Here is a 57,671-nt window from a genome sequence, read left to right on the forward strand (position 1 = left end):
TCGTGAAGAGCGTGATGAAAATGCGCCGTGTCGTCCATATGGCGTCAACAAAGGCTTTAAAAAGTTTTAATAATTAAGATAAATAAAAAAAGTCAGGCACATTGCCTGACTTTTTTATGTCTTATGCATCAGGCACTTTGTGGAATCCCTTGCGGGATAGCCCCGAGTAAACGCTTGGTATATTCATGCTGTGGTGATTGATACAGTTCATCTGAATTGGCGATTTCTACCAGCTCCCCATGATTCATCACCATGATCTGATCAGAAATATATTTCACTACCGATAAATCATGCGAAATAAAGATATAGCTCAGACCAAATTCATCCTGTAAATCTTGCAGTAAATTCAGCACTTGCGCCTGTACTGATACATCCAGCGCCGAGACCGATTCATCACAGATTAAAATCTCAGGTTTTAAAGTCAGACAACGTGCAATTGCAATCCGCTGGCGTTGACCCCCGGAAAACTCATGCGGATAACGATAAAAAGCCTGTGCAGGCAAGCTGACCCGCTCCAACAGGTCTAAAGCCATTTGTTTGCGTTCGGCATCATCCTGACCAATCTTGTGAATCTGCATCGGTTCCATCAGGATTTGTCCAACAGTAAAACGTGGATTCAGCGAAGCATAGGGATTCTGGAAAATGATCTGGATTTTACGTTGATACTGGGTAAACTCCTGTTCCGACATGTCCAGAATGTCCCGACCCTGAAACAGTGCCTTACCACCCGTAGCCTGTTGCAGACGCATCAGCAATAAACCGATGGTAGTTTTACCTGAACCGGATTCCCCGACCAGCCCCAAGGTCTTGCCTTTGGCTAGCTGGAAAGAAACCCCTTTTACTGCCTGAAATTCATCTTTGCCAAACAGTCCTTTACGACTATAAAAAGATTTTTTCAGATCCCGTACATCCAGAATAATTTCCTCTCCGCCCTTTAGTCCACGTGAACGTTGCGGAAGCTGAGTATTCAGACGGATATCTTCCAGCCAGGTTGAGCCATCCTGTTTCATAAAATCGCTGATCATCGGCAAACGTAACGGACGTTGCGATAATTGTGGACGGCAGTGTAACAAGGCTTTGGTATACATGTCCTGAGGCCGGTCCAGCACCTCCCGAACCGGACCCTGTTCACGGATTTCCCCATGCCGCATCACAATCACCTGATCAGCAATTTCACCAACCAATGCCAGATCATGGGTAATAAACAGCATCGACATCTGGCGACGTTGCCGCAGCGATTCCAGCAAGTCCAGAATCTGCTTTTGAATAGTCACATCCAGAGCTGTGGTCGGTTCATCTGCAATCAACAGTTTAGGTTCACAGGCAATGGCCATGGCAATCATGACCCGTTGTTGCTGTCCACCGGAAAGCTGCCCCGGATAGGCATCAATTTTAGTTTCTGGCGCAGGGATCCCTACTTCTTTGAGCAGCTCCAGAGTACGTTGCCGCGCCTGTTTTTTATTCATGCCCAAATGTAGTTGCAGGATTTCTGCAATCTGCATGCCTACCGTAAATACCGGATTTAGCGAAGACATTGGCTCCTGAAAAATCATGGCAATGTCTTTGCCGCACATCTGGCGCATTTCTCGTGTTTTAAGCTTGAGCAGGTTTTTCCCTTCAAAGATGATCTGGCTATCTTCTGAAATACGTGCGCTTTCTGCCGGAAGCAGGCCCATAGTAGCGAGAGAAGTAACCGATTTGCCACTCCCCGATTCACCTACCAGTGCAACCGTGGTATTGGCCGGAATCTCGAAAGAAACCCCTTTTACGGTCTCAATATATTCTTTATTTTCACCTTTAAAACTGACTCGCAGATTTTCTACGCGAAGTAGCGCAGGTACTGTGCTTGGATTGATTTCAGACATCGTTGCGCTCCTATTTCAGTTTTGGATCTAATGCATCACGGAGTGCATCGGTAAACATCGAGAAAGCAGTCACCAATACCGCCATGGCGATTGAGGCTGCCGCCAGTTGCCACCATTTACCCAAAATCAGCTCGCTTTGCGCTTCGTTTAGCATACTGCCCCATGACACTACCCCGATAGGCACACCGAAACCAAGAAAGCTCAAAATGACTTCGGACTTGATAAATGCCACCACCAGAATAGACATCTGTACCAGAGCAATATGGCTGACATTGGGAAAAATATGGACAAACATACGACGCATATTACTCACGCCAATCGCCTTGGCAGCCAGCACATATTCACGTGCCGTATGTTTCATGTATTCGGCACGAACCAAACGGAAAACCCCGGTCCAGCCAGTCAGACCTAAAATCAGGATAATTGATAAAATACCTTTCTGCTGTAACACTGCGGCAATCGCCAAAACCAGCAACAGATAGGGAATCGAAGTAAAGATATTATAAAACCAGTTTAGGACATCATCGACCCAACCACCAAAGTAACCTGCTATTGCACCCAGTGCAGTCCCAATCAGTACAGCGACAAAGGCTGCAATCAGTCCAACCAGAATCGAGGTTTCAGCCCCCTTAATGGTTTTCTGTAAAACATCCTGCCCCCATTTATCGGCGCCGAAGACCAGACTTTGCTTGAGTTCCCCACTTTCATCCATCAGCTGGCCGCCGAGCTCCTGATTAATGGCCTTCATGTCTTCTGCCAGCGGATCGACCACTCCATAATAATCGATGCCTGCACCAGCACCCTGCTCAGCAGCAATTTCAGCATTCAATTCAGCAATGACATCTTTTAAGGGATCAACTGGATTGACCGGTAGAGGCACAGATTCTGCGCTCTGCTCTGTATCAGATGCAACCGGAACTGGCGCTGCATTGATAAAACTCGGCGGTGCATAGCTGACCGCCACTTCTTTATTCCAGTCTTTGGCAATCAGGCCGCTCATTGACAGCACCAGCAACAGCAGATAAAACAGCACCACATACAGGGAAAACATGGCAATCCGGTCACGTTTCAAACGGCGCATAGCCAGTTGCCATAAGCCTGTTGAAGCCGACTCAGGTGCTGCTTCAGCCGCTTGTTCTTTTTTAAATATCGCACTCAGCATAATTCACCTACTTCAACTGTACACGCGGATCGACCCATTTATAGATCAGATCGGCAATCAGGTTGAATATCATGGTCGCAGCAGCGACATAGACCGTAATGGCTTTAATCACAGGAAAATCGGAACGTTCTACCGCAATAATAACTTCACGGCCAATTCCCGGAATACCAAAAAAACGCTCAATCAGGAAAGCACCGATCAGCAGTGCGGGAAGTCCTGCCATCACATCGGTAATAATCGGAATGGAGGCATTGCGCAGGACATGCACGCCCATGATACGGTTTTCACCTAGGCCTTTGGCACGCGCAGTACGTACATAGTCCTGATTGACTTCATCCAGTACAAAACTACGGTATAGACGTAGTGTTGGTGCAATACTCACCACCAACATAATCAGCACAGGTAGCAAGGCATATTTGAAAAGGTTGTCAGCGAAATTATCGCTCCAGCCCTGTACCGGGAACCAGCTCAGTTCATAGGCTAGGAAATACTGGAACACGATGATGTACACCAGAATACTGATCGACATACCGATCGTACATAGCATCATGATCATGCGATCAGTCAAAGAACCACGAACCGAAGCCACACCCAAAGCCAGAATGATAGAAATAATAGTTTGCAGAATGGTCAGTGGAATCAGAATGGTTAGTGAGGGTCCCAAACGGGTGGTGATAATCTGTGCCACCGATTCCCCGGTACTCCAGCTCACCCCATAATCAAAGGTTAAAATCTGCTTGATAAAGATCCAGAGTTGTACGTAATACGGTTGATCCACACCCAGTTGCTGACGGATGTTCTCAATCTGTTCCGCATTGGCCATTTTACCGGCCAGAATATAGGCAGGGTCTCCACCTACCCAGTTAAACAGCAGGAATATCAGCAAAATCACCCCGAGCATGGTCGGGATCATTTGCCAAAGCCGTCGAATAATATATGCCAGCATCGCTTGCCTTCCTTAATTTTTTCCAGAGATTTCATTAAAGAAAGCTTTGCTGTCCGGATCACGACCCAAGAAGTCTTTCACCATTTGCTCGCCATGCTTTTGACCACCTTGAGCCAAGACCGTATTGCGATAATGTGCACCGACTTTCTTGTCCATCAGCTGATCACCAAAGGAGGAAAGCATATCCAGGGCAATGACCTCAGACCACATATAGCTGTAGTAACCTGCCTGATAGCCGCCCATCAGATGCCCGAATTGTCCCGGGAACTGCTGACCGTTGACATAACCCAAGGCGGTTTTACCTTCCATATCCTGCCAGAGTTTTAAAGGCTCAATGTTTTTTGCATCTTTACCATGCAAGGCCATATCATATTGGGCATATAAAGCCTGACGGGCATAATGCAGGCCTCGACCGTAATTCTTCACATTCTTTAAGCGCTCGGTCATGGCAGCATCCACCCGAGGACATGCCGGCTCACAGTAATCCGCTACTTTTGACAAGGTTTCCAGACGGCGTGCCCACTCTTCATACATCTGTGACGGCGCTTCTACAAAGTCACGCTCTACCGAGGTACCAGACTGTTCTGTATAGCGGGTTTTCGATAGAATCCCGTGCAAGGCATGCCCCATTTCATGCACAAAGGTTTCCAGTTCGTTGCTATTCAAGCCCTTACGGTTAAAATTGGTTACCAGTACCGATACCGGACGACGCTGATTCAGGGTACTGCCGCCATAAGCTCCCCAGACAGCTGCATGCCCATATTTGCCTTCACGCGGGTATTTATCGACATATAATCCGCCCAGGAATTCGCCCGTAGCCTTGTCATGTACCGCATAATATTCCACTTCATCATGCCAAGCCTTGACTTTCACCGGCTTGAACTCAATGCCATAGAGTTCCGAAGAAATAGCGAATAACCATTTTTGCGATGCTTCTGTCGGGAAATAATCCCGCAATTTTTCCTGGTCTACCTTGTATTTGGCCTGACGCAGTTTTTCACTCCAGTAACCCTGATTCCAACGTGTAATTTCTGCTTTCTCTACTGGAACTTTTAAAGTTTCAGCCTTGAACTGGCGTAATTGTTCTACATCCTGCTTTTCTAGAGGTGCAACTTTGGCATAAACCTCATCCAGAAAACCGTTCACTGCTTCCGGAGTTTTGGCCATGCGGAATTCAAGCGCAGAATGGGCATAGCTTTCCTTGTCAAAAAGTTGTGCCATTTCATAACGCAGATCAATGGCTTTTTTCATGAATTGCAGGTTTTGTTCAGTCCCGCGACGCGTGTAAGCGGTCTGGTAGCGTTTGCGTGCTTCATCACTTTCTGCCAGCTCCATAAAAGGCTGGTATTCCGGATAATCAAAGCCAAGCAGATAATTGCCCTTTTCATTTTTCTTTAAATTTGCGATGTAACTTTCTGGCAGACCTTTCATTTCAGCTGGAGTAAATTCAACTTTTTCAGGGTTATCCCGCACATTTTTGGAAAAATCCTGCCCCAGTTTGGTACTTTCTTCAATAATTTCTTTCAGTCGTTTCTGTTTTTCTGCACTGAGTTGTACCCCGGTGTTCTCAAACTGCTCCAGAATATCTTCTAAAAATTTCTGATCAATCGGATCACTGGCTTTCAGTTTCTTGAACTGAGCATACAGTTTAGGATTCTGATACAGGGTGGTCTGGTATTTGCTGATTTTAAGTTCACAGTCATCGGCTGCCTGACGCAATGCAGGATCCGGATCGACATTACTGTACAACCCTACTGCAGCACCGAAATCACGGGCTTTGGCATGCAATTCATCCCATTCAGCCAGATAAGGTCCTGCCTTGGCATTATCTTTAATTTTCTTATTTTCAAATATCTGGATATCTTTTTGCATGGAAGCCAGGCTGGCATCACATAAAGACGGAATTTCTGCAGCCTTGAATAATGGCAGCAGCTGTACTTGGGTATCTGCCGCTACACCTTGATACCCCCCCATTATCATTAAACATAAGGTACTTAATTTTAAAGGCTTTAACTTCATATTCATCTCCATATTTTTTCTTACTTTTTCGTATTAATATCGATATACATCCATTCTGAAGACAGAATCGGATGGGACTTATGTCCGATAATTTGGGGTTGGGTCAAGGCGTTACGGTAGGTGCTATAGAGCATCAGGGTCGGCATATTGACTTCCAGAATCCTGGTCATTTTGCGATAGAGCAGATCACGCTCTGGACCTGGCGGCATGCTCTGGGTTTGCTCGTATAGACGATCAAATTCAGGATGCTTGAAACAGGCATTGTTGGTGACATTGACATTCTTGCCGTAGAACAACTGCATAAAATTGTCAGCGTCTGGATAATCGGCAATCCATGCAGAACTCTTGAACATGGTTTTACATTGCTTTTCCAGCTTGATGCCTTCAGCGAATGGCATGGCCTTACTGGTCAGCTGAATATGGATACTGTCCAGGGTCTTTTTCCAGAATTCACCCTGCTGCTGGCCCCGACTGGTATTCCCAGTAATCAGTTCAATCACCAGAGGTTTACCTTCAGGCGTCTTTCGCCAGCCATCTGCACCGATCTTGTAGTTATAGCGGTCGAGTAACATGTTGGCTGCTTTGACTGAATAGGGAATACTGCTTTTATAGGACGGTGAATAACCTGCTACTCCTGGGGGAATAGGCATGTGCAGTTTTGCTCCATCTCCCTTAAGTAATACATTGATCATGTTTTCTACAGAAAATGCCATTGCCATGGCTCGACGTAAGGCAATTTTTTCTGGCGCGAAACCACCCACGACCGGATTTTGCATATTCCAGTAATGGTAACTAATGGAGGGCTCTAAAATACGTGACAGCTTCACCCCCTGCTGGGCCAGCTCAGGCTTTAATTTATCGCCATCGAGCGCCTGTACGACGATATCGCCCTCAATTTCGAGCAGGTCCAGTTCATTTTTCTTAAATGCCAGCATCCGGGATTGCGCTTCTTCAATAACACGCACATCAATAGTGCCGATTTGAGGCATTTTTTTGCCCTGCATGGCTTTTACAATGGCCTGATCTTCTGCACCACTGGCTTTAAAGTCCCAGACAAAACCACGATAAGCTGGATTTGGTTTTAAGATAATCCGTGAGCCTGGTGTCCAGCGGCTGAGCACGTAAGGACCAGTTCCTACTGGCCTATTCATGACCCAACCCGCCTTGTCTTTATATTTTTCAATCACTTCACGAGCTACTGCAGCGGCAGGCCCATGTGCCAGCAACATCGGAAAGTTCTGATCCGGATTATTCAGCTTTAATACCAAGGTATAGCGGTCTGGGGTCTGAATACCTTCAAACGGATTTTCATAGGCTTTGCCATTCTTTTTGGTTAGGGCCATCCATGCGTCCAGCCCTTTAATTCGGCCATCCAGCAACCAGCTGTTCGGTGAATGCAGCTTTGGGTCCAGTAGACGTTTCAAGCTATAAGCATAGTCATACGAGGTCAGTTCACGTTTTTTACCGCCAAAGACCGGATCATCGGCAAAGTAAATACCCTTTTTGATTTTGATGGTATAAGTCAGGCCATCCGCACTCACTTGAGGCAGACTGACTGCAGTCAATGGCACTAATTTTGCCGGTGAGGCCAGATAATCATAGGTATATAAGGTTTCGAAAATCGCCGAGTTAATCTTGGCCGAATAACGGTCATGGATATAGCCCGGATCAAAACCGGTTTCAGCTGCCAGAAATACTGTTTTTAAAACCTTATTCGGATTGGCAGGATTGCTGGCCCATGTCGATGCACTCCCTGCCATCATCAAACCGGCCACTAACACCCCACTGGCCAGTTTTTTTAAAGTATTTTTATTCACATTCATACTGGTTCTTAATCTTCTCAAGTTATTTTTTAACAGGTTCAATATCCATATATTGCCAAACTGCTCTGGTCACCGGATGGGCTTTAAAGCCCTGTACATGCGGATGAATCAACCAGTTACGTATCCGGGTATTGTGCAGAATCCATGGATTATCGGCCTCCATCTGACGGTTCATCTGCTCATAATATGGCATCCGCTGCTGCGGCGGCAGTTTCATCGCGGTCTGGTACAACGCGTCATAGGCTTTTGAGGTATAGCAACTCAGGTTGCCTTGCTGCGCATTTGGCCCATACAGTAACTGGGCAAAGTTTTCCCCTTCCGGATAATCCGCAATCCAGGCTCCACCCCACATCATATGTTTGCATTGGGTGGCTTCTTTTAAATTGTCAGCAAAATTACTGACCTTGAACTCAATTCGTACCCCGATCGCATCCAGATTCTTTTTCCATAACTCTGCAGAAATCACCGAAGAGCTTGAGCTGGTCGAATTCATTTTTAGTATCAAAGGCTTTCCATCAGGCAAGGTTCGGTAACCATCAGCACCTTTCTTATAGCCAAAGCGGTCAAGCAGTTTATTGGCCAATAATGGGTTATAAGCAATACTGCTTTTATACTTCGGGTCATGTCCACCCACTCCCTCTGGCAAAATCATTTCAGCTTTATCGGCATGACCTTTGTACAACTGCTGGATAGCTTCTTTCTGGTTATAGGACAAGGCGAGAGCACGACGTAAGGCAATTTTTTCCAGTGAATTCCCACCAATTAACGGATCACGCATATTCATGATGGTATAGGTAATTTCCGGTTCTTTATTCGGATAATGCAGGATGCCTTTTTTCTTATATTCGCTTTTCAGCTGCTTATTTTCCAGTGCCTGTTCAGCGCCGCTCGCAGTGAGTTTGTCATAGTCCAGTTGTCCAGACTTTAAAGCCAGCCAGCGAGACTGTTCCTCTTCAATAATACTGATTTTGACCTTACCAATTTGCGGCATCTGCTTGCCTTGCATGGCTTTGACAATACGTTGATCCCATTCGGAACCATCGCCCTTAAAGTTCCAGACAAAACCACGATAATTCGGGTTGGCTGTCAGTTCAATACGGCTACGCGGCACATATTTGTGTAACTGATACGCCCCTGTTCCAACCGGATGCTGACCTGCCCGATGACCATAATGTTCGATCACTTCCCGTGCGGTACCACTAAAAGCCACATAGGCCAGAATATATGGAAAATTTAGGTCGGAACGCGTCAGGGTAATTTGTAAAGTATATTTATCTAGTGCTTTTAAACCGGGAATAGCTGCATCGTAGTTGAACTTGCCGGTTTTTTTAGCCTGCTGGATGACCTGATCTGCCCCAAGGATTTTTCCCTCGATAAAAGAAAAAGATGGAGAATGATTTTTGGGATCCATAATCCTTTGCATAGAGTAGATATAATCACGTGCCACCAGTTCACGCTTCTTGCCCTGAAATGCCGGATCTGGGCTGAAGTAGATTCCCGGCTTGACTTTAAAGGTATAGACTTTTCCATCCTGCTCAACCTTGGGTAAGGATTCGGCGGTATTTGGTACCAGGATTGCCGGCCGCGCCAGATAGTCATAACGTAACAAAGGTTCAAAAATAGCCTCGGCAACGCTACCACTATAAAAATTATAAGTTTTGACCATATCAAAACCATCATCAGGTGCTTCGAAAGCCAGGTTTAAAACCTTATCTGGTTGTGCAGGTGATTTTGCTAAGGTTATTTCCCCGGATACCACTGCCAGCGCTAAAACTGTCATCCTTATAATTGCTGATTTCAAATTCATACCTATTTTTGTTTATTTAAGCTATTTAAACGATTAAGTTTTTTTGAAAGCATCTATCTTTTTTTGATTGGCTGCATGTTTTTTATTTTTCAACACTCAGCCTATCTTATGACTCCAGCGTTTGAAAGCTAATTTCATGCCACTCTAAGTTTCAAGCAGTAATTAAGTTCTTTTTACAGCAAAAAACATATTTTTATTAATTATTTAAAATAATAATGATTTAGAAAATTATTCAGATAAATTCCGAAATATTTATTACATTAATCCTACAATGACTTTCATTATATTGCACAAAAATAATTCACCCGTGAGTCATTTTATAGCACATCTCAACTTTTCAATTTATAACTAAAAAAATAATCCTTTATATTTTAATAACTAAGAGCATGATCAATAATTGATCAATTATTCTCTACAGCCCATTTCATATCTATGTTACAGAATTTTTAAATGTGAACTATTTCACATATTTTCTAAATAACACTTACTAGAAAACAATTAATACTGATTTTCAATATCATTTTTTCTTATATTTTCCAATACAGCCTGTCTGCTTTCCATGACGCACAAGTTCTTTCTTTATAAATCCTTATAAAGTAAACATTTCTCAATATATTCAATATTTTTATAAGAATTACAGCTAAGTTGGCACTTGCTTTGCTTAAAAAGAATACAGCATTATCTTCACACAACAAGAAAGGTGAACTTTACGATGAAAATAAACAAACTAGTCGGATCTATGGGGGCTCCAACAGTTGGCAAAACAATACTCAAGTTAAGTACGCTTACCTTAAGTATGATGTGTTTGTCTTTGGCACATGCAGCCGATGAACCAGAAAACTCCGCTACGCAGCCGACCAAGGTGCAAAAAGTGACAGTAACGGGTTCATCTATTAAAGGGGTAGCTGCACAGAGTGCATCACCAATTACTGTACTTAAAGTTGAAGATCTGGTGAATCAGGGGGTCACCACTGTTGAGGAAGCACTGAATAGGGTCAGCGCCAATCAGGCCGGTTTTGCTGTATCCCAGAATATTGGTAAAAGTAATACTTCAGGCTCTTCTGCCAACCTTCGTGGTATTGGTACCGATAAGACCCTGATTTTATTAAATGGTCGTCGTCTGGCCAACAGTCCTTTCAGTACATCTGAAGTTAACTTAAATATTATTCCACTCGCTATGGTTGAACGTATTGAGGTGCTACGCGATGGTGCTTCTGCCGTGTATGGTGCAGATGCTATTGCCGGGGTAATCAACTTCATTCTCAAGAAAGAATACCAAGGTTTTGGCATATCTGGTGGACTTCAATTACCTGAACACAAGAATGGGGATGAATATGATGTTTCCATCTTCGGTGGCTATGGTGATCTGGACGAGCAAGGATTCAACGTCTATGGGGTAATCGATTATCGTACGTCCGACATGATCATGGCGAAAGACCGCAAAGTCAGCCGCCGCGGCGGTCTGATTCCTGAACTAGGGATGGCGATCGGTTCGACTGCTGGCTTTCCAGCAAATATTTCAAATCCAGGCGTGGGTATAGTTAACCCTTATATCAACCAGAACTGTAATAATGCTCCAAATACGTTTATCTCTGGCACACGCTGCCTGCTGAATACACAGGCATTAATTGGTATTACTCCGGATGAAGAAGCCTTCTCCGCTTTAGCGAAAGGTACCTTAAAACTTACCGATTCATTAAACGCGGTCGCGGAATATGTTTACACTAAAAGCGAAGTGACCACTTCTATTGCACCTGATGTATGGGGTGGTAGCCTGACTATTCCAGACAGCAGCAAATACTATCCTGGTCAAGGAATCACTCCAGATATTCCTGGCTTGACAGGCACATCCTCAATACTTTATTTACGTTCCCAGGCTGGCAACCGTGTATCTAAATCAGAGAATGAATCCAACCGGATCTTTGCTGGAATCGAAGGTGAAGCCTACGGCTGGGACCTCAACGGTGGTGTAACTTATGCCAAAGGCGAAGCGACTGATAATTTCGTCAGCGGTTACTTAAACCAAAGTAGAGTCCAGGCAGCCCTGAATGACGGCACACTCAACCCGTTTGGCCCTCAAGCACCGGAAGATGCCGGAAAATGGTCTACTTTTGATGTCGCAGGTCCGACAAATCAGGCAACGCTAGATTCAACTACCGTGGATTTCACCCTAAGCCGTCCTATCTATGAATTGCCTGCAGGTGAGGTCGGTTTTGCCGTAGGTGGTAGTTACACTACCCAAGACTGGGAAGCCAAAATAAATTCCGATCTTGTCCGTCAGGTGCCAGGCAGTGGTATAGACCCGGACAAACCAATCAGTAAAGGTGATCGCGATATCACTGCAATATTTACTGAATTTCACATACCAATCGTAGCCGGGTTAGAAGCTCAACTTGCTGCACGTTATGATGACTATAGCGACTTTGGCGATTCTTTCAATCCGAAAGCCTCGCTACGTTGGGAGCCGGTAAAAGAGCTCATGTTCCGTACTTCATATAGCACAGGTTTCCGTGCACCGAGCTTATGGGAAATAAACTCTCCGCAAAGCGAAACCTATACCAGTTCACCTTTCAATAACCCGCGTTTCTGTAATGCTGATGGCACACCGAACAACCTTCAGTTTGCCGATCAGTGCGGTATGCAGTTTAAACGTAAACAAGGCGGTAACCCGGACTTACAACCTGAAGAGTCAACTTCTTATACTGCCGGTTTTGTCTACGAGCCAATCAAGAACCTGGTTTTCACAGCCGATTATTACAACATCAAGATTGAAGATCTGGTCGGTACAGTCTCTCCAGATATGATTTTTGATGATCTTGATCGCTATGGCAACCTGATTGTTTATGCACCAGATGGCCGTATCCAGTATTTAAATACGACCTTACAAAATATGGGTGGCCTAAAAACTCAAGGGATCGACCTCAGTCTGAACTATTTAAGTCCAATGACAGCGACTGGCCGTTTTGGTTTCGGAATTGATGGGACTTATGTCATCAAAATGGATTACCAAATAGAACCAGGTGGTGAATGGGAAGATTACGTAGGTATTTATGATGATCCGGCAGTCGTTCGCTGGAAACATATTGCCAATGTGAACTGGACTTATGAAAACTGGAGAATGTTGCTGGAGCAACAATATATCCGTGGATATAAAGATTTTTCAGAAACACGTGATGTAGGTGCATGGATGGTTTACAACTTTGCAGGAACATATAAAGGATTCAAGAACCTTGAATTGACTGCAGGGATCAAGAACATGTTTGATAAAGAACCACCTGCGTCTGATGCAACCAACAATGCACAATATGGCTATGACCCTCGTCATGGTGACCCTACAGGCCGTAGCTACTTCTTACGCGGTACTTATAAATTCTTTTAATTAATCACTTTGCAAACACTGCTGCCAGGCGGTGTTTGCAGTTTTCCCCGTTTAATTTTGGCCAAACAAAAAATAATGCAGCCTGTAACTAAAAATAATTTTCTCATCAGTGCACTATTTCCTGTTTGTCTTAAATTCTAGGAGTCATGATGGGCACAAAGTTTGAAGACTTAGAAAAAAACTCCGCCAAAAAACTGACTGGTATTGGGGTGGTAATTTTATTGCATATTCTGGTGGGCCTGGTGCTGATAGCTGGTATGGCAAAAGAAATAATAAAGCCGTCAGAACAGCCGGTAGAACTGATGATCATTCAGGATATTAAGCCGCCTGAACCTGAACCACCAAAAGAAACACCACCTGAACCACCCAAAATAGTGGAGAAAGTGGCACAAGTGCCTGAAGTGAAACCGGTTGAAAAAGTCGTTCCTGTACAGAAAACACTTCCAACGCCGACTCAACCGACAACTGTTGCAGTACCTACCCCTGTTGCAGCCAGTCCTTCGCCAAGTCCAGTAGCAGCCCCGGCTCCAGTTGTTGCAGCCGCTCCAGCACCAGCTCCCCCTCAGCCTTCTGGAGTCACTCGTGGTGTTTCTGAAGGTGAAGCTGGATGTAAAAATCCTCCCTACCCTCGTCAAGCAGAGATGAGTGGAATTACGGGCGAGGTAGTCATTTCCGTATTTGTTGATGCAACAGGAAACGTTCAAGAAGCAAAAGTAAAACGTTCTAGTGGTGACCGTACCTTAGACCGTGCTGCCTCTAAAGCATTTAGCTTATGTACCTTCAAGCCGGCAATGAAAAATGGCGAGCCACAAGCATCTTGGTATGACATTCCATATGAATTTGTCCTTGACTAACAGATACAACAGATAAAGAAAATAATCAGGAGATCCATGATGAAAAAATCACTAAAACCTTTAAAAAACATGACTGCTGCCGGCGTAATTGCCATCAGTACTTTATTGCCTTTACAAGCAGTTTTTGCAGAACAGTCTGCTACACCCAATACCAGTGCTGTCACTGAAACAGCGGTAACAACACCAGCAACAGCGGCTACACCGACCCCGCCGCCATTATCAGCTGAAGCTAAGGATGAAAAGGCTGGATATAATCCTTATGGTCTGGAAGCCATGTGGAAAGAAGGTGATATTGTTTCGAAAATTACCCTGTTCATTCTATTGATTATGTCGATTGGTACCTGGTACATCATGATCAGCAAATGCCTGCAACAAGGCAAGATTCGCAAGCAAGCCAAGGAAGCTGAACACCAGTTCTGGGAATCGTCTTCTCTGGATAACGCAGCCCAAAACCTCAATGAAGCCAGCGTTTACCGCTTTATTGCGGAAAAAGGTATCAAGTCGACCCAAAATCATGGTGGTAATTTACTTGAACGTATTGATTTCAATACCTGGGTTACCATTTCGATTTCCCGTGCAATCGACAAAATCCAGAACCATCTGAGTGGTGGCCTGGCCTTCCTTGCCACAGTCGGTTCTACTGCACCCTTTGTTGGCCTGTTTGGTACGGTTTGGGGTATCTACCACGCGCTTACCGCGATTGGTGTTTCTGGTCAGGCTTCGATTGATAAAGTAGCAGGTCCAGTGGGTGAAGCACTGATCATGACTGCAATCGGTCTGGCCGTCGCTGTACCGGCAGTACTGGGCTACAACTGGTTGACTCGCCGTAATAAAGCGGTCATGGAAGAAGTGCGTACTTTTGGTTCTGATTTACACGCAGTATTACTCAGCGGTGAAATTACAACCAATAATCCTGTTAATCGTGACGTGAAATAAGAGTGAGGCATCAGCCATGGGAATGATGGTCAATTCAAACGACAGCGATGATGAGGTAATTGGAACCATTAATACCACCCCTTTGGTTGATATTATGCTGGTTCTGCTCATTATCTTCCTGATTACTGTACCGGTTGCCATTCATACCGTACCTGTCGATCTACCCGAAGAAAGAAATGTACCGTATGAAACCAAACCGGAAAACATCCAGCTGGCAGTCAACAAAACAGGTGATATTTTCTGGAACGAAATCTATATCGCAGATAAATCAGTTTTACTGACCCGTTTACAGGCAGAAGCCCAGAAACGTCCGCAGCCTGAAGTGCATATCCGTGGTGATCAGATAACGCCTTATGAGGCAATTGATCAGGTGATCAGCACGACCCAGCAAGCGGGTATTGGCAAAATTGCTTTTGTCACCACTCCGCCCGCTACACCTTAAGCACAAAGAGGGATTAAGTTTATGGGTATGAATGTTGGTTCAAATCAAGATGATGATGTGATGCTAGATGTCAACATGACACCACTGATTGATGTCATGCTGGTCTTGTTGATTATGTTTATCATCACAATTCCTTTACCAAACAACTCGATTAATATTGACCTGCCAAATGGCACACCGCCTGTAACCGAAGAAAAACCGCCTGAGCTGGTGGAATTACGTCTGGATGCACAAGGTAAGATTTTCTGGAATGATCAACCAGTAGAGAATACCCAGGCTCTGGAAAACTTATTCAAGACAGTAGCGCAAAAAGCGGATCAGGATCAGATTAAAATCAAGGCAGATCGTGCGACAGAATATAAGCATATCGCCATGGTCATGGCGGCAGCTCAACGGCTGGAAGTCAAAAAAATCGGGATCGTGAGTAATAATAATTCTTAAGTCATCAGTCATAAAAAACCCAGCATCTGCTGGGTTTTTTATGACTCTGTATTTTACATTTGTGACTGAATATAATTTTGCAGACCAATCAGCTCGATCAAGCGTAACTGTTTTTCTAACCAGTAGGTATGATCTTCTTCAGTATCCGACATTTGCTGGCGCAGCATGTCACGGGTTACATAATCACCCTGCTCTTCGCAAAGTTTTACCCCTTGAGCCAGTTTTTCACGCACATGATATTCAAGCTTGAGGTCAGCTTTCAGACAAGTCACAACATCTGCACCCACTTCAATATCATCTCGCTGCATATTCGGCGTACCTTCCAGGAACAGGACACGACGGATCAGGGCATCTGCATGCTGTGCTTCTTCCTGCATTTCATGATCGATGCGTTCAAAGATTTTAGTCAGACCCCAATCTTCATACATACGAGAGTGAATCAGGTATTGGTCACGAGCAGCCAGTTCGCCACCGATCAGCATATTTAAATAATCTACGACTTCTGGATTACCGCGCATTTGAATTACTCCCTGCTTTTATTTTGCTATTATGGAGAAAAGATTTTTGATTTGCAAAATTAAAATGATTGTAAATATATGATTTTTATATAATTAAAATGAGAAGCACTTGCATTTACGCTCTCTGTTAGGCCAAATCCCATTTATAAAACAAGGTGTTGCATTTTTTGTACCCGCTTTATTCAGATGAACAGGCTGGAATATTCAAACGTTTATTTTTGTAAATATTAATAAGCACTTATCTTGTTACTTATTTTTTGTCTTGGACTCACCTGTTTGGTCTGGTTCGTGCATAATTGTGACGACGATGCGAAGTTAAAACAACAATGGTTAAAATATGACATTACAACACAGTACAGCACCTGTTCTGGTGACCGGTGCATCTGGCTATATTGCCAGCTGGGTGATCCAGAAACTTCTGACACAAGGTTATACCGTACATGCCACGGTACGTGATCTAAACAAAAGCCAGAGTTATACGCATTTGGAACAAATTGCTGACAGCAGTCCGGGCACACTTAAACTGTTTGAAGCCAATCTGCTCAAGCCGGGTTCTTTTGATGCAGCCATGCAAGGCTGTGAGATTGTCTTTCATATGGCTTCGCCTTTTGTGGTGACCAATTATAAAGATGCGCTCAAGGATATTATTGAACCTGCGATTTTAGGCACACAAAATGTGCTCAACAGCGTCAATAAAACCGAATCGGTCCAACGTGTGATCGTGACGTCAAGTATTGCTTCAACTTATGGTGATGCAATTGATATTTTGCAAACCGAGCACACCAGCTTTGATGAATCACACTGGAATACCACCAGTTCAGAAACCCATCAGCCTTATCCATACTCCAAGGTTATGGCAGAACGTAAAGCCTGGGAAATGGCTGAAGCACAGGATCGCTGGGATCTGGTCTGTATCAATCCTGCACTGGTTTTTGGGCAATCCTTAACGCCAAATACCCAGTCTGGCAGCGTAGAAGTCCTGCAACAGTTTGCCAACGGCATGACCCTGCTTGGCGTTCCACCGATGTGGAATGGCGTGGTCGATGTTCAGGATGTCGCTGAAGCACATATCCGTGCTGCGTTTAACCCACAAGCGCACGGTCGCTATATTGTCTGTAGTGAGACTTTAAGCCTGCTGGAAATGGGTAAAATCCTGCGTAAAGCGTTTGGTCCTAAATTCCCGTTCCCGCGTAATCAACTGCCGAAAACAGCCTTCAAGCTGTTTGGTCCTGTGGCAGGCTTTAGTCGCAAGTTTGTCGAATTAAATATGGGCTATCCAATTTTCTTTAATGCACAAAAAAGCAAGGATGAGCTCGGCATCGAATACCGCCCTGTGAATGAAAGTCTGGTCGAACATTTCCAGCAGCTGCTGGATGATGGTCTGGTCAAAAAATATATTCCTTAATTTTTTCTTCCATTCATAAAAAAGCCACCTTCTGGTGGCTTTTTTATGAACTAAAAGTCTAAGAGATCTTGGAAAAATCAGCCCTCAAGCTGGCCATAGTTCTGCATCAAGGCAATAAATTGTTGTTCATTGATTACCGGTACGCCAAGCTTTTCTGCTTTGTCCAGTTTTGAGCCGGCTTTTTCACCTGCAACTACACATTTGGTCTTGCTAGACACACTCCCGCTAACACGGGCACCTAATGCCTGTAATAATTGAGTCGCTTCATCACGTCCCATCGAACTTAAAGTGCCAGTCACGACCCAGCTTTCACCATTCAGTGGCTGGCGCGTGGGTGCAATTGGTGCATCCCAGTGAATGCCTGCTGCCAGCAAACGGTCCAGAACTTCCAGATTATGTGGGGCCTGGAAGAAATCCACAATCCACTCAGCAGTAATATCACCGACATCCGGGGTTTTCTTTAATGCTTCAATATCAGCATCGCGTAATGCTTCCAAAGTCTGGAAAGTATTGGCCAGCATACGTGCCGTAGTTTCTCCCACGCCACGAATACCGAGTGCATAGATGAAAGCTGCCAGTGTGGTTTTCTTGCTGTTCTCGATAGAATCAATTAAATTCTGGACCGATTTCTCCCCCATTTTTTCGATCTGGAGTAACTGCTCACGGTGTTCATGCAGATGGTAAATATCTGATACATCTTTTAGAAGATTTAGATGTAGCAGTGACTCTACCCAGCGATCACCCAGCCCTTCGATATCCATGGCCTTACGCGACACAAAGTGACGAATGGTTTCGATCCGCTGTGCAGCACAATAGAGTTCGCCAGAACAGCGAGCCAATGCTTCACCTTCCGGCATCACCACTGGTGAATCACATACTGGACAATTGGCCGGTAAATGCACTTCTACGGCATCGACTGGGCGGAATTCCGGCCAGACCTTTTCGACTTTAGGAATCACATCACCACTGCGGTATACGCTGACTGTATCCCCGATTCTTACGTCTAAACGGTGAATTTCACCGATATTATGCAAGGTCACATTGGAAACCGTAACGCCACCGACTGCAACCGGATTCAGGCGTGCTACAGGGGTCAGAGTCCCGGTACGGCCTACCTGCCAGTCAATATTTTCCACTGTGGTCAGTGCAGCCACTGCAGGGAATTTATAGGCAGTGGCCCAGCGTGGTTCCCGGCTCAGAAAACCTAGTTTTTGTTGCTGTTTCAGATCATTGACCTTGATCACCATGCCATCAATTTCAACGCTCAGCTTTGGACGTTTCTCCATGACCTGCTCGTAAACCTGCTGCACTTCTTCAATACTGCTACAGACAAAATGGCACTCACCTACAGTAAAGCCAAATTGTTGTAGCCATTCCAGACTGCCCGACATGGTGCTTTGACCATGAGGTGGTACGCACTGGGCAATGCCATACGCATAAAATGCCAATGGTCGTGAAGCAGCAATATTCGGATCTAGCTGACGTAAACTGCCTGCAGCAGCATTACGCGGATTGGCAAAGGTTTTTTCGCCCTTGGCGGCATTGGCAGCATTCAGACGTTCAAATCCAGACTTGGGCATCAGTACTTCGCCGCGTACCTCCAGAAGCTCTGGAATAATTCCATTGACTGGAGGCAGGAATTTTGGCAGGTTACGGATCGTTTTGACATTCTGGGTAATATCTTCACCCGTTTCGCCATCACCACGCGTGACACCGCGCACCAGTACGCCATGTTCATACCAGAGTGAAATCGCCAGGCCATCAAATTTCAGCTCAACATCATATTCAATTTTTTGATTTGGCAAACGTTCTTCAATACGGCGGGCAAAAGCCAGCAGATCTTCCTGATTGAACACATTCCCTAAAGACAGCATCGGCACGGCATGCGTGACAGTTACAAATTTTGCAAGTGCCTGCCCCCCCACCTTGATAGTGGGTGTATCGGGTTGCTGCAAGTGTGGATATTGTTCTTCTAGGGCTTTGAGCTGATGAAAGAGCTGATCATATTCACTGTCTTCAATGCTCGGCTGATCCATCACATAATAAGCATGATTATGCTTGGCAAGCAGTTGAATCAATTGACGCATTTGCGCAATCACAGTGGCATCTTGGGTCATAATTTCACCATAAAAAAGGGCGGAAAATCCGCCCTGTAGAATATTCAGCTTTTGGCTATTATAAAAATTGCAGTCTACAGATTCAACTTGGAGATTGAACAAAGCAATCTTCGAGTCAGGTGGCCTGTCCCGGGCGATAATCAATCGCTTGATGGCGCCAGAATTCACGTAATTGCGGCGTGAATTCCTGTTGGTTCTGATCGTAGACCAGACCATCCACTTCACGAGCAATTAACCGCGAAATACTGTCCATGGTATCAAAAGCATTTTGTACATCACTATGCGGTAAAGCCAGGAAGAATGCCAGACCTTTGACTTCCTGAGTCGACAGGGTTTCCAGATCAAAGCCTTCCATACCTGTATCAGTCATTTGCAGTACCGAAAACAGCAGTTTTGAACCATCTTCACTATAACGGTGAAAACAGGCCAGCTCGCCATAACGCAGACCATATTTCAGTAGAACTTTCAAAGTTTTATCACCTGAAAGCACACGACCTTGCGGATAGATATGCAAAGAAATAATGGTTTCAGCACTGGATAATGCACTTTCTTCATCCACTATTTTTTGCTCATGCAGATGTGCATCCAGAATACTGCTTTCATCATTAAATTCAGAAATTTCAGCTTTTTCAATATTGCTGTTCAGACTGAATTCGGCAGCTTTATCTTTATTTTCGGCGTGATTGTTTTCCTGTTCTGTTTCAGCCAGCTTTTGCTCTACTGCTGTGTCGGCTACTTCTGTCGCGACCGACGTTGCCACCACTTTAGCCTCTGTCACATCGCTCGACTGGGCAGCTACAGGAGTTTCGACTGCTTTTGGCTCAACCGGAGTTGATTCAGCCTTGCGAAAAGCAGATGGCTTTTCAGGAGCCGGTTCATTTGCACTCAGGCTTGGCTCTATGCGTTGTGTTGAATCTGCGTCCTGCTTTGCCAGTTGCGATCGTACATGCCGAGGAATGACAGGGGTCTGGCTATCCGGGTCGATATGCAGGCTGGCATCCAGGGAAGGAGCTGCCTCGACAGGTTTTTTGAGCAACATTCTGATGCCCAACAGCATGATGATAATTGCAATAACAATCCCGATAATGGTGGTGATTTCCATATTATACCTCCGCAGCTAAGCCGTATTCTTTTGCCTGTTCCAAATTTACTGTCACTAATTTTGAGGTTCCCGGTTCAGGCATGGTTACACCTAAAAGATCAGTCGCCATCATCATTGCAAGTTTGTTATGGGTAATATAAATAAATTGCACTTGTTCAGAAAGCTCTTTGACTAAATTACAAAAACGTCCCACATTGGCATCATCCAGGGGTGCATCGACTTCATCCAGTACACAAAATGGTGCCGGATTTAAGCGGAAAATTGCGAAGACCAATGCCAAGGCAGTTAAAGCCTTTTCCCCGCCAGAAAGTAACGCGAGTGAACTGTTACGCTTGCCTGGTGGTCGGGCCATTAGTTTTACACCCGATTGCCATCCATCTTCAAGACTTAAACTCGCTTCACCGCCCTCAAATACTTTCGGAAACAGGTTTTGCAGCTCGGCATTGACCTGATCAAACGTGTGCATAAACAGTTTACGGGTTTCCTGGTCAATACTCTTCATCGCAGCCTGTAGCTGTTCAACCGTATTTTCCAGATCCTGCATCTGGTGACTCAGTTCCTCGTAACGTTTTGATACTTCTTCATATTCTTCAGAAGCCGCCAGATTCACGGCACCCAGCTTATCGAACTGGGTTTGGGCTTTTTCCAGCTTCGCCTGATGGGCTTTGATATCAATATTTAAGCCGCTAATGACATCATGGTTCAGTTCTTTCAGCTGTTCTGAATAATGCTGTAAATCAGATCTGGCTGCCTGCCAGGCTAAACGTTTGGCTTCTAACTCGCTACGCAGCTGTTCATCCTGCTGTTGGAAACGATGGCGCTGTTCGGTCAGCTGCTGCTGCTTGCTCTGCACCTGATTTAATTCAACCTGCCAGTCGGCCCAGGTCTTTTGCAGCTTTTCAGTGATCTGCGCCTGTTCATTAAACTGACTCTGTAAAGCAGGCAATTCTAGCTGTACCGGATCGACAAATTTCTTGGCCTGTTCGATTTGTGCAGTAATTTGCTGAGACTGTTCTTTTAGGAATACCTGATCTTTTTCCAGTAATTCGATCTGCTGCTGGGTTTGCACACATTGACGGCGCAGCAATTCCAGTTCCTGCTGCGCTTGCTGGCTAATCTGCTGCGAGTCATCTAACTGAGCGCTCAATTCTTCTAGCTGAAATTGCAGGATTTTATAATTCGGTAAAGCCTGTTCCAGCTTTAGATTCAGGGCATGCAAATCAATTTCCAGATCGTCTTTTTGCATGGCATCTTCTTCAAGCTGCTCATCCAGTTGTTGTAGCTGATGCCTTAATTGCTGCTTTTGCAATGCGAAAGCCTGCACACTACTTTGTACTTTGGCAATATGAATATCGAGTTGTTGCAGCTGTTTTTGAGCTTGTTTCTGCTGCTCGCTGATACTCTGAATCTGGCTTTGCAAAGCTTTAACCTGATCAGTGAATTCAGATAACTGCTGCTCCAGCTGCATAAACTTAGGTTCAAGTTCTGCAAGTTGCTGCTCGATTTCATCCAGACGAATTCGATGGCTTAAAGCACCTTGTCCGGCCTGACTGGCTTCATCATAATCCAGAGCAATGACCCAGTCTGCACCAATATGATAGCCATCTAAACTCAGTAATGTCTGGCCTTGTAATAACTCAGTTTGAAGCGGTAATGCTTGTGCTAATGTATCTACGACCGCGACTTGTTGCCACAGTGAATAATGTGGAGATTCAATCCAGTCGGCCAGACACATCGTATTGGAAATCTGAATTTTATCCTGAACAGCCTGTTGTTTTAACTGACGTGCACAATCTTCAAGGAAGTGCTCGCCCTCGGCCAGAATCTGGGCAGACAGCCATTTTGCCAGAAACTTTTCGATCAGGCTGGCATGTGCCTTGCCTGCATCATTGAGCTTAAGTACATGCATCAGCTGGACCGCATCACTCTTGCTATTCGGGTTGGCTTTGGTCAGTAATTGGCTCAGGTTTTTCTGTTCTGAATGTAGCACCTGAATTTCAGATTTGAGCTGCATCAAGCGCTGTTGTTGGGTCGCCTGCTCTTCCTGAATCTGCTCGAATTGAGTTCTTAAATCTGTTAATTGAATTTCATAGCCAACGATTTGCTGTTCAGCCTGTGCTTTATCTGTCTGATACTGCTCCAGCTCATCTTGCTGCGCCTGTTGCTGAATCTGTGTGCTTTGCTGTTGTAGCGTCTGTTTCTGCTGTTCAATCCGTTCAATATTCTTTGCCAGTTGCTCGCTTTGAGCCAGCATTTGCAATTTACGCTGTTGCTGCTGTTCGACCTGAGTTTTAATCTGTGCGAATTGCGCTGTAATTGTACTCTGCTGGGATTTGAGCTCACTCAGATTCTGACTATGCGTCTGACTCTGGCCATCTTGTTGCTGCAATTGTGCCTGCTGATCTTCAAATTGCTGCTGTAAAGTATCGAGTTGCAGTTCAATCAACTGCAAACGCTCTTTGGTCTGGGCTTTTTGCTGTTCCAGTTTAACCAGACTTGTAGAATTCTGCTCCAGCAAAGACTGCTTTTGCTGCAGTGTCATTTCCAGTTCAGCCAGTTTTTTCTCGGCCTGTTGCCATTCGCTTTGCAAAGGGGTGGATTGCTGAATCAGACGCTGGAACAGTTCACTGGTACTGCCTAAATCATGTTCTACGGTAGTCAGTTCAGAACGCACCAGCTTAAACTTTTCCCCGAGCGTATTCATCTCAAGGGTATATTCTTCCTGTAAGCGCTGGCTCTGCTCACATTGAAAAGACAGAATTTCAATCTTGATCGTACGGATCTGCCCTTCCAGTTCTTTATATTGAATCGCACTTTCCGACTGACGTTTCAGGGTTTTTAGCTGGGATTTCAGTTCAGAAGCAATATCTTCCAGACGCGACAGGTTTTGTGTGGTGTGATCCAGATGCAGCATGGTTTCACGGCGACGCGCCTGATAGCGCGATACCCCAGCCGCTTCTTCGATATAAACCCGCATTTCCTCTGGCTTGGCATCGACCAGACGGTTAATCATACCCTGCTCAATAATCGCATAGGAACGCGGACCCAAACCGGTGCCAAGGAAAATATCGGTAATATCACGACGACGGCATTTGCTGCCATTCAGGAAATATTCGGACTTGCCATCGCGGTTGACCTGCCGGCGTACCGCCAGTTCATTATAGGCATTATAGGCACCGCCGAGCTTGCCATAAGTATTGTCAAAGCGCAGTTCTACACTGGCCATACCGACCGGTTTACGCTTGGCAGTTCCGGTAAAGATGACATCCTGCATGCTGCCACCACGCAACTGACGCGCACTGGACTCGCCCATGACCCAGCGTATGGCATCAATGACATTGGATTTACCACAACCATTTGGTCCCACGACCGCAGTACGATTATCTTTAAAATGTAAGGTGGTACTGTCGGCAAAAGATTTAAAGCCTGAAAGTTTTAAACTGCTTAAACGCATAATGTCCTGATTTAACGTCGTGAGCGTCTGGCCCACGCGAGTTCAATTTGTTTCATCCGTGTCAGAGATTCCAACACAAGGTTGCGCAAGTGTCGACAAAAATCTTCCATAAATAAAGTGGCCTGATGGGTTTTTCGTATCAAAATTGCTTCAGTGACCAGTTTAAATAAGTCAAAAGATTCTTGTAACTCGCGTCTGGAAATATTCAGGGTCAGAAAATAGCTCCGACGTAAAGATGGCAGCAGTTCCTGATAGTAGCGTATCAGATAAGGATTCCCCACCATCTCATGCTGCTGGGCCATGCCCTGAAAGATCAAATCATAAAACTTTTCAGTGTGTCCTTGGCGGGTTTCTGCTTCTAATTGCTCTAATAATAGCTGAATGCGCTCAGCTTCATGCACCCGCCAGGTCTCCGCCATGCGATGCACCATCTGCCCGAGCAATAACGAGGTCATGTCAAATAAGGCACGCACCTGCAAGGCCGACATTTCTGAAACAATTGCTCCCCGGCGTGGAAAAATTTCAATCAGTTGGGTGCGTTCCAGCAACAACAGTGCTTCACGAACCGAACCCCGGCTGACATCAAGCTCCGAGGCAATCCTAAGTTCCTGTATACGTTCGCCTTCGACCAGTTCACCGCGAATAATTTGTTCGCTAATATGCTTGGCAATCTGCTCAGACAAACTTTGCGCTTGTTCTAATGGCATACCGTTCCTGTGTTTATTTTTATGAATAATGGTTTAACCCTTTATTTGGGCTATGTTGCTATTAAACGGCTTTTTTTTAATGATTACTTTGACATTGTCAGACAATCTTGTGTCTATATAGCCAACTCCCACTTACAAAAAAGGAGAATAGTGATCTATTCTCCTGCAGCGACGCATTGATTTAACCTGAACATTTGAATCAGGCAATGAAACCCTGATAAATAAAATACAGGCCGACGGTAGTCAGCAAGGCCGCAAAACATTTTTTCAATACAGCCGGTGAAAGCAGATGTGCCACTTTTGCGCCCAGTTTCGCAGTAAAAAAGCTCATCGTGCTGATACCGAGAAACGCATAAATATGAATATAACCGATAGTATTTGGTACGGTGACCTGCGCCTGTTTACCAAACCACATAAAACCTAATGCACCCGCGATTGCAATTGGCAAGCCACAAGCGGCAGAGGTCGCTACTGCTTTTTGCATGACAACCCCACAGCGATTCAGAAATGGGACCGTCAAACTGCCCCCGCCAATCCCAAAAATGGCCGATGCCACACCGATCCCGCCACCCGCAGCAATTTGTAGCGGTGTTGAAGGTAATTTTTGGTTTGGGTCGACCTGAACATTCGCACCTTTAAACATTCGAAATGCCACCCAGACTGCAAAGAACCCGATCAACAACTGCAAACCTCGACCAGATAAATAATCGGCAATCCCCGCACCCACAAATGACCCTATAACCAGACCTGGCGCCAGATTACGAAACACGGGCCACAGCACTGCCCCTCGTTGATGATGTGCCATGACCGAGCTGATAGAGGTCACAATAATCGTCGCCAGGGAAGTACCCACCGCCATATGCATAATCACGTTAGGATCGTACTGGAGTTGGGTAAAAACAATGTAGAGGATGGGTACAATGATCAAACCTCCACCGACCCCAAACAGGCCTGCGGCAAATCCGGCAATTGCACCAATCAATAAATATATGATTAACTCCATAACGATATTTACCACGTTTAGATTCAAATGGATGTAGAAACTCGTGAACTGCAACAACGATTAAGCGATGCAGGCCAACTCCCGGAAGTATTACTCATCAAACCGATTACCACATCGACCAATGATGATGTGCGCGAATTGGCAACGAAAGGGGTACAGCAGGTTCTGGTATGCAGTCATGTGCAGACCCAAGGCCGTGGACAGCGTCAACGTCAGTGGATATCACCTGAAGGGAACATCTATTTAAGCACATTGCTGCATACACAAAAACCCATTGATGGTCGTCTGGCGCTAGAAATTGCGTTAAATATCCTGCAAATGCCAAGTCTAAAAGGCCTGGAATTACAGGTGAAATGGCCGAATGACCTGTATAGCCTGCATGGAAAATGGGGGGGTATTCTGGTCGAGCCGGTTTCAACCACGCAGGTGGTGGTCGGGGTCGGGCTAAATATTGATCCTCTGTCCACCGATCTTCCAGACCAGCAGGTCAGCTCCTTGAGCGAGCTGGGATTATCGCATACATCAAGAGTCGAGCTAATTGCCCAGTTATATCTGGCGATTCAGCAAGCCGGGCAATGGTTTAATTATGGCAGTCAAAACCTGGCGGCGCGTTTCAATCGATCGGCTGCATTTATGCAACAAACAGTTGAATTTACCGATGTGCAAGGGCAATATTCCGGTACTTTTCTCGGGATTCAGGACGATGGTGCAGTCAAGATTTTGACCGATCAAGGAATCCAGACCTTTTATCAGGGACAGCTCCGCCTTCAACACGGTGGATGAACAGGCATACAGCAATGAAAAAATTATGGTTGGATATTGGCAATACCAGACTGAAATACTGGATTACCGAGCATGATCAGATTATTGAACAGGCAGCGGAATTACATTTACAGTCTCCTGCCGATTTATTACTGGGCCTGATCCAGCATTTTAAAACACTGGGCTTGCATCAGGTGGGTCTATCCTCGGTCCAGGATAAAATCAGTAATGAGCGTATTCTCAGCATTTTAGAAAGTCTGCATATTCCAGTGATTTTTGCTCAGGTACAGGCGGAATATGCCGGTCTGATCTGTGGCTATGATGAACCTTCTCAGCTTGGCATTGACCGCTGGTTACAGGTACTTGCAGTGGCGACTCAAGCGCATGAAAATTACTGTGTAATTAGTTGTGGTACGGCACTGACTATTGATCTGGCGCAAGGACAACAACATTTGGGTGGATTTATTCTGCCGAATCTGTACTTGCAACGTGATGCACTGATTCAGAATACCAAAGGTATTAAAATTCCGGATGGTGCTTTTTCTGAACTTAATCCTGGCCGCAATACCCTGGATGCTGTGCATCATGGCATTCTGCTGGGCCTGCTCAGCACCATTGAAAAAGTCCTGCATGATTTCCCAGCACAGCTGGTTTTAACCGGTGGAGATGCCCCACTGTTTGCGCAGCATCTCAGCCATCACCATCCCCGGATTGAACCTGATCTTTTACTTAAAGGCCTGCAGCATTTTGCAGCTCATTTGCCAGACATTGTTTGATGATATCCAGCAATTGAGGGAATTCGGCAAAGCCATCAGATTTATTAAAATGCCCGGCTTTTTTGATCTCAAAAATTTGTGCATTCAAGCTATGGGCTAAACGCAAGGAAATCGGTGCAGGCACATAGGGATCATTACTGGAGATCAGCATCACCGCACGTTTATAGCTATAGGGCAAGTTTTTCAGATCGAGTCGCACAGCCTGCAGTATTTTATTCAGTTCTGACCAAGCCACCAAAGGTGTATCAAAGGCTGAGACCAGAATGATACCGCCGATCTTGCGTTGCTGCTGAATATAATGTTCCTGTAAAAAGTTTAAAACACTGACGCAACTCAGGCCATGTGCAACTAAAAAGGTATGTTCATCCATCTGCGGAATGTGCAGTTTCAGATTCTGCTGCCATTCTTCTAAATCAGGCTGAAAAGGGTTGGCCAGCATAATCCGCTTGGACTCAAAACCGGCATTTTTAAGCTGGCGACTGAGCCAAGGGTACCAGTGATCATTGGAGGTCGCCTGATAATCCGGCACGATATAGACTTTTTTTATTATATTTTTCATAGTGCATTACTTATAATTATTGAACGCAAACGGCGTCGATAAAAATCAGTTTTAAACAGTCTGGAGATGGAATTCAAGTACCTTTTTGAACACCATCTCATATTAAATTTTAAAATTTAGTGAATACAATAACATGCTTAAATTTAAGATTTAATCAGATAAGGCTCGATCACTTTCCAGAGCTCCGGCAGATCAGTACAGCCTTGTGAATCAATAAAATGTCCGTGATGCTTGGCATTCACCACAATTGCATCAAGACTGTCCGCTTGTTCCAGACTAAATTCTGGTGCAACCCTGTCATCTCCTTCGGAGTAGATCACCACACGCTCTGCAACCTGTTGTTTGAGTAAATCAAAATCGATATCCGCGGCATCAATAAAAGGGTTTACTTCATCCAGACGACCCAGCCGGCCATTAAATCCTGCGATCAATACCAGTTGCTGAATTTTCTGCTGTTTTAATTCTCTGGATAGGTAATGTAATGCGGCTACAGTTCCCAAGCTATGTGCAATAAAAATACTGTCCTCATCAATTGCATCAATCTGTTCACGCATTTGCTGATCCCAAGTGTCCAGTGTCGGTGTAGTTGATGGATCCAGCCGGAGGACTTTTAAACTGACATTTTCCTGTTGGGCTTTTTCCTGAATCCATGGGTACCAGTTTTCTTCCGGGCTTGCAGTATAACCATGTACGACAATTACTTGGTTCATTTGAAATTTCTCTTTATTTTGTGCTGATATTCCCGAGTCTGCCTGATTAGATTTTTATTTTGGGTAAGTAAATGTTGTTTTGTTTAAACCAGTTTGACCATCTATTCGCAATAAAAAAAAGGCGCATATTGCGCCTTTTTTAAAACAAAACTTATTTCTTGTCGTTGCCGCCGAACAATGGTCCCATACCACCGCCGCCGCCAAACTGTTTCTGCAGACCGCCGAGTGATTTCATCATTTTTGCCATACCGGATGGATTGGCAAATTTTTTCATCATCTTGGCCATCTGCGCATGTTGCTTGATCAGCTTGTTGACTTCTGCCACTTCCATACCACAACCTGCTGCGATACGTTTTTTACGGCTTGGGTTCATCAAGTCTGGATTACGGCGCTCTTTCAGGGTCATCGACTGGATAATCGCTTCCATTTTCTTGACCTGCTTTTCAGGATTGGCTTGCGCCAATGCATCTTGCAGACCGGCATTGCTCATGCCAGGAAGTTTGTCCAGGAAGCCCATCATGCCGCCCATCTTGTTCATCTGCTCAAACTGCATCAGCATGTCTTCAAAGTTGAAGCTGCCGCCTTTTTGCAGTTTTTTCGCCATTTTTTCGGCTTTTTCTTTGTCGACCTTACGTTCAAGTTCTTCGACCAAAGAAAGTACATCACCCATACCGAGAATACGCTGTGCAACACGCTCAGGATGGAATGGCTCCAAGGCATCGAGTTTCTCACCCATACCCAAGAATTTGATTGGCTTACCGGTAATTGCACGTACTGACAGTGCCGCACCACCGCGTGCATCACCATCAGTTTTGGTCAGGATCACACCAGTTAAAGGCAAGGCATCATTGAATGCTTTGGCGGTGTTTGCCGCATCCTGACCAGTCATGGCATCGACCACGAACAGGGTTTCAGTCGGGTTAATCGCTGCATGCAGCTCTTTGATTTCACCCATCATGTCATCATCGATATGCAAACGGCCTGCCGTATCGACAATCAGCACATCGGCAAACTGGATTTTTGCCTGTTCAATCGCACGTTTTGCAATATCAATTGGGCGTTCATCTGCGTGAGATTCTAAGAAAATCGCACCGACTTCACCCGCGACGGTCTGTAGCTGTTTGATCGCTGCTGGACGGTATACGTCGGCAGAGACCATCGCGACTTTTTTCTTTTGACGTTCTTGTAAGAAGCGTGCAAGTTTCGCTGCGGTTGTTGTTTTACCTGCACCCTGCAGGCCTGCTAGCAGGACAACAACAGGTGGTTTTGCAGCGAGGTCGAGGCTTTCATTGGCCTCGCCCATCATTTTGGTCAATTCGTCATGAACGATTTTGACAAAAGCCTGCCCAGGAGATAACTGAGTCATCACTTCTTGGCCCAATGCTTCTTCCTTAACTTTCGCGATGAATTCACGAGTTACAGGTAACGCAACATCGGCCTCAAGAAGCGCCATACGCACTTCACGTAACGTATCTTTAATATTGTCTTCGGTTAGCTGCCCTGAGCCAGTAACATTTCTTAAACTCTGCGTGAGTCGTTCTGTTAAGGTATCAAACATTGCAAAATCCGCTTAAAATAGCCATGAGCAAAAAATTGTTTCTTAAAATAGAAAATTTATGCATAGAATGCTATAGGATACTGTAGTTCGCAGCGAATTTATATAAATGAATATTCATCACCCTTAAAAAGGTTTGACATGGTTAGCCTCCCCTTGGTTTATACGATCTTAGCATTAGTCGCTTATACCGCTTCTTTCTGGTATCTGTTCATTCATTTAATGTCTAAACGTACTCCTAATCAATGGTTTGTTTCGCTAACTGCACTGCTTGGACTGAGCCTGCATGCACTGGTGTTATATGGTGATATGCATACTCCGCTAGGCATCAATTATGATGTCTTTTCCCTGTTTTCTTTTACCTCGGGTTTGATGCTGCTGCTCAGTATTATTTACAGTACTTATCGTCCGATTATTGCCCTGAACCTGATCGGGATTCCAGTGGCTGCCACAGGTTTGATCCTCGGTTTTGTCTTTACCCAGCCAGCTAAAATTATTATCCAGAACTCTCTAGGCTTGGACATTCATATTATTTTGTCTTTGTCTGCTTATGCAGTATTGCTCATGGCAACCATTCAGGCTGTAATTTTACGTTTTCAGGATCGTGAGCTGAAAAAGAAGCACAAACGCCGGGTTTGGGTCAGTTTGCTACCCTCTTATCAAGACATGGAATCACTGCTGTTTGATATGCTGATGACCGGTTTTGTTTTACTTACCCTCGCTTTGGGCTTTGGCTTCTTTACCATCGACAATTTCTTTGCTCAGCATCTGGCACATAAAACTGCGTTCAGTATTATTTCTTGGCTGGTTTATGGTTCACTATTAATCGGACACTGGAAGTTTGGTTGGCGTGGTCAGAAAGCCGTGCGCTTTACCCTGCTCGGTTTTGGCTTGCTGGCACTGGGTTTTATTGGGTCTAAATTTGTGCTGGAAATGATTCTAGGGCGATAATTCTGAGCCTTGAAATATTCAATTCATTGTCCAATAAAGTTCAATAAACAGGCTTTAGCTTGAATAATCTTTAAACGGTTATACGCCCCGCACGTACTGATAATGGCCAGCCAATGACTCTAGGCAATTCTGGATCTTCCCATTCTGGCAATAAGGCATCTGCCAGTACATTCAGTGGATTATGTCCAAGTGCGTTAGTGGCAGCTTTCACAGCTGACCAGGTACTCATATAACCAATTAACTGATAAAAGTTCCATTCAACCTCTAATACAGGTGGCTGAATCGCAATTTCCTGAAATGGAAATGGTAGATTTTTATATCCTTCATCTACATGGCGACGTTCAGGCGGCCAGTACGGTGCAAGCGTGACTTCATAAAAATGCTTAAAATACTGATTCAGATGTGGCTCATCCACACTGAACACGCCATAGCTAATTAAAGCCAGAATGGCTTTAGGTTTCGCGATGCGTCGAACTTCTGCGTAGAATTTTTCCAGATCGAGCCAATGCGCTGCTTGAGCCACTGAAATCAGATCAATACTCTGGTCAGCACACGGAATCTCTTCAGCAAATGCCTGACCATACTGAATTTTTGGATGCGGTTTGGCTTGGGCAAGCTGTTCAGCACTCGCATCAATTGCAATCACCTGATCAAAATAATTCGCCAAAACTTCTGAAAGCTGTCCAGAACCACAGCCGACATCTACAGCCAGTTTGGTACCTGGTGACAGCTCTGCCAATAGCTTTCCCAATGCATCCGGATAATGCGGACGAAACAAGGCATAATCCTGTGATTGCTGGGAGAAATGATCCTTGAAATGAGGCTGTTCCATACTACCACCTGATATATTTATGATTCTTTTCAATATAGCTATCAATCTTTAAAACTCTATTATTTTATTGTGCTGAAGACAGCTGTTTTGTTGATATGTCCTAAACCCATTCTCACTCTCTCTCCCCTTTATGAAGCGTGAAATTTAGACTGCCTGGACATTCAGGCTAAAAAAACGTATAACACCGTTTTAAATTTACAGGTGTGCATCGTTGAAACTTGTGCTTGCTCCCATGGAAGGCTTAACCGATCCGATTATGCGTGATGTGCTGACATCCGTAGGTAGCTTTGACTGGTGCGTGACCGAGTTTATCCGTGTCACCGACTCCATTCTGCCCGATCATATTTATCATACTTACTGTCCTGAACTGTTGAATGGTGGCAAGACGGCGGCAGGTACACCGGTACATGTGCAGTTTCTGGGAAATAATCCGGAGATGCTGGCAGCGAATGCCGCCAAAGTGGCAGCCATGGGCGCACCGGCAATTGACATGAATTTTGGCTGTCCGGCCAAAACCGTGAACCGTCATCGCGGTGGCTCAATCTTGCTCGATGAACCCGACGTGGTGCATGAGCTGGTTAAAGCCGTGCGTGATGCCGTCCCTGCGCATATTCCGGTTTCCGCCAAAATGCGCCTGGGTTATATGGACCGCAATTTCATGCTGGAAAATGCGCATGCCATTGAAGATGCCGGAGCAGCGTGGGTTACCGTTCATGCGCGCACCAAAGCCGATGGCTATACCCCGCCCGCATTTTGGGACCAGCTACAACCGATTCGTGAAGCACTCAAGATCAATGTAATCGCCAATGGTGAAATCTGGAACAATGCCGATGCCAAACAGTGCCGTCTGGAATCCGGTTGTGAAGACCTGATGATTGGCCGTGGTGCAGTGACCACACCCGACCTGACCCAATGTATCCGTCAAAACTCGGATGCACCTTTGATGAACTGGAATGAACTGCTGCAACTGCAAATTCGTTTTATCAACGGCCCAGCCAAAACTGAAATCGGGATGGTCGGTCGTTACAAGCAATGGCTCGGCATGATGTCGAAACATTATCCTGAAGCCAAAGCATTATGGGATGAGGTAAAACGGATTAAAGTTCTGGCCGAAATTATCGAAAAACTGAAAGCTTCAAATATTTAAAACCCAAAAGCCTTTGAATCATTCAAAGGCTTTTTTATGGGCTCATAAAAGCTTATGACTGCTTACGCTGCTTTAAGTTTTCTACGTGATCCCGATTGGTTTTCCAGGATTTTTCTAAAACTTCTTTTTCTAGCCGCAGTTGTATCCGTTTTAATTTCGTTTCCGAAATCATCTGCCGATCAAAACTTTTCACATAGTCAGTCCAGCCTGCCCCCCGAAACACATGATTTGGCATCGGCGTTTTAAACACGGCATCCGGCATAAATACAATCACAGAATGCAAAAGATCTGGTTCCACAATATCTGCCAGTAGCCGCTCCAATACTTTGATGTGCTTATAGTTCTGATGAATCGGATTCTGAAATTTATAACTGTGTTTATAGATTTTCTGGGTCCAGGTTTTTTGTCGCTCGTTTCCAAATATCCAGCCTTTATAGTTTTTGGTCTCAATCACGAATATTCCGTAAGGACTTAATAACAGATGATCGATCTGCGTGGTCGCGCCTGTCCCGTCTGGAAGAGTCAAATCATTGAGCAGAATATATTGAGGATCTTTTAAATACAGTTTGACATGGGCAGCAACCGCAAATTCTCCTAATTTCCCTTTTAAAAATGGCTTGAATAATTTAAAAATCATCACGCCAAAGAAAAGCAGAAGAATCCACCCTAAGCTGGACCAGAGTGGACTTAATAGCTGTATCGTAGAATGTTCCATATTCTAATTTTCATTTATTTTAAGTGTTTAAATATTAATGCGTTCGCTCAATATTTAACAGGATTTGTTTTTTATCCAAACCACCGGCAAATCCTACCAGCTTGCCACTGCGACCAATCACCCGATGACAGGGTGCAATAATCGAAATCGGGTTTTTGCCATTGGCTGCACCCACGGCGCGTACTGCTTTAATATTACCCACCTGTTCAGCAATATCGCGATAGCTTCGCGTTTGTCCGTAGGGAATATTCAGGAGCGCCTGCCAGACTTTTTTCTGAAAATCAGTACCGGCAAAGTCCAAAGGCAGGTCAAAAACATTGCGCTGACCGGCAAAATATTCCTGAAGCTGACGTCTGGTTTCAATCAATACCGGATGCTGCGGATCTTCAACCAAGGTCGCCAGTTTCACCCGATTCGGCTGTTCACAGTCCCAAAGCACGGCCACCAGTGCGGTTTCATTCGCGACCAGTCGTAACTGTCCTACCGGAGAATCCATATAGAGATAACTTAAGTTCATGATGGCGCCCTGTCCCAATCACTATAGTTCATTTTCTATATTAACCCAGTTCACCGAGATAGGCAGAAACAAATTATGAAGAGGATACTTTCATCAGGACCAGACCGGAAATGATGAGTACAGCAGCCAGCATACGCAAGGCGGTAGCAGGTTCACCCAGAACCCAAATACCGATGAGAAATGAACCCACTGCACCAATCCCGGTCCAGATCGTATAGGCTGCACCTAGCGGCAAAGTACGCATCGCATAAGCCAGCAAAGCGAAACTCAGTACCATGAAAACAATGGTAATGATACTGGGGGTTAAACGAGTAAATCCTTCGGACAGCTTCATCGAATAAGCCCAAACGATTTCAAAAATACCTGCAAGAATAAGTACAATCCAGGCCATGCAGCCCTCCTCCTTTTATATAAGAATCAGGCCGTCCTGACGATTTTTCCTGTAAATTTTGCACTGCAATCCACAAGGGAGGTCGTTCCTCCTCAATATCCAGATATAGAAATTTTATTAATTCGCGTGCTAACAATGTGGTCATTGTTACAAAACATGACTTTTAGAGATACAAATTAACTTTGTCTTACTCAAGTCCTCACGACATTCTTATCTGCTCTGGTTATGGTAGAGACTAAAAATAGCAAGTTAGTATAGTTCCATACTCGGGCAGTTGAATTAATAACAATTACATGCGATTCCACTCGGAATGTTAAGTTATACACATTAATTAAATTCAAACATTTTAGGGATAAATTACATGATTAAACATAAACTCGTGAGAGATTGATCATTTTTTACTTGGTTGAATTATTAACTATTGATTAACAAATAACTACTAAACACAAGGGTTATATGTAATAAAAAGAACCCTATTTGAGTTCTTTTTATACAAATATTGTCTAAATCGCAATCAACCACGGTACAAATGATTACATTTTATGCAACATATCCATATGGTTATCAACATAGATATCTACACACTTATCCATAAAGTTATCCACATATTTATGCGCATCTGATGTTTTAGCGATTAGAGTTGAATCTGTCCTACTCTGGCTAACTCTGCACGCATTTCATCAATCACAGCTTTATAATCTGGCTTGCCAAAAATAGCTGAACCCGCCACAAACATATCGGCACCCGCTTCAGCAATTTCACGAATATTACTCGGTGTAACACCACCATCGACTTCCAGACGAATATCACGACCTGAAGCATCGATCAGTTGACGTGCCTGACGCAATTTATCCAAAGTCATTGGAATAAATTTCTGTCCACCAAAGCCCGGGTTTACACTCATGAGCAGGATTTGATCGACTTTATCCAGTACATAGTCCAGATAATGCAGTGGCGTTGCCGGATTAAATACCAAGCCCGCTTTGGCACCACCCGACTTGATCAACTGTAAAGAACGGTCAATATGATCAGAAGCTTCCGGATGGAAAGTAATGATGTCGGCACCCGCTTCGAGAAAATCCCCGATCATGCGATCTACCGGCTTAACCATCAAATGCACATCAATAGGTGCTTCGATGCCATATTTTTTCAAAGCCTTACACACGCCAGCACCAAAAGTCAGATTCGGCACGTAATGGTTATCCATAACATCAAAATGGACAACGTCTGCACCTGCTTCCAACACGTTCTCGACTTCTTCACCTAGACGGGCAAAGTCAGCAGACAAAATAGAAGGGGCAATTAAATAAGGCTTGGACATGGAGAACCTGGCTTGTTGAAATTGGATTTTTCCCATTATATCAAATCCGCTCCGGCTACTGTGACTTCGATGTTGCAAGAATAAAACGCTATGTAACGCTTTGCGGCTTATGATTCCACCCATGACTGGTTTAAAGTACAGGGGAATGATTACAAGTGTATAAGATCAATGAAGAAAAGTACTGCCCATATCCAGACACAACAAGCCTCACGCGTTGCCAAACGCCTGGCCAATCACTGGAAACATAAATTCAATATTGATGAAACTGAATCGGCTTTTCTGATTCATTTTCCAAGTGCGGAAGTGAACCTGGCGCCAGAGGCCGAGCATCTTACCGTAACGATTCAAAGTAACGATGACGCTACTGATCTGAATAAACTTGAAAATGTTGTGCTGGATCATCTGATCCGTATGGGCCAAGAACCACTGGAAGCAAATTGGCAACGTGATTAACTCAATCATGGCTGACTGCTTGCTTAGACATTTTTGCATCAAAGGCATGAATACGCTCGATGCGTTCCTGTTCTTCGGGATGTGTATTCAGCCATTTTTCAAGTTCAATCTGAATTACCAGCTCCTCTTTCTTCGGCTGTGATAAACGCAGGTTTTCCACCCGTTGTAAGAAATTGGATAAATAAATACTGGAAATGCCGCGTCCGTATAAATGTTTCATGGCATAGTCGTCTGCATCATATTCCAGATGTTTTGAATAATCGGCATCACTTAACTTCACTGCAGCTGCAGTGAGCATACTGCTGCCATCCTGGAAAATCATTTCCCATGCCATCGCGACACTGGATGCCGCAATCAGCTTTTGCATGGCATGCTGGCGTACAATATGACCTTGTTCATGCGCCAGTACTGCAAGTACCTCTTCTTCCATTTCTGCGATCGCCACCAATTCATCCGTAACTAAAATAGTATTGTTCGGAATCGCCAAGGCATTGGCGCCCAGCTCTTTACCTTTACGAAAAATCAGTTTAGCAGGCGCATGCGGATTTTCAGCAATTTCCTGTTGAAAACGCTGACGTATGCGACTTTGATAATCAGCACTTAAAGCAGACACTTCCGTTCTTTTCACCAAATTTTGTTCAGTAACATCACCAATGCGCTGTACCGTATTGTCTGGTACCCAAGCTGCAACTTGTTTGGCGCCCCACGGAATCACCCATTTCACCACACTAAAGATCATGACCAAAGCCAATACTAGCAAGGTGAGCAACTGCGCAGGCGAGCGCTCCAATTGCCATATCGCTTCATAAATAGCTTTTTGTGGTTTGGCAAACCAATATGGTACACGGCTAATAAACTCAATACGTGCATCATTCGGAAGTTCTACAATCGCAGGTCGACGGCCCACAGCACCAATAAAAGCCATCATTTTATAAGGAATCTCTACATCCCGGTTTTCGTCATCGATATAACTTAATTGAATGAGGTGCTGATCAAGGGGGCGGATTAAAGCGGGATGTGCTATTGCAGAGCTACCATCATAATAAAGCACTTCAACAGGTCTTTTTTGCATGATGATTTCCCCTACAATGATGCATCAAAATCAAACATAGAACTGAATTCAGCTGCCAGGGAATTAGGGTCAGGCTGCAACATATTTTGTAATTTGTTAGGGTCATCCAAGACAAAGAGTTCCAACATACTGGTTTTATATTGATAAAAACGGATGTCGGCCCATGCGGATAACAGGCCCAAACTGATAATTTTTAATACCCAGTTTGACAAAACAATCCATGCATAACGCCATGGATTGGCACGTGTTTTAAAAAAATTCTCCCCTAGAAACAGATTGTTCCATGTGGTGATATAGATCCGTGCCAACATGATCGGTAAGATAAAAATCAGGCCAATGACCCACAGCAATAATAAAATCACAATCAACAAGTCATATTCTGAGTTTGACGATTGACTTGCATCGATCAGGGCCACCATCGCAAAGCTAAAAGCCAGCATCAACAGTAAAGGTCGATAGACAGCCGACATATAGTTTTTGTGGGTGGCGTTCAAGCGAAATTTAAATTGTCCCAATTGTAAATGATCGAAGCAATAATGCTTATAGAGCCAAATTAAACGAGGTAGCAAAATAAATAAACTTAAGAGAGTCTTGATTACCTCGACACTCAATAAGCGATATAAATATTTGTTTTCACCATAGAAATAAAAACGTGTATTGCCAAATTTGGTGTTGCGACTTCTAAATTTAAGCGTCAGGCGAAACAACCACGGTACCGCCATATACAACATGCCCAAGCCCAGAGTAGTCAACAACACCGAGTAGTTCGACACCACCAAGAACACTATATAAATTTCCAGGGCTAAAAGCCGGCCAAGAAAAATCTTGCTGGGTAAACCGGTAAAATCAAAGCGACGCTGCAAAAATTCGGTATTGCCATAAAAATAACGCTGACGACGCGATTTCGCCCAAGGTGAATACAAGGTCAAGGTCAATACTGTCAATAAAATATTACTCAACCAAATACCAAAATATTCCGAGGTACTACCATGAAACTTGAATTCATATCGCTGATATTTCGGTCTGACCGAAGGCGTGGCTTCAGTCGAAAAACTTGAAGCAGCTGGAAATAATGGCTCACTGACACGAATACCGCCTGCTGTCTGCTGCATGACGACCCCAATTTTTTATACTTTTATACAACTGATATTAAAAGAAAAACCCCCAGAATGTAAAAACATTTTGGAGGTTTTTTAATCTTTTTAGCGCTATTACATCTTTGCAATACCGATTTAAGGATTTAACTGCACGGCATGGAATTGCAAATGATCATCTACAAAACTTTGAATAAAGTAATACCCATGATCATAGCCCTGATGTTCACGCAAAGTTAAGGGCTGGTTCACGGTATCACAAGCCTGCTGAAACAAGGCTGGATTGAGCTGACTATAGAACTGGTCTGAGAACCCCTGATCAATCAGGATATCATTGAACAATGCGCCTTTCTCCTGAACCAAAGCGGTCGCATCATGCTTGAGCCATTCTTCACGGTTTTCACCCAGATAATTCGAAAACGCCTTGTCGCCCCACGGGCACTGGCTTGGCGCACAAATGGGTGCAAAGGCTGAAACAGATTTGAATTTTTCCGGATATTTAAATGCCAGGGTCAAGGCACCATGCCCACCCATAGAGTGGCCAAAGATGCCGATTCTACCGGAATGGATCACGAATTCCTCAGTGACCAGTGCATAGAGCTCATCCACAATGAAGCTTTCCATCTGGTAATGTTCAGCCCACGGCTCCTGGGTGGCATTGATATAGAAACCCGCACCCTGACCAATATCCCAGTTGTCACCTTCTGCCACGCCTTCACCACGTGGTGAGGTATCCGGTGTGATTAAAATTAACCCCAATTGTGATGCCAGGCGCTGGGCATGTGCCTTGATGGCAAAGGTTTCTTCAGTACAGGTCAAACCTGCCAGATAGAATAATGCCGGACAGCTATGACCTTCCAAGGCTTGAGGCGGCAGATAAATTCCAAATTTAGTCGGGGTTTTAAGATAGCGCGAATCAAAACGATAAATCCGCTGTTCACCTTCAAAGCTTCTATTGTTCTGTATAAGTTCCATGGCTATTCCTTATTATTGCAGCTGATCTATTGAGGATATTGGGCTAGGGAGACTGTATCGTGGTGCTGTTCTGGGGAAATAAACGCTGCTCCAGTTGAGGCAACATCAATTCCATATTCTTGCCAATCACCCATTGCGGTTCTGAAGGTTCGAAGCCCTGGACTGCCTCCCATTTAGCTACCGTGGTTTTAGCCTGTTCAAAAGAAGCTTTTAGACTATTATTTTCACGCATGGCTTCATCAAATAATGCCCGGCCAAAATAGGTATAATCCGCTTCATTGGAACAGCCAAAAGACTGGCGGTCAGCTGCTGAGGCAGTGATAATCAGGGTATTATCATTCTGCAAGGCAGAAGCAAAACTGCCCGAGAAACAGGCTGAAATCACAATCACCCGCCAGCGGATTCCAGATGCATCCAAGGTATCACGCAACCATTTTGGATCGACTTGGGCCAGATCCAGTGGAGCATTTTCCATTTCGAACACATTTGGCAAACCGTGAGAAGTCATATATAAAAACAGCACATCACTTTCACGGTTCATCTGCTGCCCCATACGGCGCAATGCCAGTTCCATACTGGTTCTGGAAGCAATCGGTACGGTGGTACGTGTCGCCGGATGATTAACTAGGGCAATGGATCGGCCAAAAGTACCAAAACGGGTATCAAACTGTTCTTTAATCCGCTCGACTTCAGAATAGAATACATCCTGATAGCTGGCTCCAGCCACCCCCATGAAATACCAGTGCGACTGTGCAAATTCACCATATTCAATGCTTTCCAGCGCTTTGTTCAGCAGAACTGGCTGGGCATAGAATGCATCTTCAGCAAAACTTGGTGGAATTTCTTCAACTTTCCAGATGGGCTGATCTTTGACTGAAATCTGCCAGACCACCAGGGTAAACAAGGTCGCCAGCATGATCAGCGCACGTTCCCACCACGGCCATTTTAATTCACGCGAGATGACCCAGACCACTGCCAGACTTTGCCAGACAAACAGCATGACAAAGAGCGTTGGAATATAGTCATAGAGGATATATGGCAGGTAATCCAGATCACCCAGATACTGGATCAGGCACTGGAACAGCATGATATGGGTATCTAACACCAGCCATAATAGGGCCGGTACCAGCATCAGGCGTGGATTATTGACCCGTTGCGAAAGAAAAATACCAACAATCAGGGCAATAAAAGGCCATAGCGCATAACTGATCAGGCCTTGAGAGTTAAAATCTCCCATACGGCCTGAACTGAGCCAGCTAAATAAACTGTTGGCACAACCTCCCAAAATACCCCAGAACACCAGTTGCATGATGGATGGTCGAACCAGCTGTAAAGAACGCCGAGATCCCAAAAATAACCACATCCCGGCAGTTTGGTTGCTTTTAAAATCGTGCCAAAAATTAATGGAGGGTTTAAAGTCGATCATAGGATGTCAAGGAGATAAGTGGTTCGCCAATGTGCTGAATAAGTTTATGCTTGATAAGCATTTAATCAATGTTAATTTTAAATATATAACAAATCTTTGCTTAATAAAGAAGCCATTCTCCTATTCAGCTACAAGTTCATGCTGAAAATACGCATCAAAGCGACAAGCATCACCTTGCCATTGATGATTAGGTTCTTTTCCGGCCAGAAATACCGCCAGACGCGGACGCTTGACCACGACACGCCTGCCAATTTTTTGTGCCAGTTCCAGAAGATTATCGCCCAGATCCATTTCACCATCTTCAGGCAATAACATATGTAACAGCTGCATCTGTTTTTTGACCTGTGCCTGCTTTTTGACTGCCTGCTGGTTTTGGTCACGCTGAGGGAACATCGGGTCAAGATAAACCACATCAACAATCTGCTGCTGCTCGGCCTGCTGTTTTAAATAATCGGCTGAATCTGAAAATACCAAATGAATCCGGGATACGACCTGACTCAGGAACGCATCCGACTGGGCACGTGTATGGCTATCTTCCAGCAAGGTGAATAAAATCGGATGCCGTTCAACCAGGGTGACTTTCGCGCCTAAATGTGCCATCAACAGACTGTCATGTCCCAAACCTGCAGTAGCATCAATCAGGCTCGGCTTCTCAGCTAAATTACAAGCGCGTGCAATCATTTCCGATTTTAAAGAAGCCCGTTTTAACCGTCCGGTTTCCGCTCGCCAGTCTGGTTGCATTTTCATACCATTGGCACATAACCAGAGTCCGTCAGCATCAACACAAAGGGCCAGTTCAGGATTTAAGCGGAAAAAACGTGCATTGAGTTTTTCCACGTGTTCAATCTCGACCACTACCCCACGAGCAGAAAGCACAGCCTTGAAGTGCTGTGCTTTCTCTTGATAGTCAGATTCGGCATATAAGCGAATCGTGCTTACCATAATTTCCAACCTGTATAGGCAAATAATAAAATCAGCAGACCTGAAACAATACGGTACCAGGCAAAGATCATAAAGTCGCGCTTGGCCACATATGCTACCAGCGCACGGATGAGTAACAATGCCGAAACGAAAGAAACCAGAAGCCCGACCGCAATTACGGTCCAGTCTTCAGTGGTATTTAGAACATCATAGCTTTGATAAAGATCGAGCAGGCCAGCACCAATAATCACCGGAATACCCAGAAAAAATGAGAATTCAGTTGCGGCCTTGCGTGAAACGCCCAGGAACATCGCACCGATAATGGTCGCACCAGAACGAGACGTCCCTGGAATCAAGGACAAGACCTGAATCAGACCAATCCAGCACGCATCTTTAATGCTGAGCTCTTCAACTTCATGGACACGCACTGGAGGTGGATTCTTTTCAATCCAGATAATAATCAGACCACCAATAATCAGTCCCATGGCGATGGCAATATCATTGAACAGAAACTGCTTGACCGTTTGGCCAAAAGTCAGACCAATCAATACAATCGGGATAGATGCCAGAATCAGGCCTATACCTAGACGGCGACCTTGTGGCTCACCACTGACAATCCCGGTCGCTGCTCCCCAAAGACGTGCCCAGTATTCATAAATAACGGCAGCAATTGCCCCCATCTGGATTGCGATGACAAATACATCACTCTTTTCCTTGGTCCAGAAATTCATTAATTCTGATGCCAAAATCAAATGGCCGGTACTGGAAATAGGCAAAAACTCGGTAATGCCTTCGACAACACCCATGAGAGCCGCTTTGAGTAGCAGTAAAAGATCCATGCTTTATCCTAGTTAATTATGCTTTACCTTGTTCTGGAATTTTTTTCCATGCGTTATCACGTAAATATACCGGTAATGCCAATTCTGCACTGACCCAGTTTTCGGTTTGTGCTGCTACACGTGCAATACTGGCAATATCCTGTGCGGTCGCGTGCACATTTTTATAAATTGACGTTTCACTTTGTACCAGTTCAGCTCCTGAACCGACCGGAGTATACTTTACTGCCTGACGACCCTCAGCATAATTTAACAGTTGCTCATCATCGACCGGCTGCATAATTCCTTGGGTATCCAGTTGATAGCTCGCGATATAGACTTCGCTCATGCGAGCATCCAACACGGCAGACACTTCAGTCAACCCGTGTAAGCGGTAGGCGGCTTGAGCCAAAGCCTGCAAAGTCGACACCGGAATCACTGGCAAATCATTGGACCAGGCCAGAGCCTGAGTTACAGCAGCATTAATCCGCACACCACTGAATGAACCCGGACCACGACTAAAGGCAATCGCGGTCAAGTCAGCAATGTCCAGTCCAAGATCTCGCAGACCTTGTTCAATCATTGGAAGAATCGTTTGCGTTTGTGCCCTGGCGCGCGCATCAAGCTGAAAAAATAATTCTTGTGTATCATCGATTACAGAAACGGAACACTGCTCATTGGCAGTCTCCAATGCCAGCACTTTCATGCACAACCTTAAGTCAGAGAATATAAAAACGCGGATATGATACTCCACTCATATCCGCTGCGCGAGATTTTCCCGAAACAGATACAAAAATGCCTAGAAAATCTAGGCTTATAATTCAGACTATAGAATAAAGAAAAGTACCCTAAAGTTGCACTTCTTCCAAGTCCTGAAAGTTTTGAAAATGCTCGGCATAATGCATGGCACTCATTTTCAGTTTTTGAATACTGTCATCATCCAGCGTTTTTACCACTTTACCGGGTGAGCCCATCACCACAGAATTGTCTGAAATCACCTTACCTTCAGGAATCAGAGCATTGGCACCAATAATACAATTCTTGCCAATCACGGCATGGTTCAGAATAACTGCCTGAATTCCGATCAGGCTATTATCACCAATGGTACAGCCATGCAGCATGGCCTGATGGCCGATTGTCACATAATCACCAATGTGCATCTCAATGCCTGCATCCGTATGCAACACTGCATTTTCCTGCACATTGCTAAAGTCACCCAATTTAATTTTACTGTTATCTGCACGTACTACAGCCCCAAACCAGACACTGACTTGGCGACCAAGTTCAACTTGCCCAATCACGGTTGCCGTTGGTGCCACCCAGCCATCCCAAGGCTGATGTGTAGCAGTAGGGGTATATTCCTTAAATTTATACAACATTGATAAAATCCTGTTCAATGGTTAAAAAAGTTTGGAGATTTAAAGGCCGGCGAATTCAGCAAAAATGGCCAGTCTTTCTTATAATCCAGTCCATACTGGAACAGAGAAATCAGCATACGTGCGGTCAACCCCCAGACCACTTCATTTTCTACCCGCATACTCGGAAAATATAAAGATTGCTGGGCAAAACGGACTTCATAGGGCGTGGGCGTCACTTCAAGCAAATGCTGCAATGAAGCAAAGAAAATCCGGTCAATTTCTGTTGGCTGTGGAATCAGCTGCACTTTCGGAGGAATCAATCCCACAATCGGCTTGACCAGCATACCATTTCGGGCTTTTTGCATGGGCAAATCACCCATTAAATGCACATCAAAGGGGTTCAATGCCGTTTCTTCATAGGCCTCTCTTAAAGCCACTACAATATTACTGGTATCTTGCGGATCACGCTTCCCCCCGGGAAATGAGACTTCTCCAGCATGATTATTCAAATAAGCTGAACGGCGTGTCAGCAATACTTTGGGGTCAGCTTCATCTGTAATTGCAATCAACACGGCAGCATGCGCAGATCGGATACGCTTGGAAAAACGTAATCTCTGCCGCAACCTTTGTGTCAATTCACATCCATCCATTCTTTCAGCCCTAGCAATGATCATAATTTCATCATAGCTGATTTTTGTCAGGACGGGAGAGAAATGATGTCAAATTTAGGTTTTTCAGTTATCCTGAGCTTACTTTTATCATTGATGATGAATATGAACTTCTGTGTGAATTGTGGACATAAAACCACAGCTAAAATTCCTTTGGGCGATCAGCAGATTCGCAGCGTGTGTGATTCATGCGGCTCTATTCATTATATTAATCCGAAAGTCATTTGTGGTGCTTTGGTCCTGTTCGAAAACAAGGTGCTGCTGTGCCGTCGTGCCATTGAACCACGTTACGGCTTATGGACGTTACCTGCCGGCTATATGGAACTGTTTGAAACCATGGAGCAAGGCGCGGCACGGGAAACCCGTGAAGAAGCTGAAGCTGAAATAGACATCGAACAGCTGTACTGCATGTATAACATTCCGCGTATTGGTCAGATTTATGTGCTGTTTAAAGCCAATCTGATTGATGGAAAATTTGGTGCGGGTGAAGAAACCATCGAAAGCCGTCTGTTCAATGAAGCTGATATTCCCTGGACTGAACTTGCCTTCCCGAGTGTAGAACATACCCTCAGACATTACTTTGAAGACCGGAAAAATAATACTTTCCCAATGCATCTGGAAACCTTAGGCACACGTCTAGACCATACCGGCTAAATTCAGCATGCATAAAAAATCCCACACTAAGATGGGATTTTTTATTTTTAAAAATATTATTTGGCTTTGACTTGATAACAATCTGCCAGCTTAAACTCGACAGACCCGCCATTTAGTTTGGCCAGTTGAGTATCTGCAGGCGTTAAATCCTTATTATTGTTATTATAAACTTTCTGAAAACTGGCATAGGTATTGGCCCACTGCACTTCTTCACCTACCGAATTCAGGAAAGTGACACGTCCAGTCTGGCCAACATTGCTATTCAATACATTAGACAAATTAAGCAATGCACCACCGATCACAATCGAATCCTTTGGATCCGTTGAGGACTGGATACGCGAGTCAAGCCCGACCAATGCACCATTTAAGTTGCCAAACTTTTCATTGGCCAGAATCAGGCGCATTGATACCGCTTTATCGGCAACAAATGCACGACCTAAAGTGCCAAGTCGGTATTGCTGTACACCATTGATTAACAGGTTACTGCCTAATACATCTCCTTGGCAACCTGCTACCGGGTCAGTTGCCAAATTGCTGGCAGATTGCATATTGGTACGTACATCCCCATTACTGTCAATCACAATTCCCAAGGTAATTGGATTCACTGTGCTCTCGGTAAATTTAAACTCCAGATTGGCATACATTGGGAAAATATAACTCTGCCCAGGTTCTACGTTCTCCGCTGTTCTAAAGATCTGACGATCCAGATAACTAATCGGGAAAATCTTGTAGAGGTCAAAGCTTCCAGCATAATTCTCATTATCAGCCGCTAAGCGCCATAAACCCAAGTTGGCTTGATCAGAGGCATCTAGTACCGTTTTGTCAGTTACTTTTTTATAAAAAGCTTCCTTACCTGCGATCACATAATCATTCAATAATTTGCCTTGGTACAGTTCAAGCGGATTACTAGAATTCGCCACATTCAGGCGATAAGGTGTAGTGATGGTTTTTCTGGTTGGGTGAATCCAGGAACTTTGTGGATCTGCAGTCATCTGTACCGGCTTCACCTTACGGATAAGCTGAGCATTAATGCCCCCCAAGGAAGATAAATTTTCTGTCGCCATTTTTAACTGTGTATCACGCCATTGAAGGCCACTACCAAAGGTATAGCCTTGGCGATCGGTAATCAGCATAAAATGGCCAAATAAATATTTGGTATTTTTATTTTTAATATCACATGGACTTAGGTTACAACCCACCAGTCCATCTGAACCCGACAGATTAGTACCAATTACACCTGAAGTTGAGAACAATGAAAACTCTGGCTGATACACGGCTGCATTGGCAATCGTTACCAGTTTTTTAACTGTGGCAAAAGCCACCTCATCAGTAATCTGGCTGACATCCACAAAATCTTTAATTTTCTTTTCAAAATCAGTATCAGTCAGGCTGATATTTCCGCTGGTTTTTGCCAGGTCTTTGCGCATCTCTTCGGTAATATATAAAGGCTGTACATCCGATGGATTTACAATACGCCCTTCTTGTAGCGCCAAAGCTTGTAAAATTTTAACCAGACGCATAGCCACCTGAACGGTAGGGTCTGTAGTGACTAAATCACCTACTCGGCGTCCGGTAATCCCACTTGCAATATCAATTACACTTAAACGCGGCAACTGGGTCTGGGCATTAAAAATGGCATAGTCACTCAGTTTAATTTGCCCTAAATTGATCTTGTTTGAAGCAAAACTTTGAATATAAAATTCAATATTATCTATCTTGGTACAGGTTCCGGAAGCTACACCATTTTTACTATCAAATAATGTGATAAATGTATTTTCTGTATCACTACTACAGTTAAAGTTCAGACCATCGAGTGGATATTCCAGCCCCCATTCCACACAGTTGGTGGTACCGGGAGTACACGTACCATTGGTTGTGGCTTCATCATTTTTTTCTGGAATAACATTGGCACTTTCCCCCCCGCAACCAGCGAGTGTGGCCAAAAGTGCAGTTACAGCAAATGGGTATAATAATTTATTTTTCATTTTTCTATACTCGAATAGTCCTTATCGAATAGCGACTAATTTTAGTTGTCCATGATTTGTCAGCATCTTGTCTTCGACATCTATAGCTGAGGCTAAAGGTGTCAATAATACGTATTCAGTTTTTGCAGGTATCTGCAGGATCCCTTCAATATGTTCATGTTGAATAATATTCGCCGGCCCTTCCTGATTTTTAAAACCGCCAGCGCCTTCCAGCACACAGCCACGATTGTCTAAAAATACAACAAAAGGCCAATAATAAGTTGGATTTTTTTGGCTAGAAGCATAAGAGTTAATCTGAATATTTTTAATATCAGATTGAAGTTTCACCACTTCAAAATCAAATTCTTCTGCTTTAAGGGGCACACGAGGCCACAGATTGATCGCTTTTTTAAGGCTGATTTCTTTAGCATTTTTAATTTTTTTATCGTTAAAACACTGTTTTCCTAAGCTATCGATAGTTTCAGGCTGTGATATACGATAATAACTTTGTGCCAGTACCACAGGACCGGAATCTACCTCTGGCGTTTGAAACAGGGCTTTTAACAGGGATTGCCCGACCCCTTTTTCACGCTCAATCGTCTGGATCCGGGTAGCTCCCACATTTTTGTCTACCACACCTTCAGGCATGCTATAGAAACGTTTTTTACCATCCACATTGAATTCTTTATTTTCCAGATATTCACTATCCACATATTCAATGCCTTCTATCTGGCTAAATCCGGGTTTTTGCATAGTTGCTGCAGAAGATTTAAGGCCAGTATTAGCAATTTGAGGAACTTGAGCTTGTGATTCAGACTTCAATCGCGTTTTAGACTGCGTCCGTTGTGGGGCAATAACTGGTTGTACTGGTTGTACTGGTTGTACTGGTTGTACTGGTTGTACTGGTTGTACTGGTTGTACTGGTTGTACTGGTTGTACAACCATATTATGGTCCTGCCTAGACTTCACGTGTCTATTTTCAGTGACTGGTATTTTTTCCAAGTTTTGCTGCACTGAGAAGGATTGGACTGCTACCACAGTTCTTGTTTTTTTAGAGGATGGATATTTTTCTTCAGTTTTTTTCTCTGCAGGGTTACCAGGTACAACTAATGGTCGCCCATCCGGACCAATAATCGTAATAAATTCTTTAGCACCTGTAGTGAAAGATAAGGGTACCAGATTTAATACCAGTACCGCTGCCCATCCAACTTTCCCTGTCTTGATCATGTCTTTGTTACCAACGCGTGCGATAGTTCAAACCTAAAATGGTAATTTTGGTATCTGTTTTGATGTTTAAACCTGCATATGGGTTTAATAGCAAATTATTTACCCCGGTCTGGTTAGCTAAACTACTGGTATTTGCTGGAATCTGATCCTTACTGCGTAAGAAACCAATCGATAGATCTAGATCAGTGTCTGCATCAAAACGATAACCTACCCCCAGGCCAAACAACTGTGCACCATTAATAGGTACCATAGTATTGCGCTTATCTTTTGGAATTGCACTGGTTCGTGGCTCATAGCCTGCGCGAAGCTTTAGACGATCTGTTGCCGAATACTCCATCCCTATACCGAAGTTCCATGGTGACTTAAACCCCATAGGTAAAGCCAGACTAGAATCGGTCACATTTCCAGACAAGATTTTGGCGATCTTTAAAGCGGAAAGCGTACGATCAAACTCGAATTTAAACTTATCCCAAACCTTATAATCCGTCCAGCCGACATCAAAATTCACCTGTAAATCAGGCATTACCTTATAGGTGATCCCTGCCTGGAAATGGGCTGGATATTCGAAATCCATCGACACCAAACCAGACTCACTGGAAGGAATATAATTTGGAAATCCCAGAATTGCAGCCAGAATCTGTCCGGTAGGCGAGGTCATTAAACCTTTAATCATTTCTTGCGGTGCTTTGGCATTATCAATATGGAATTTACCTTTTAGACGCATTTTTGCAGCGCTTTGATAAACCATACCAAAACTAAAGTCTTCGCGCGGTTCCCATAATATACCCAAGTTATAGCTGGGGCTTAAATTTTGCTCGAGCGACAACTGCATTTGGCCAAATTTGCCAAATGGATTCATGCCTTCGTCAGCATTACAAATTCCGAGTAAAAGAATGTCAGTAATGATGTCGGAATTTTCTTTAAACGGCGTACAGACAACCTCATCGATCATTCTTAGCATGCCGATCAGTTCATTTGGAAAACGCAAGTCTGTTTTCATCGCAATAGCCTGATACGACATCCCGACAGATGCACCAATCGACAGCTGGTCGTTAACCTCATAACCGACAGATGGAGACAGATAAGTAATCCGCTCCAAGGCAACCTGCTGACCCATGAAGTTTGCAGGACTTCCATCTTCCTGACCAAACCCGGCCATTAACGGTGCATAAATTGCGGTCGCATAGGTTGCTTTAGAACCAGGTGGATTGTAGGCAGCCCCCATGGTCGGCGCAACCAAAGGAAGGCCTTCACCCAAATCGACCATTTTTTTAAGATAAGGCACAAAAAGACTGACGTATTCTACATCACCACTGACCTTGCCTTTAAAATCAGTACATATATCAGATGAAACTTCAGGTCCATCATGACAAACCATGGGGTCATCAGAATAGCCAAATACGTTATATCCAGCCGGCACTGAAAACTCACGCTGGATATCAAAATTAGCGACAATAATCTGCTGTTCTGTTTGCAGGCCCTGAATCTTAGTCAGGCCTGCCGGGTTAAAGTGAATGGCATTGACCCCTGGAGGATCTGCAGTTACAGCATTCCCCATAGATAATGCGCGCAGATCCACCGAAAGGTTGGCCCCTAGTTGCGCAAAAGTATAACTTGAACAGCCCGCAAGAATGATTCCTGTTAATAACGGGCTAAGTCGAATGGTTTTCATACGACACCCCTATTAACTGATTTTTTTACCAAAACCTAAAATATCAAGCGGGAATGACAATCCCAACGAAACATCCGGCGCATCTTCAGTCAGCCCTAGGCCGACAGTACCATTTACAATTGTTTCTGGAGAAACCCTGACCCCTAATGAAATCGCAAAAGTAGCACTGGTCTGATCTGCAGCAGAATAACTTTCACCCGTGTTATAGCTAAACTCAGCTCCCGTATTGAAGCTTTGTTGATAGGACATGGTCATCGAAACATCATAGTTAAATGAGTAGGCGAAACCGAATGCAAAACCCCCACTAATTCCGGGATCAAATTCTTCAATAATACGATAACCACGACGTTGGTTCAGACCGGATTCTTTAAACCCATAGTTGGCAGAAATTGATGCAAACAGTACGACCGGATCAATGTATTTACGCGTACTGGCCCCTAGCCCCGCAGAATAATATCCTTTACCGATACCGAGATCCGTGGCTGCATTAATTTCGTAGGGGCTTTCACCCGTTTTGGTAGATAAATTTGCAAATAAAATCAGAGGAAGACGGCCTGCTTTTAACGGAAAAGGCTCCCAACGCGCGCCCATGCTAATATCACCCAACCCGGCAGTAGAGGTATCTTTTAAGAGGTCGGTCTTGGCCACCAAAGGTAGGGATGCAGTTAATGTCAGATTATCTTTCACCCCATATTGGAAAGTGAAAGTATTGGTCAGAGTATGTGTCGCATTTTCTTGCACCCGCAGTTGATATAATTGTCCCTGAGCCATTTCTAGGTCAAGTTGGGTATCTCGATAGTAGGTATAGTCAATATCGTAATAAGAGGAAATATCACCTTTTTTAATCAGTGAATATTGACGTTCATTTGACGTAAATACTTCTTCAAGATTGGCTGCCTGAGTAGCATCGCCCTCTTGTTGCTGTAAAGCCTGAGATGCATCTGTGACCTGTTTAGGTTGAGCTTCTACAGGTACTGTAGTTTTAATAGTAGTATCTTCAACTACTTCATATCCCCCTAATTCCACATCTTCTGCAACCTGTGTTTCGGCTTGCTCAGTTTGAGGCTGTACTGCTGCTGCAGTTTCAACTACAACTTCCTCATCAACCGTTTCGTATTCACCTAGTGCTGGTTCTTCTGCAGCAAATGCAACGCCCATTACCATTTGAATGCTCAGTGCCAAGAACGTCTTGTTCATCCATTTACTGTTCATATCCATTTCACCATTTTAATTTTTATTACTGTTTTTCTTTACTTTATTTATTCTTGTAATACAGTCTCAGGAAATTATATTGATACTCCCCAAACTTTTCTGACTCTGTATTACGATTACGGTCCATACGGATCGTAGAAGCTTTATCAGCAATTTTATCCATATAAAACTGTGGATATTGCATGTCGACCAAGGCATAGCGGTTAATTGTCGCATCCTCTACATGGCGCATATCTGATTCTTTTAATGCCAGAAATTTTTTGCGATATTGCTCAGGGACATTGATCAGGAACAAGGTGTTATTTTCCCAAATATCCTGAAAACGTCGCTCATCAAAACTGATATTGCCAAGTGCTGGATCTGCAACATAAACCCGGCCATTTTTATAGCCCTTATACACCACAAAATGCTTAAATCCCGCATAGGAAATCGGAACAATGGCAGGCTGATCTTGATTGACTAAATCCTTGAATTCTCCTCGATAGCCTCCGCTTTCCAACCCTAAGGCTGAAACAAAGCGCTTCATATCAAGTAGAGAAAAACTACGGCGTTCAACAATTTTATCCGTTTCACCGAATTTCATCAGCCCACTCATGACTTGCTGCTCATCCAGCTGCGTACCGACATAACCGTTGAGTAAGGTAGTAAGTGCTGCTGAACCACAACTATAGTCATAAGCCTGACGTACAATACCCTGGAATTGATCCAGCAGTGCCGGCTTTATTTCTACTGTTTCGCGGTGCATGCGCTTAAAAGAATCATTTCTTGAATCAAGGACTTCAGTATAGTGAACAGCGCCCGGTGGCTGTTTTTTGATATCTAGAGCTTCTTTGGCAGCGTAATACATCAATGCCGAGCCCAACGCGATCTCTAACATAATTATTAACTTTTCTTATGATTGGCATAATATGCCTATTTTTCTTTTTATAGAGTATTCACTCTACTTCCCTGTAACTAGAAAGATACCTTCTTTTTCAAAAAAATACAGCATTTTTTTTATTTTTTGGATAAATGATTCAGTCATAAAAAAAGCGCGTGTAAACACGCGCTTTTTTTAAATGAAGATTAGTGACCAGCAATCGTAATAATCGCACCTGGGGCGTATTGACCTAGCGCAGGGCTGAAATAAGTTTGTAAACCTTGGATTTCCATATCGCCGATTGATGCAGCAGTACGGCTACCTAAATGAATACCTTTCACATAATTATCATGTGCACCGCTCGTGCTAACAATACGGATATAGCCTTTAGATGCCGCTTCCTCACCAAATACGCTAATAGACTGATTTAACGCAAGATCTCTAGAGTTTGCATCTGTTAGTTTGATACTTTCAATGAAGATTTCACCTGCAGCACGAGTGTCAGTTTTCGTTGAGTTATCCAAGATGCCTAGGTCTTTAATTTCCAGACCACCGATCATATTTGCATTTAATTTAATCATTGCGCCTTGAGGTGCTGCACCTAATTGAATGTTTGCAGACATTGGACCTGTTTTAATTGATAAACCAGATAAAATTGCATTTGTCGTACCTTGACCACCACGACGAATAGACGTTGCATCTGCAGCTGGTTCATCACCAGATGCCACAACACCAATTTGACCAATATGAATATCTAAACCAGATACTGCTGCTGCAATATTAATGAATGGATTCCCACCACCAGCATCAGAGTCAATTTTCAAGTCAGCGAGGTTACGTGTAGGCAATAAATATGCACCATTATTGTCATAGTTAGCACCAACTACTACACCGTGAGCAGCTGTTGCACCTTTACCATTTGCTTCAATAACAATCGCACCTGCTGCACCTGTACCACCAGCTCCAGAATAACCATCATTATCATGAATATAGAGTTTTTCAATTTCAATTTTTGAAATACCGATACCAATCGAGATACCTTCCTGACCCGTTGTTTCGCTTAGAGATGCCTCATCCATTGCCTGCATCGCCATCGCATTGGCACTAAATGCAACTGAAGTCGCTAGAACTAATTTTGTGAATTTCTTCATTGTTTACTCTCCCAAGAGTACTATTTTTTTTGATTGTGAATTACTCAGTGTTGAGGCTGTATTTTTTATTTTCTGACAGCTTAAACATCTTTCCTTGAGTAATTTGCTAGCCCACTTAAATTAACGTCGAGTCAGTTTTTGATCAACTGTCGTTGGTCGCAATCTGTCGCTTACCGATAAACGGTATTTCATGATTTAAAAATATTTTCCCGTCTTCTTGATATAAAATAGTAAGTCATCCCGAACTCCCCATAACTGAATGACCGAAGCTCTCTATCATCGTCCCTTAAACTTTGAATCGCCGCTAGTTGCAGATCTATTATCTGCATTGAAGACATTGGATCATCTGGTGTATTTAAATAATAATGGTCAGCCTTTCATTGCCTGTTGTGCTCAGGAATATTTTATTGCCCAGACCTCAGAAACCCAGTGTTTTAAAAGAACAGAGATTGAACAATATCAAGCTGTTCTATCCGAATTCAATCTAGAAATTGATGGATCAAAAACCCCTCAAAAGCATGGATTTTCTGGAGGCTATGTCGGCTTTATTGGCTATGATTACGCAGCTCAGCAATATATCCATTATCCAGACCGCCCCCAACCCGGTTTATTCATTGGTCAGTTCTCGTCCTATATTAAGCCAAGTTCTGAAGGCTGGATGTTCTATAGTCACGACTCGCAGGCCGAGAAAATTTTCAATCATATCCAAGGCTTGCTTGAACGAGATTTAAGTTATCCAACATTTCAGTTAAAAAGCCCTTGTACTGCACGCTGGACAAAATCTGTTTACACTCAGGCTTTTCAGGAGATTCAGGATTATATTGTTGCAGGTGACTGTTATCAGATTAACTTGACTCAAGAATTTTCAGGTCGTGCCCAAGGCTCCCTCTTAGCGACTGCCCAAGCGTTCTGGTCACTTACCGAAGCACCCTATGCGGGTTATTTGCGCATTGGTGATTTTGAATTACTTAGCTGCTCACCCGAGTTATTTATTGATTTTAAAGCAGATCGAAAAATCATTACCAAGCCGATTAAAGGCACCATGCCACGCTATAGCGACCCTGTGCTAGACGAGCAATCTAAACAAATCTTAAAAGCATCGGAAAAAGATCAGGCAGAAAATGTCATGATTGTGGATTTATTACGTAATGATTTAAGTGTTTATGCGGAAACAGGTACTGTCAAAACACCCAAGCTGTTTAATATTGAAAGCTTCAATCAAGTGCATCATATGGTGAGTGAAGTTGAGGCAACTCTAAAGGAAAATGTGAACCCTTTTGAAGTTTTAATGTCTGCACTGCCCGGCGGTTCAATTACGGGTGCACCTAAAATTCGTGCCATGCAAATTATTGAAGAACTCGAAGGTGCACCGCGTGGGGCTTATTGTGGCTCAATGGGGTATTTTAATTTTGATGGTACAGGCTCCTGGAATATTCTGATTCGCTCTATTCAGAAGTATCAGGAGGAAGTGTCTTTATGGGCTGGTGGTGGCATTACCATTGCATCTGACAGTGATGCAGAATATCAGGAATGTTTTGATAAAGTTGAAGCCATGCTGAATTTACTCAATACCTGGTATGAGCCTGAATAAATGAAAAAAGCGATTCAATTGAATCGCTTTTTTATTTTGAATCCACTCTCACCTTCTTCACCAAAGGAGGGAATCCTCTAATTCAGTAAAATCAGGAAAGTCCTTCTTTTCTAAAGATGAGAAACACCGCTTCGCAAGGGAGAGATTAAACTAAAATCTCGTTTTTTAATGTATCTAACAAACGCTGATTCTGTTCATCCGTACCAATGGTGATACGCAGGAACTGATTTATCCGTGGTTTATTAAAATAACGCACGATGATGCCACGTTCACGCAACTCACTTGCAAGTTCGCCTGCATCCTTAGATGGCAATGAGGCAAAAATAAAGTTTGCCGCTGAAGGTAAGACTTTAAAACCGAGTTCACTCAGTTGAGCAACTAGCATTTCGCGACTCGCAATTACTTTAGCATTTTGCGTTTCAAAGTATGCTTGATCCTCAAAAGAAGCCACCGCAGCAGCAATTGCAAAACGATCCATCGGATAGGAGTTGAAGCTGTTTTTTACCGCTTCAAGTGCAGCAATTAAATGTGGTTGCGCGATTGCAAAACCGACCCGTAAACCTGCTAGTGAACGGGACTTAGAGGTCGTTTGACACACAACCAGGTTGTCATACCTCTGTACCAGACTTACTGCCGATTCGGCACCAAAATCCACATAAGCTTCATCAATCACCACAACCGAATTTGGATTGGCTTGAAGAATTTCTTCAATTGCAGACAAACCTAAATCAATACTGGTCGGGGCATTCGGGTTAGTGATAATAATGCCGCCATTAGCTTGCTTATAATCGTCCACCACAATTTCAAAGTCGTCATTGAGTGGCAAGACTTTGGTTTTGACACCAAAGAATTGACTATAAACCGGATAGAAACTGTAGGTAATATCTGGATATAAAAGCGGTAATTCTTGAATGAAAAAGGCTTTAAAAATATGCGCTAAAACCTCGTCCGAGCCATTTCCAACAAAGACATTTTCAACAGCAACTTTTTGCTGTTTAGCGATCGCCTGTTTTAGTTCAGATGCATCAGGATCAGGATATAAACGCAATGCATCTGCTGAATTTTCCAGTATTTTTTGCACCGCTTCCACGACTTTAGGGGAAGGCGGATAAGGGTTTTCATTGGTGTTCAGTTTTAACAGGTTCTGGATTTTTGGTTGCTCACCCGGCACATAGGGCTCGAGTTCACGAACCTCGGGACTCCAAAAACGCATTTGTTCTGCTGTGATCTTCATTTTTAAATTCTCTAAACTTCCTCTCTTTCCAGGAGAGGGTTAGGGAGAGGTCTCTTGATCACCCTTCTCCTAACTTCTCCCTGAGCCATATATGACGCAAAAGAGGAAATATTCATTTCTTTATTGATTTCTGCGGAATGACTTACTGATAACGATAACGTGCAGAACGTGCATGGGCATCCAGATTCTCTTGTTGCGCCAAAATATCTGCTGTTTTTGCTAAGGTTTTCACACCGTCTTGCGAGCACATGATCAAGCTCGAGCGTTTTTGGAAATCATACACGCCAAGTGGTGATGAGAAACGTGCAGTGCCCGAGGTTGGTAATACGTGGTTTGGACCGGCACAGTAGTCACCAATCGCTTCAGGTGTATAGCGACCCATGAAGATTGCACCAGCATGGCGAATATCTTCAGCCATTTCTTGCGCTTCATCTAAACAGAGCATGAGGTGTTCAGGCGCAACCTGGTTAATGAGTTCTACACCTTCTGCACGGTCTTTAACTAACACCAATGCACCGCGGTTCTCAATGGATGTACGTGCGATCTCAGCTTTTGGTAATGCTTCTAAATGCTTTTCGATCCATTCACCTACAGCATTTAAAAGTTCCTCATCAGGTGTAATGAATACCGCCTGTGCAACCGTGTCATGCTCAGCTTGTGACAGTAAATCCATCGCCAGCCATTCAGCATTATTTTCGCCTTCTGCATAGACTAAAATTTCAGAAGGACCAGCGATCATATCAATCCCGACTTGACCGAACACGGCTCGCTTCGCAGCAGCCACGAAACGGTTACCCGGACCTGTGATTTTATCGACTGATGGAATGGTTTCTGTACCATAAGCCAAGGCGGCCACGGCTTGTGCACCACCAATCGTAAATACGCGTGTCACACCGGCTAAATAGGCAGCGGCCAATACCAATGGATTGAGTTCACCATTGGGTGCAGGCACCACCATGATAATTTCAGGCACCCCCGCCACATGTGCTGGCACGGCATTCATTAACACAGAAGATGGATAAGACGCCAAACCACCGGGTACATAGATCCCCACACGATCCAGTGGGGTCACTTTTTGACCTAGTGTATTGCCTAAGGCATCCACATAA

50 protein-coding genes (1 of these 50 cut by a window edge) are annotated in these 57,671 nt (G+C 44.1%); 13 read left to right on the forward strand and 37 right to left on the reverse strand.

All coding sequences use genetic code 11. From position 1 onward, the window contains the following. Positions 1–128: 128 nt before the first annotated feature. From AY605_RS14060 to AY605_RS14085, 6 genes are read right to left on the reverse strand one after another with little or no spacing between them, the layout of a single operon-like run. A complete protein-coding gene (locus AY605_RS14060) occupies positions 129–1,865 on the reverse strand; it encodes an ABC transporter ATP-binding protein (protein ID WP_064096999.1) in 1,737 nt (578 codons plus the stop codon). Between the two features lie 10 nt (positions 1,866–1,875). Continuing rightward, positions 1,876–3,027, reverse strand: a complete 1,152-nt coding sequence (locus AY605_RS14065; RefSeq protein ID WP_064097000.1) for an ABC transporter permease — start codon at positions 3,025–3,027, stop codon at positions 1,876–1,878. Positions 3,028–3,034: 7 nt separating this feature from the next. After that, on the reverse strand, positions 3,035–3,973 hold the full coding sequence (locus tag AY605_RS14070; protein WP_004279216.1) for an ABC transporter permease: 939 nt from the start codon (positions 3,971–3,973) through the stop codon (positions 3,035–3,037). A gap of 12 nt (positions 3,974–3,985) precedes the next feature. Next, the gene (locus AY605_RS14075; protein ID WP_064097001.1) at positions 3,986–5,992 is read right to left on the reverse strand and encodes a M3 family metallopeptidase; all 2,007 of its coding nucleotides are present in this window, start codon (positions 5,990–5,992) and stop codon (positions 3,986–3,988) included. Between the two features lie 20 nt (positions 5,993–6,012). Next, positions 6,013–7,815 (reverse strand): ABC transporter substrate-binding protein, encoded by a 1,803-nt coding sequence (locus AY605_RS14080; protein ID WP_064097002.1) that lies wholly within the window; start codon positions 7,813–7,815, stop codon positions 6,013–6,015. Between the two features lie 22 nt (positions 7,816–7,837). Beyond that, positions 7,838–9,595 (reverse strand): ABC transporter substrate-binding protein, encoded by a 1,758-nt coding sequence (locus AY605_RS14085; protein WP_064097003.1) that lies wholly within the window; start codon positions 9,593–9,595, stop codon positions 7,838–7,840. A 739-nt stretch (positions 9,596–10,334) separates the two neighbouring features. Between AY605_RS14085 and AY605_RS14090 the strand changes: the two genes are divergently transcribed. From AY605_RS14090 to AY605_RS14110, 5 genes are all read left to right on the forward strand, one after another. Next, complete coding sequence (locus AY605_RS14090) at positions 10,335–13,001, forward strand: TonB-dependent receptor (RefSeq protein ID WP_064097004.1); 2,667 nt, start codon at positions 10,335–10,337, stop codon at positions 12,999–13,001. A 149-nt stretch (positions 13,002–13,150) separates the two neighbouring features. Then, positions 13,151–13,855, forward strand: a complete 705-nt coding sequence (locus AY605_RS14095; protein WP_064097005.1) for an energy transducer TonB — start codon at positions 13,151–13,153, stop codon at positions 13,853–13,855. Between the two features lie 36 nt (positions 13,856–13,891). Continuing rightward, positions 13,892–14,791, forward strand: a complete 900-nt coding sequence (locus AY605_RS14100; protein WP_171254984.1) for a MotA/TolQ/ExbB proton channel family protein — start codon at positions 13,892–13,894, stop codon at positions 14,789–14,791. 16 nt (positions 14,792–14,807) lie between these two features. Continuing rightward, on the forward strand, positions 14,808–15,233 hold the full coding sequence (locus AY605_RS14105) for an ExbD/TolR family protein (RefSeq protein WP_064097007.1): 426 nt from the start codon (positions 14,808–14,810) through the stop codon (positions 15,231–15,233). 21 nt (positions 15,234–15,254) lie between these two features. Further along, entirely contained in the window at positions 15,255–15,674 is a 420-nt protein-coding gene (locus tag AY605_RS14110; protein ID WP_064097008.1) for an ExbD/TolR family protein, read from the forward strand. 53 nt (positions 15,675–15,727) lie between these two features. On the opposite strand, the gene ftn is transcribed toward AY605_RS14110, so the two are convergent. Beyond that, a complete protein-coding gene (ftn, locus tag AY605_RS14115) occupies positions 15,728–16,192 on the reverse strand; it encodes a heteropolymeric bacterioferritin subunit Ftn (protein WP_064097009.1) in 465 nt (154 codons plus the stop codon). Positions 16,193–16,529: 337 nt separating this feature from the next. On the opposite strand from ftn, the gene AY605_RS14120 reads away from it, so the two are divergent. After that, positions 16,530–17,597 (forward strand): SDR family oxidoreductase, encoded by a 1,068-nt coding sequence (locus tag AY605_RS14120; RefSeq protein WP_064097010.1) that lies wholly within the window; start codon positions 16,530–16,532, stop codon positions 17,595–17,597. Positions 17,598–17,674: 77 nt separating this feature from the next. Here the strand turns inward: AY605_RS14120 and ligA are convergent, their stop codons facing one another. The 5 genes from ligA to AY605_RS14145 form a co-directional block, all read right to left on the reverse strand. After that, positions 17,675–19,714: an NAD-dependent DNA ligase LigA gene (gene ligA / locus AY605_RS14125; protein WP_064097011.1), complete on the reverse strand. Its 2,040-nt coding sequence runs from the start codon at positions 19,712–19,714 to the stop codon at positions 17,675–17,677. A gap of 115 nt (positions 19,715–19,829) precedes the next feature. Continuing rightward, complete coding sequence (locus AY605_RS14130) at positions 19,830–20,816, reverse strand: cell division protein ZipA C-terminal FtsZ-binding domain-containing protein (RefSeq protein WP_064097012.1); 987 nt, start codon at positions 20,814–20,816, stop codon at positions 19,830–19,832. Position 20,817: 1 nt separating this feature from the next. Then, on the reverse strand, positions 20,818–24,270 hold the full coding sequence (smc, locus tag AY605_RS14135) for a chromosome segregation protein SMC (RefSeq protein ID WP_064097013.1): 3,453 nt from the start codon (positions 24,268–24,270) through the stop codon (positions 20,818–20,820). 11 nt (positions 24,271–24,281) lie between these two features. Further along, positions 24,282–24,977, reverse strand: a complete 696-nt coding sequence (locus tag AY605_RS14140) for a GntR family transcriptional regulator (protein ID WP_064097014.1) — start codon at positions 24,975–24,977, stop codon at positions 24,282–24,284. A 199-nt stretch (positions 24,978–25,176) separates the two neighbouring features. After that, positions 25,177–25,980 (reverse strand): sulfite exporter TauE/SafE family protein, encoded by an 804-nt coding sequence (locus tag AY605_RS14145; RefSeq protein ID WP_064097015.1) that lies wholly within the window; start codon positions 25,978–25,980, stop codon positions 25,177–25,179. Positions 25,981–26,007: 27 nt separating this feature from the next. Here AY605_RS14145 and AY605_RS14150 point away from each other — a divergent pair, with 27 nt between their 5' ends. Together AY605_RS14150 and AY605_RS14155 are read left to right on the forward strand one after the other, a co-directional pair. Beyond that, positions 26,008–26,763 carry a biotin--[acetyl-CoA-carboxylase] ligase gene (locus AY605_RS14150; RefSeq protein WP_064097016.1) on the forward strand — a complete coding sequence of 252 codons (756 nt, stop codon included), beginning with the start codon at positions 26,008–26,010 and terminating at the stop codon, positions 26,761–26,763. A 14-nt stretch (positions 26,764–26,777) separates the two neighbouring features. After that, positions 26,778–27,518 (forward strand): type III pantothenate kinase, encoded by a 741-nt coding sequence (locus AY605_RS14155; RefSeq protein WP_064097017.1) that lies wholly within the window; start codon positions 26,778–26,780, stop codon positions 27,516–27,518. Here the strand turns inward: AY605_RS14155 and AY605_RS14160 are convergent. From AY605_RS14160 to ffh, 3 genes are all read right to left on the reverse strand, one after another. Continuing rightward, positions 27,472–28,077 (reverse strand): RBBP9/YdeN family alpha/beta hydrolase, encoded by a 606-nt coding sequence (locus AY605_RS14160; protein ID WP_064097018.1) that lies wholly within the window; start codon positions 28,075–28,077, stop codon positions 27,472–27,474. The genes AY605_RS14155 and AY605_RS14160 overlap by 47 nt on opposite strands. A 143-nt stretch (positions 28,078–28,220) precedes the next feature. After that, on the reverse strand, positions 28,221–28,787 hold the full coding sequence (locus AY605_RS14165; protein WP_064097019.1) for an RBBP9/YdeN family alpha/beta hydrolase: 567 nt from the start codon (positions 28,785–28,787) through the stop codon (positions 28,221–28,223). 151 nt (positions 28,788–28,938) lie between these two features. After that, on the reverse strand, positions 28,939–30,345 hold the full coding sequence (gene ffh, locus AY605_RS14170) for a signal recognition particle protein (protein WP_064097020.1): 1,407 nt from the start codon (positions 30,343–30,345) through the stop codon (positions 28,939–28,941). A 138-nt stretch (positions 30,346–30,483) separates the two neighbouring features. Between ffh and AY605_RS14175 the strand changes: the two genes are divergently transcribed. Beyond that, positions 30,484–31,293, forward strand: coding sequence for a cytochrome C assembly family protein (locus tag AY605_RS14175; protein WP_064097021.1), 810 nt, complete (start codon positions 30,484–30,486; stop codon positions 31,291–31,293). 70 nt (positions 31,294–31,363) lie between these two features. On the opposite strand, the gene AY605_RS14180 is transcribed toward AY605_RS14175, so the two are convergent. After that, positions 31,364–32,125 (reverse strand): class I SAM-dependent methyltransferase, encoded by a 762-nt coding sequence (locus tag AY605_RS14180; protein ID WP_064097022.1) that lies wholly within the window; start codon positions 32,123–32,125, stop codon positions 31,364–31,366. A 211-nt stretch (positions 32,126–32,336) separates the two neighbouring features. Here AY605_RS14180 and AY605_RS14185 point away from each other — a divergent pair, with 211 nt between their 5' ends. Beyond that, positions 32,337–33,272, forward strand: a complete 936-nt coding sequence (locus AY605_RS14185) for a tRNA dihydrouridine synthase (RefSeq protein ID WP_191731087.1) — start codon at positions 32,337–32,339, stop codon at positions 33,270–33,272. A 52-nt stretch (positions 33,273–33,324) separates the two neighbouring features. On the opposite strand, the gene AY605_RS14190 is transcribed toward AY605_RS14185, so the two are convergent. The 4 genes from AY605_RS14190 to rpe form a co-directional block, all read right to left on the reverse strand. Next, positions 33,325–33,987: a nuclease-related domain-containing protein gene (locus AY605_RS14190; RefSeq protein ID WP_064097024.1), complete on the reverse strand. Its 663-nt coding sequence runs from the start codon at positions 33,985–33,987 to the stop codon at positions 33,325–33,327. A gap of 34 nt (positions 33,988–34,021) precedes the next feature. Beyond that, positions 34,022–34,504, reverse strand: a complete 483-nt coding sequence (locus tag AY605_RS14195; protein WP_064097025.1) for a methylated-DNA--[protein]-cysteine S-methyltransferase — start codon at positions 34,502–34,504, stop codon at positions 34,022–34,024. Positions 34,505–34,577: 73 nt separating this feature from the next. Continuing rightward, positions 34,578–34,895, reverse strand: coding sequence for a DMT family transporter (locus AY605_RS14200; protein WP_064097026.1), 318 nt, complete (start codon positions 34,893–34,895; stop codon positions 34,578–34,580). Between the two features lie 634 nt (positions 34,896–35,529). After that, positions 35,530–36,216: a ribulose-phosphate 3-epimerase gene (rpe, locus tag AY605_RS14205; protein WP_064097027.1), complete on the reverse strand. Its 687-nt coding sequence runs from the start codon at positions 36,214–36,216 to the stop codon at positions 35,530–35,532. 168 nt (positions 36,217–36,384) lie between these two features. On the opposite strand from rpe, the gene AY605_RS14210 reads away from it, so the two are divergent. Further along, positions 36,385–36,669 (forward strand): DUF2218 domain-containing protein, encoded by a 285-nt coding sequence (locus AY605_RS14210; protein ID WP_064097028.1) that lies wholly within the window; start codon positions 36,385–36,387, stop codon positions 36,667–36,669. Position 36,670: 1 nt separating this feature from the next. On the opposite strand, the gene AY605_RS14215 is transcribed toward AY605_RS14210, so the two are convergent. The 9 genes from AY605_RS14215 to AY605_RS14255 all read right to left on the reverse strand — a co-directional run bounded on the left by AY605_RS14215 (position 36,671) and on the right by AY605_RS14255 (position 44,980). After that, the gene (locus AY605_RS14215) at positions 36,671–37,741 is read right to left on the reverse strand and encodes a M48 family metallopeptidase (protein WP_081406387.1); all 1,071 of its coding nucleotides are present in this window, start codon (positions 37,739–37,741) and stop codon (positions 36,671–36,673) included. 11 nt (positions 37,742–37,752) lie between these two features. After that, positions 37,753–38,853 (reverse strand): YjgN family protein, encoded by a 1,101-nt coding sequence (locus AY605_RS14220; RefSeq protein WP_064097029.1) that lies wholly within the window; start codon positions 38,851–38,853, stop codon positions 37,753–37,755. Between the two features lie 120 nt (positions 38,854–38,973). Beyond that, positions 38,974–39,810 (reverse strand): S-formylglutathione hydrolase, encoded by an 837-nt coding sequence (gene fghA, locus AY605_RS14225; protein ID WP_064097030.1) that lies wholly within the window; start codon positions 39,808–39,810, stop codon positions 38,974–38,976. 43 nt (positions 39,811–39,853) lie between these two features. Then, positions 39,854–41,236 carry a C13 family peptidase gene (locus AY605_RS14230; RefSeq protein WP_064097031.1) on the reverse strand — a complete coding sequence of 461 codons (1,383 nt, stop codon included), beginning with the start codon at positions 41,234–41,236 and terminating at the stop codon, positions 39,854–39,856. Between the two features lie 120 nt (positions 41,237–41,356). Next, positions 41,357–42,178, reverse strand: a complete 822-nt coding sequence (locus AY605_RS14235; RefSeq protein ID WP_064097032.1) for a class I SAM-dependent methyltransferase — start codon at positions 42,176–42,178, stop codon at positions 41,357–41,359. Continuing rightward, the gene (locus tag AY605_RS14240) at positions 42,172–42,996 is read right to left on the reverse strand and encodes an undecaprenyl-diphosphate phosphatase (protein ID WP_064097033.1); all 825 of its coding nucleotides are present in this window, start codon (positions 42,994–42,996) and stop codon (positions 42,172–42,174) included. The genes AY605_RS14235 and AY605_RS14240 overlap by 7 nt, the downstream gene beginning before the upstream one ends. A gap of 16 nt (positions 42,997–43,012) precedes the next feature. Continuing rightward, on the reverse strand, positions 43,013–43,678 hold the full coding sequence (gene tsaB / locus AY605_RS14245) for a tRNA (adenosine(37)-N6)-threonylcarbamoyltransferase complex dimerization subunit type 1 TsaB (protein ID WP_064097034.1): 666 nt from the start codon (positions 43,676–43,678) through the stop codon (positions 43,013–43,015). Positions 43,679–43,820: 142 nt separating this feature from the next. Continuing rightward, positions 43,821–44,348 (reverse strand): gamma carbonic anhydrase family protein, encoded by a 528-nt coding sequence (locus tag AY605_RS14250; protein WP_171254987.1) that lies wholly within the window; start codon positions 44,346–44,348, stop codon positions 43,821–43,823. A gap of 17 nt (positions 44,349–44,365) precedes the next feature. Further along, complete coding sequence (locus AY605_RS14255) at positions 44,366–44,980, reverse strand: NUDIX hydrolase (protein ID WP_064097036.1); 615 nt, start codon at positions 44,978–44,980, stop codon at positions 44,366–44,368. A 123-nt stretch (positions 44,981–45,103) separates the two neighbouring features. On the opposite strand from AY605_RS14255, the gene AY605_RS14260 reads away from it, so the two are divergent. Beyond that, entirely contained in the window at positions 45,104–45,652 is a 549-nt protein-coding gene (locus AY605_RS14260; RefSeq protein WP_171254988.1) for an NUDIX hydrolase, read from the forward strand. A gap of 56 nt (positions 45,653–45,708) precedes the next feature. Here the strand turns inward: AY605_RS14260 and AY605_RS14265 are convergent, their stop codons facing one another. From AY605_RS14265 to AY605_RS14290, 6 genes are all read right to left on the reverse strand, one after another. Next, complete coding sequence (locus tag AY605_RS14265) at positions 45,709–47,637, reverse strand: hypothetical protein (protein ID WP_064097037.1); 1,929 nt, start codon at positions 47,635–47,637, stop codon at positions 45,709–45,711. Positions 47,638–47,658: 21 nt separating this feature from the next. Further along, the gene (filE, locus tag AY605_RS14270) at positions 47,659–48,843 is read right to left on the reverse strand and encodes a putative pilus assembly protein FilE (protein ID WP_064097038.1); all 1,185 of its coding nucleotides are present in this window, start codon (positions 48,841–48,843) and stop codon (positions 47,659–47,661) included. A 7-nt stretch (positions 48,844–48,850) separates the two neighbouring features. Continuing rightward, entirely contained in the window at positions 48,851–50,515 is a 1,665-nt protein-coding gene (locus AY605_RS14275; protein ID WP_064097039.1) for an OmpP1/FadL family transporter, read from the reverse strand. A 12-nt stretch (positions 50,516–50,527) separates the two neighbouring features. Continuing rightward, positions 50,528–51,733, reverse strand: a complete 1,206-nt coding sequence (locus tag AY605_RS14280; RefSeq protein WP_064097040.1) for a hypothetical protein — start codon at positions 51,731–51,733, stop codon at positions 50,528–50,530. Between the two features lie 37 nt (positions 51,734–51,770). Next, entirely contained in the window at positions 51,771–52,604 is an 834-nt protein-coding gene (locus tag AY605_RS14285; RefSeq protein WP_064097041.1) for a C39 family peptidase, read from the reverse strand. A 188-nt stretch (positions 52,605–52,792) separates the two neighbouring features. Continuing rightward, positions 52,793–53,737 carry a DUF6160 family protein gene (locus tag AY605_RS14290; RefSeq protein ID WP_064097042.1) on the reverse strand — a complete coding sequence of 315 codons (945 nt, stop codon included), beginning with the start codon at positions 53,735–53,737 and terminating at the stop codon, positions 52,793–52,795. A 259-nt stretch (positions 53,738–53,996) separates the two neighbouring features. On the opposite strand from AY605_RS14290, the gene AY605_RS14295 reads away from it, so the two are divergent. Further along, positions 53,997–55,328, forward strand: coding sequence for an anthranilate synthase component I family protein (locus AY605_RS14295; RefSeq protein ID WP_064097043.1), 1,332 nt, complete (start codon positions 53,997–53,999; stop codon positions 55,326–55,328). Between the two features lie 145 nt (positions 55,329–55,473). Here AY605_RS14295 and hisC read toward each other — a convergent pair whose 3' ends face one another. Both hisC and hisD read right to left on the reverse strand, forming a co-directional pair. Then, positions 55,474–56,562, reverse strand: coding sequence for a histidinol-phosphate transaminase (hisC, locus tag AY605_RS14300; protein ID WP_064097044.1), 1,089 nt, complete (start codon positions 56,560–56,562; stop codon positions 55,474–55,476). 142 nt (positions 56,563–56,704) lie between these two features. Then, positions 56,705–57,671, reverse strand: the 3' portion of a protein-coding gene (gene hisD / locus AY605_RS14305) for a histidinol dehydrogenase (protein ID WP_171254985.1). Its footprint extends 335 nt past the window's final position; only the last 967 of its 1,302 coding nucleotides appear in the window; its start codon lies beyond the right edge, outside the window; it ends in the stop codon at positions 56,705–56,707.

Source organism: Acinetobacter sp. SFD (assembly GCF_001647575.1).
GTDB lineage: Bacteria > Pseudomonadota > Gammaproteobacteria > Pseudomonadales > Moraxellaceae > Acinetobacter > Acinetobacter pecorum.

What these genes read in the sequence shown, in the direction of transcription:
- AY605_RS14275 (WP_064097039.1), bottom strand. Translation starts at nt 50,515, where the DNA reads ATGAAAACCATTCGACTTAGCCCGTTATTAACAGGAATCATTCTTGCG.
- AY605_RS14160 (WP_064097018.1), bottom strand. Translation starts at nt 28,077, where the DNA reads ATGAAAAATATAATAAAAAAAGTCTATATCGTGCCGGATTATCAGGCG.
- ftn (WP_064097009.1), bottom strand. Translation starts at nt 16,192, where the DNA reads ATGCGCGGTAATCCAGAAGTCGTAGATTATTTAAATATGCTGATCGGT.
- AY605_RS14210 (WP_064097028.1), top strand. Translation starts at nt 36,385, where the DNA reads ATGAAGAAAAGTACTGCCCATATCCAGACACAACAAGCCTCACGCGTT.
- AY605_RS14095 (WP_064097005.1), top strand. Translation starts at nt 13,151, where the DNA reads ATGGGCACAAAGTTTGAAGACTTAGAAAAAAACTCCGCCAAAAAACTG.
- AY605_RS14080 (WP_064097002.1), bottom strand. Translation starts at nt 7,815, where the DNA reads ATGAATGTGAATAAAAATACTTTAAAAAAACTGGCCAGTGGGGTGTTA.
- ligA (WP_064097011.1), bottom strand. Translation starts at nt 19,714, where the DNA reads ATGACCCAAGATGCCACTGTGATTGCGCAAATGCGTCAATTGATTCAA.
- AY605_RS14260 (WP_171254988.1), top strand. Translation starts at nt 45,104, where the DNA reads ATGAACTTCTGTGTGAATTGTGGACATAAAACCACAGCTAAAATTCCT.
- AY605_RS14070 (WP_004279216.1), bottom strand. Translation starts at nt 3,973, where the DNA reads ATGCTGGCATATATTATTCGACGGCTTTGGCAAATGATCCCGACCATG.
- AY605_RS14105 (WP_064097007.1), top strand. Translation starts at nt 14,808, where the DNA reads ATGGGAATGATGGTCAATTCAAACGACAGCGATGATGAGGTAATTGGA.
- AY605_RS14175 (WP_064097021.1), top strand. Translation starts at nt 30,484, where the DNA reads ATGGTTAGCCTCCCCTTGGTTTATACGATCTTAGCATTAGTCGCTTAT.
- AY605_RS14285 (WP_064097041.1), bottom strand. Translation starts at nt 52,604, where the DNA reads ATGTTAGAGATCGCGTTGGGCTCGGCATTGATGTATTACGCTGCCAAA.
- AY605_RS14200 (WP_064097026.1), bottom strand. Translation starts at nt 34,895, where the DNA reads ATGGCCTGGATTGTACTTATTCTTGCAGGTATTTTTGAAATCGTTTGG.
- rpe (WP_064097027.1), bottom strand. Translation starts at nt 36,216, where the DNA reads ATGTCCAAGCCTTATTTAATTGCCCCTTCTATTTTGTCTGCTGACTTT.
- AY605_RS14240 (WP_064097033.1), bottom strand. Translation starts at nt 42,996, where the DNA reads ATGGATCTTTTACTGCTACTCAAAGCGGCTCTCATGGGTGTTGTCGAA.
- AY605_RS14150 (WP_064097016.1), top strand. Translation starts at nt 26,008, where the DNA reads ATGGATGTAGAAACTCGTGAACTGCAACAACGATTAAGCGATGCAGGC.
- AY605_RS14140 (WP_064097014.1), bottom strand. Translation starts at nt 24,977, where the DNA reads ATGCCATTAGAACAAGCGCAAAGTTTGTCTGAGCAGATTGCCAAGCAT.
- AY605_RS14065 (WP_064097000.1), bottom strand. Translation starts at nt 3,027, where the DNA reads ATGCTGAGTGCGATATTTAAAAAAGAACAAGCGGCTGAAGCAGCACCT.
- AY605_RS14215 (WP_081406387.1), bottom strand. Translation starts at nt 37,741, where the DNA reads ATGCAAAAAAGACCTGTTGAAGTGCTTTATTATGATGGTAGCTCTGCA.
- AY605_RS14090 (WP_064097004.1), top strand. Translation starts at nt 10,335, where the DNA reads ATGAAAATAAACAAACTAGTCGGATCTATGGGGGCTCCAACAGTTGGC.
- smc (WP_064097013.1), bottom strand. Translation starts at nt 24,270, where the DNA reads ATGCGTTTAAGCAGTTTAAAACTTTCAGGCTTTAAATCTTTTGCCGAC.
- AY605_RS14235 (WP_064097032.1), bottom strand. Translation starts at nt 42,178, where the DNA reads ATGGTAAGCACGATTCGCTTATATGCCGAATCTGACTATCAAGAGAAA.
- AY605_RS14100 (WP_171254984.1), top strand. Translation starts at nt 13,892, where the DNA reads ATGATGAAAAAATCACTAAAACCTTTAAAAAACATGACTGCTGCCGGC.
- AY605_RS14295 (WP_064097043.1), top strand. Translation starts at nt 53,997, where the DNA reads ATGACCGAAGCTCTCTATCATCGTCCCTTAAACTTTGAATCGCCGCTA.
- AY605_RS14280 (WP_064097040.1), bottom strand. Translation starts at nt 51,733, where the DNA reads ATGGATATGAACAGTAAATGGATGAACAAGACGTTCTTGGCACTGAGC.
- AY605_RS14180 (WP_064097022.1), bottom strand. Translation starts at nt 32,125, where the DNA reads ATGGAACAGCCTCATTTCAAGGATCATTTCTCCCAGCAATCACAGGAT.
- AY605_RS14290 (WP_064097042.1), bottom strand. Translation starts at nt 53,737, where the DNA reads ATGAAGAAATTCACAAAATTAGTTCTAGCGACTTCAGTTGCATTTAGT.
- AY605_RS14145 (WP_064097015.1), bottom strand. Translation starts at nt 25,980, where the DNA reads ATGGAGTTAATCATATATTTATTGATTGGTGCAATTGCCGGATTTGCC.
- AY605_RS14075 (WP_064097001.1), bottom strand. Translation starts at nt 5,992, where the DNA reads ATGAAGTTAAAGCCTTTAAAATTAAGTACCTTATGTTTAATGATAATG.
- ffh (WP_064097020.1), bottom strand. Translation starts at nt 30,345, where the DNA reads ATGTTTGATACCTTAACAGAACGACTCACGCAGAGTTTAAGAAATGTT.
- AY605_RS14165 (WP_064097019.1), bottom strand. Translation starts at nt 28,787, where the DNA reads ATGAACCAAGTAATTGTCGTACATGGTTATACTGCAAGCCCGGAAGAA.
- AY605_RS14155 (WP_064097017.1), top strand. Translation starts at nt 26,778, where the DNA reads ATGAAAAAATTATGGTTGGATATTGGCAATACCAGACTGAAATACTGG.
- AY605_RS14265 (WP_064097037.1), bottom strand. Translation starts at nt 47,637, where the DNA reads ATGAAAAATAAATTATTATACCCATTTGCTGTAACTGCACTTTTGGCC.
- tsaB (WP_064097034.1), bottom strand. Translation starts at nt 43,678, where the DNA reads ATGAAAGTGCTGGCATTGGAGACTGCCAATGAGCAGTGTTCCGTTTCT.
- hisC (WP_064097044.1), bottom strand. Translation starts at nt 56,562, where the DNA reads ATGAAGATCACAGCAGAACAAATGCGTTTTTGGAGTCCCGAGGTTCGT.
- AY605_RS14195 (WP_064097025.1), bottom strand. Translation starts at nt 34,504, where the DNA reads ATGAACTTAAGTTATCTCTATATGGATTCTCCGGTAGGACAGTTACGA.
- AY605_RS14230 (WP_064097031.1), bottom strand. Translation starts at nt 41,236, where the DNA reads ATGATCGACTTTAAACCCTCCATTAATTTTTGGCACGATTTTAAAAGC.
- AY605_RS14120 (WP_064097010.1), top strand. Translation starts at nt 16,530, where the DNA reads ATGACATTACAACACAGTACAGCACCTGTTCTGGTGACCGGTGCATCT.
- AY605_RS14255 (WP_064097036.1), bottom strand. Translation starts at nt 44,980, where the DNA reads ATGGATGGATGTGAATTGACACAAAGGTTGCGGCAGAGATTACGTTTT.
- fghA (WP_064097030.1), bottom strand. Translation starts at nt 39,810, where the DNA reads ATGGAACTTATACAGAACAATAGAAGCTTTGAAGGTGAACAGCGGATT.
- AY605_RS14110 (WP_064097008.1), top strand. Translation starts at nt 15,255, where the DNA reads ATGGGTATGAATGTTGGTTCAAATCAAGATGATGATGTGATGCTAGAT.
- AY605_RS14085 (WP_064097003.1), bottom strand. Translation starts at nt 9,595, where the DNA reads ATGACAGTTTTAGCGCTGGCAGTGGTATCCGGGGAAATAACCTTAGCA.
- AY605_RS14220 (WP_064097029.1), bottom strand. Translation starts at nt 38,853, where the DNA reads ATGCAGCAGACAGCAGGCGGTATTCGTGTCAGTGAGCCATTATTTCCA.
- AY605_RS14060 (WP_064096999.1), bottom strand. Translation starts at nt 1,865, where the DNA reads ATGTCTGAAATCAATCCAAGCACAGTACCTGCGCTACTTCGCGTAGAA.
- AY605_RS14190 (WP_064097024.1), bottom strand. Translation starts at nt 33,987, where the DNA reads ATGGAACATTCTACGATACAGCTATTAAGTCCACTCTGGTCCAGCTTA.
- AY605_RS14130 (WP_064097012.1), bottom strand. Translation starts at nt 20,816, where the DNA reads ATGGAAATCACCACCATTATCGGGATTGTTATTGCAATTATCATCATG.
- filE (WP_064097038.1), bottom strand. Translation starts at nt 48,843, where the DNA reads ATGATCAAGACAGGGAAAGTTGGATGGGCAGCGGTACTGGTATTAAAT.